Consider the following 57,671-nt stretch of genomic DNA (forward strand, 5'->3'; position numbering starts at 1 on the left):
TGCTGACCCGCGACGTCGCGCTGCGGCACCTGGCCGCCGTGCGCCTGGGCCTCGACCGGCGGGGCGAGAACCCGGACGACCTCGACGTGGCCACCCTGCTGCGGTGGAGCGCCCAGCCTGGCGCGGTGGAGGCCTATGGGCTGCTGCGCGAGGAGGAGCAGGCCGGGCTGTCCCGCTGGCTCGTGGAGCAGTTCGGCCGGCCGGCGAAGGCCCTGTTCGCGCTGACCGCTGCCGGGCGAGGCCAGGAGGCACTGCCCCTCGGCCTCGTCTGCGACGCGTTGTGGAGTATCGAGAGCGCCGACGCGGTACGTGCCCAGGGCCGGGTCGACCAGTACTTCGGCAGCCTCAACGACGACGCGACGGTGCGAGGATTCGCTGAGGCGACCGTGCAGGTGGTGACGGGTCTGCTCGTCGCCCCGAAAGCGGACGTACGACGGCAGGGGCAAGCCGTGCTCGACCGCGCCGAGGAACTGCTCGTCCAGTTCAACGCGGCCGGCAGCGCCGGGCACAGTCCGATCCTGCGTACCGGCTTCAACCAGCGGATCGGCATCGCGGCCCGGGCCCTGCTCGCCGGTCTGCACAACGCGGCGGACACCGCGCTGGAGCGGGCGGTCGAACACCTCGCCGAGCACCGGCTGGCAGCGGCGGAGACGGAGCGAATCACGCGGATCCGGATGGCGCAGCGCCTCGTGTGCTGGCTCGGCACGGACGTGATGCCACCCGAGAGCGTCGCGGACGGAGTGGATCGGCAGATCGACGAGTGGGGCTGGGCCGACCTGGCGCTCAACCACGTCTGGGCCGGCGAGGACGCTCACCCGGAGTTGCAGCAGGCGTTCCGGCAGATCCACGATCGCGCGCAGGCGCGCCGCCGTGAGCTCGACGGCGCCTTCGCCCGGCGCCTCGGCGCCTGGGCGACCGCCGGGCCGGGCAACGACGGCGGACTGCTCACTGTGGAGAACCTCCTCCCGCGCGTCGTCGAGCCGCTGATCCGCGCCGACCGGCCGGTACTGCTCGTCGTCCTCGACGGCATGAGCGCCGCCGTCGCGGTGCAGCTCGCCGACGAGCTGTCCCAGCACTGGGTCGAGTACGACCCGCTGGCCCGAGCCGGCGCGGGACGCCGCCGTGGCGTCGTGGCGGCGCTGCCCACACTGACCGCTGTCTCCCGGACCTCGCTCTTCGCCGGCGCGCTGCGTAGCGGCAACCAGGAACACGAGAAGAAGCTCTTCGCCGAGGGCCGTTGGGGCAAGGGCTCGCGGATCTTCCACAAGGGTCCGGCCCGGGGCGGCGCGGGCGAGGTGTTCGCCGGCGAGTTGGCGGCGGCGGTCGCGGGCCCGGCTCCCGTGGTCGCCGTGGTGATCAACACCGTGGACGAGTCGCTGGCGCACGGTCGGGAGGGCGGCGAGGCCGGATGGCAGCTCGACGACGTCGGGTTCCTGCGCAGCCTGCTCGACCAGGCGCGGTCCTCCGGCCGCGCGATCGTCGTCACCAGCGACCACGGGCACGTCCTGGAACGCGGGGGCCAGCACGTCAAGGCCACCGACGCCGCCTCCGCCCGCCATCGGACCGGCCCGGGCCCGACCGCGCCGGGCGAGATCGAGCTGACCGGCCCGCGCGTGGTCGCGGATGGCAAGCGGATCATCGCGTTGTGGGACCCGCTGCTGCGCTACCGGCCCAGCAAGGCGGGCTACCACGGTGGCGCCTCGCTCGCCGAGGTCACCATTCCGCTGCTGGCCTTCCTGCTGCCGAACGTCGCCGAGCCGCCGGCCGGTTGGGCACCCGTCGAGGCTCGTCGGCCCGAGTGGTGGCAGGCGACCGCCACCGCACCGGCCGCCGCGCCCGTGACGTCGGCACCCGTGCCCAAGCCGCGCCGGAAGGCACCGGCCGTCACCGGGGACGCGCTGTTCGACGTACCGGAGGCGACGGCCGCGACCGCGGCGGTGCCGGCCGGCGACGGGGATCTGGTGGCGGTCCTGCTCGCCTCGGAGTTGTTCAAGGCTCAGCACAGCCTGACGCCGCGTCGGGTGGACGAGCGGAAGATCGAGGCGGCGCTGCGCGCGCTGGTCGACGCGAAGGGCGTGCTGCCGGTGGCGGTGCTCGCGCAACGTGCCGGTGAGGCACCGGTACGTGCGGGAGGATTCGTCACCACGCTGCAGCGCATCCTGAACGTCGACAACTATCCCGTCCTCTCGCAGATCGACGACAACCGGACCGTTCGGCTGGATCTGGCGCTGTTGCGGGAGCAGTTCGGGCTGCCAGGGGCGAAACCGTGACCACGGTCAGTCCGGCCCGCCGCCGGGAGGTCATCGACGCCCTGCGGCGAGGTGCCGTGCCGTCTGCCGGCCTGGACCTCTTCGCGGTGGGACTCGACCGGTTCGGCACCGCGGTTGGTGAGGACCTCGACACCGTCGCCGCCGGTGGCTCCGTCTTCAAGGCCGTCCGAGGCGAGTACGGCTCCGGCAAGACGTTCTTCACGCGGTGGATCGCCGAACGCGCCCGGCGGGCCAACCTCGCGGCGGCGGAGGTGCAGGTCTCCGAGAACGAAACCCCGCTGCACCGGCTGGAGACGGCTTATCGCCGGCTGACGGAGCGGCTGAGCACCTCGACGTTCCCGCCGAGCGCGCTGCGGCCGGTCGTCGACGGCTGGTTCTACGCTCTCGAGGAGGACGTCCTCGCTGCCGGCGAGGTCGCGCCCGACGACGTCGACGCCCTCGACCGGGCGGTAGCCGCGCTGCTCGACCAGCGGCTCGCCGCCGTCAGCCGGAGCGCCCCCGCCTTCGCCGCCGCCCTGCGTGGCTACCGGCGCGCCACCCTCGACGGAGATCCGGCCACGGCTGACGCGGTGCTCGCCTGGCTCGGGGGTCAGCCACACGTCGCCGCGGCCGCCCGCCGGGTCGCCGGCGTCAAGGGGGACCTCGACCACTTCGCCGCGCTGAGCTTCCTGCAAGGGCTGCTCGCCGTGCTGCGCGACAGCGGCCATCCCGGCCTGCTGCTCGTGCTCGACGAGGTGGAGACACTGCAACGCGTCCGCTCGGACGCCCGGGACAAGGCCCTCAACGCGCTGCGGCAGCTCATCGACGAGGTGCACTCGGGACGGTTCCCCGGGCTGTATCTGATCATCACCGGCACCCCGGCCTTCTACGAGGGACCGCAGGGCGTGCAGCGGCTCGCGCCACTGGCACAGCGGCTCGCCGTCGACTTCGCCACCGACGCCCGGTTCGACAACCCGCGCGCCGTGCAGATCCGGCTGCCCGGCTTCACCGTCGACTCCCTGATCGAGCTCGGCGGACGGGTCCGCGACCTGTACGCGCACGGGTCGGCGGCCCCGGACCGGGTGCGCCACCTCGTCGACGACGGGTACCTCGGCGACCTGGCACGTGCGGTCGCCGGCGGACTGGGTGGCAAGGTGGGGGTTGCCCCGCGCCTGTTCCTCAAGAAGCTGGTGGGGGAGGTGCTCGACCGGGTGGACCAGTTCCCCGAGTTCGACCCCCGGCAGCACTACGCGCCGACCCTGACCACCACCGAGATGACCGACGTCGAGCGCAACGCGAGCAGCGCCGACGCGGTCGCGCTCGAACTGTAGGAACGCCGGCCGCGATGACGAGTGGTGCCGAGCTGCTGCATCCGGTCGTGCTGCACCACGTGGTCAACACGCTGCAGTGGCCGGCGCTGCGGCCGTTGCAGGACGCCGCCGTGGGGCCGCTCCTGGCCGGTGAGGACGCCCTGCTCCTCGCGCCCACCGCCGGCGGCAAGACCGAGGCGGCGGTGTTCCCGCTGCTGTCCCGGATGGCGCAGGAGAACTGGTCGGGCACCTCCGTGCTCTACGTGTGCCCGCTGAAAGCCCTGCTCAATAACCTCCTGCCCCGACTCGAGACCTACACCGGCTGGCTGGGCCGTCGTGCCGCGCTCTGGCACGGCGACGTGACGATGGGACGGCGCCGCACGATCCTTCGTGAGCGTCCCGACGTCCTGCTCACCACGCCCGAATCCCTGGAGTCGATGCTGGTCAGCACCGCCGTGGACCACGACGAGTTCTTCGGGCAGCTCCGGGCGATCGTGGTCGACGAGGTGCACGCGTTCGCGGGGGACGACCGGGGCTGGCACCTGCTAGCCGTCCTGGAACGCCTCTCCCGGGTGGCGGGTCGCCCGGTGCAACGGGTCGGTCTGTCCGCGACGGTGGGAAATCCCGACGAGCTGCTGGGCTGGCTGCAGGGTGCCGGCCGTGACCGGCGTCCGGCGCGTGTGGTGGCACCGGGCATCGGCACGGCTGGCGTCACGACAGCGGCATCGTCCCCCGCCGGTGAGATCGAGTTGGACTACGTCGGATCTGTGCACAATGCGGCCAAGGTGATCGCGGCCCTGCACCGGGGCGAGAAGCGGCTGGTGTTCTGCGACTCCCGCGCGCTGGTCGAGGAACTCGGCCAGCGGCTGCGGGCGCTCGATGTGACGACGTTCCTCTCCCACGCCTCACTCTCGGTCGACGAGCGCCAGCGGGCCGAGGAGGCGTTCGCGCAGGAGCGGGACTGCGTGATCGTGGCCACCAGCACGCTCGAGCTGGGCATCGACGTGGGGGACCTGGACCGGGTCATCCAGATCGACGCCCCTCGTACCGTCGCCGCCTTTCTGCAGCGGATCGGCCGGACCGGGCGGCGGCCCGGCAGCAGCCGGAACTGCCTCTTCCTGACACTCGACGGGGAAGGGCTGCTGCACGCCGCCGGTCTGCTGCACCTCTGGTCCCAGGGCTGGGTCGAGGCGGTCGTGCCGCCGCCGGAGCCACGGCACATCGTGGCCCAGCAGATGCTGGCTCTGTCGCTCCAGCGGCACCGCGTCGGCGACCAGATGTGGCCGGGGGAGTGGAACGGCCTGGCACCCTTCGACAGGAGCGCCGAGGTGATCGTGCGGCACCTCGTCGACCACGGCTACCTCGACGTCGACTCCGGGATGTTCTTCATCGGGCCGGAGGCGGAGCTACGGTTCGGTCGACGGCACTTCATGGACATGCTGGCGGTGTTCACCGCCCCACCGCAGTTCACCGTGCTCTCCGGTCGCACCGAGATCGGCCGGACCGATCCGGCGCTGCTCACCGCGAAGGTCCAAGGCCCTCGACTGTTGCTGCTCGCCGGGCGGAGTTGGCGGGTCACCTACATCGACTGGAAGCGGCGGCGCTGCTTCGTGGAGCCCGCCGAAGGCGGCGGCAAGGCGCTCTGGATGACCGGTGGTTCCCCACAGGGGCTGTCGTACCGGATGGTCCGGGCGATGCGCGACGTGCTCCTCGGCGCCGATCCGCCGGTCGCCCTCACCGGGCGGGCCAGCACCAGGCTCGCCCAGTTGCGGGAGGAAGCCACGCCCCTCGTCCATCCCGGCGGCACGGTGGTCGCCCGCGACGGCGACGGCGAGACGAAGTGGTGGACGTGGGCCGGGTTCCGGGCCAACGCCACCCTGATCGCCACCCTCAGCGAGATCGCCGACCCGACCCAGCGGCACGACGACGCCTCGGTCCGGCTGCGACCCGACGTTGACCGGGACACCGTGCTGGCGGCCATGGCCGACGCCGCCGAGCGGCTCTGTCTTCCGGACATCAGTGAGAAGGCCCTCGCCGGGCTCAAGTTCAGCGCCGCACTGCCCGAAAGGCTGGCGGTGGCGACCCTGGCCGCGCGGCTGGCCGACCTGCCGGCGGCGCGTGCGGTGCTCGCCGAACCGACCCGGACCGTGCACCTGTCGGGCTGATCCGGCCGGCGAGTGGAGGACTCCGTCAGTTCGGGTGGGGTGGTTCGTCGAGGATGGCGCTGAAGCGCTCCTCGGCCAGGTCGAGCTGGCCGAGGATGTGCTCCTTGACCGGCGCCGACAGGGGAGTGTCCGGCCGGGTGACGAGGTCGCGGTAGACCGGCACGAGCGGGCGGTACTTGCGCGCCGACGAGGTCACCTTCGGCCCGACGGTGTGGATGACGCCCACCCCGTTGTCCGTGAAGTCGGAGATCTTGATGACCCGTGCCCACGGCTCCCGGTCCAGGCTGGCCGCCACGTGCTCCCGGTACTGGACGTGCTTGTCCCGCCCCGGGTCGTACGCCGGATTGGTGACCGCGCCGACCAGGCGGGCCACCCGCGGGCCGAACCGGTGCGCGAGCACGGCCAGGGCGGTGGCGGTGGCGTCCCCGCCGTCGTGCGCCCCGGAAGATTCGCCGGAGGCCGTGGCGGCCAGCTCGTCGGGGTGGTCCTCCACCGCGTCGTGCAGCAGGCCGGCGACGATCACGTCGACGTCGCGGACCTGGTAGTGGTGCATCATCCGGATCGCCACCCGCAGCAGGTGGTTCAGGTAGGGCTCGCGTACCCGCCGGTCGTCGCGGTGCAGCTCGGCGGCCAGGTCGAGGGCCTCGGTGAGCCGTTCCCGGGCGGCCTCGTCGAACGCGCGCAGCTCCAGCCGGAACCGGGCCAGCAGGCCGGGCTCGCCGTGGATCTCGGTGATCGCGTGCATCGGCATGCTGGCCAGGTAGGCGGGAAACTCCATCCGCCACTTATAGCCGATCTTCACCGTGCCGGGCGCCCCTGGCGTCGGCCACCCGACGCCGGCACCCCGGGCGGCGCCGCCGCGACGGCAGCCGGTCAGGTGCCGGAGACGCGCTTGACCAGGCGTACGGTGGTGCCGTCGGCGCTGCCGGCGACGGCGGCCTCGTCCATCAACCGGGCCATGATCAGCCGGCCACGGCCGCGCTCGTCGTCGTCGGGGGTCGCCTCCCGCCATCCGCCGGTGTCGCTGACCACCACCTCCAGCCGGTCGGCGCGCAGCCGCCCCCGGACGGTGACCGAGGCGTCCGGGGCGAACCGGTAGCCGTGCTCGATCGCGTTGGCGCACGCCTCGCCGGCCGCGATCAGCACCGCGTCGACGTCGGTCTCGCCGATGCCGAGGCCGGTCAGCCACTCCCGCAGCGCCTCCCGCGTCGGCGCGAGCTGTCCCGGGTCGGCGGTCAGCGCCGCGGCGAAGACCGCCGGCTCCCGGTGCCGGTAGACCAGCACCGCCACGTCGTCGTTGCGGGTGTCGGGCAGCAGGTCCCGGACCATCCGGTCGGCCAGCGCGCCCTCGGGCAGCTCGCGGCCCTGGGTGAGCGCGGCGACCGCCCGGGAGATGCCGGCGTCGATCAGTTCCCGCCGCCGCTCGATCAGCCCGTCGGTGTAGAGCAGCAGCGTCGAACCGGGCCGCAGCTGCGCCCCGGCCTCGGGCCGGCCGGGCACCGCGACGCTGGCCAGCGGCACCGAGCCGGCGCGGGTCAGCAGGTCGGCGGAGCCGTCCGGGTGCACCAGGATGCCCGGCGGGTGGCCCGCCGAGGAGTAGCGGAGCACGCCCAGCGAGCGGTCGATGATGGCGCAGAAGACGGTGGTGCAGGCGCCGCCGGGCACCATCCGGGCGAAGTCGTCCAGCGCGCAGAGCACCTCGGCGGGGCTCTTGGCCTGGAGGAGCAGGGCGCGCGAGGCGCTGCGCAGCTGGCCCATCACGGTGGCGGCGGGCAGGCCCCGCCCCACCACGTCGCCCACGACCACGCCGACGAGGTCGCCGGGGAGCTGGACCACGTCGTACCAGTCGCCGCCCACCTCCAGCGGCGCCACCGCCGGCTGGTAGCGGGTCGCGAACCCGGCCGGCAGGTCGACCGGGCCGAGCATCGCCCGCTGCATGGCCAGGGCCACCGTCCGCTGGGTCTCGAAGGCCCGCGCGCGGACCAGCGCCTGGGCCAGCGCCGCGCAGAGCTGCCGCACGAGCGGCCGGTCCACCGACTGCACCGACCGGGGCGGGTCCAGCTCCAGCCACACCCCGCCGGGTGCCCCGCCCGGCTCGATGCGCGCCCCGAGCGCGGTCACCCGGCCCGCGCCGTCGACGACCAACTGCGGCTCGCCCTCCGCGGCCAGCCCGTCGAGCGCCCGCTGCACCCGCCCGGTCAGGCTCACGCCCTGGGTCACCACCAGCGGCGTGCCGGCGGCGTCGGCGCAGACCGCCAGGCCGCGGGTGCCGTCCAGCAAGGTGCACAGCTCGGACAGGCCGGCGTCGAGCACCTCGGCCACGTCGGTGGCGCGGGCGAGGCGGCCGGAGAGCGCGGCCAGGGCCGACTGCCGCGCGGCGGCGCGGACCTCGGCGGTCACGTCGCGCAGCGTGGCGACGTAGAGGCGGCGGCCGGTACGCGGCTCCCGCAGCGAGTTGTAGACCGCCTCGGCCCAGATCCGCTGCCCGTCGGCGTGCCGCAGCGGCAGGGTGACCCGCCCCCGGTCCGAGCCCCGCGCGGCGCACAGCACGTCGATGAGCAGGCGCCGGTCGGCGGGCGCGGCGTCGGCCTCCGGCCACCACGGGTGCGGCGGCGCGACCGGCGCCGCCAGCCGGGCGGCGCCGACGAGGCGGCAGAACGCCTCGTTCGCCTCGACCAGCGCGCCGTCGGCGTCGACCACGGCGAACGCGTCCTGCAACGACTCGATCAGCGCCGCCCGCCAGGTCGCCTCCTCGTTGCGCAACCGCGCCAGCTCCAGGTGCGCGCCCACCCGGGCCAGCAGTTCCTCGGAGGAGAACGGCTTGGCCAGGTAGTCGTCGGCCCCGGTCCGCAGCCCCTCCACCGCCGCCTCCTCGCCGGCGCGGGCGGAGAGCACGATGATCGGCAGCGCGGTGGTACGCCGGTCGGCGCGCAGCGCCCGGACCAGCCCGAAGCCGTCCAGGCGGGGCATCATCACGTCGGTCAGCACCAGGTCGGGCACCCGCTCGGCGATCCGGTCGAGCGCCTCCCGCCCGTCGGCCGCGACGACCACCCGGTGGTGCGGTGCGAGCAGGCTCGCGAGGAACGCGCGCAGGTCGGCGTTGTCGTCCACCACCAGCACCGTCGCGGCGTCCCGGGCGTCGTCGCCGGTCGCCTTCGCGTGGGCGGGCGCGGCCTCCGGCAGCCAGTGCAGGGCCTCGGCGACGTACGCCTCGTGGGCCCGCTCGCGGTGCCTCGTCGCGGCGGTGGGCCGGCCGTACGGCAGGCGGACGGTGAACGTCGAGCCCTCGCCCTCGACCGAGCGCACGCTGACCGCGCCGCCGTGCAGCTGGACCATCTCCTGCACCAGCGCCAACCCGATGCCGGTGCCCTCCTGCGACCGTCCGGCGGCACCCTTCACCCGATGGAAGCGGCGGAACAACAGCGGCTGCTGGTCGGCGGGGACGCCGACGCCGGTGTCGTCGACGGTCAGCGTGACGTGCTCGCCGTCGCCCCGCAGCCGCAGCCGCACCGCGCCGGCCAGGGTGTACTTGAGGGCGTTGGAGAGCAGGTTGACGACCACCTTCTCCCACATGTCGCGGTCCACGTACGCGGTGCGCGGCAGCGCCTCGACGTCGACCCGGTAGGCCAGCCCGGCCTGGCGCATCGCGTACGCGAACGACTCGGCGACCCCGGCGGTGAGCGCCGGAAGGTCGGTCTCCACCCGTTCCGGGTCCAGCCGGCCGCTCTCCAGGCGGGCGAAGTCGAGCATGTCGTTGACCAGTTTGCGCAGCCGGCCGGTGTTGCGGTGCACCAGCTCCAGGCGTTCGCGCTGGCCCGGCGGGAGCGGCTCGCGCCGGTCGGCGAGGCTCTCCCGCACCGGGCCGGCGATCAGCGTCAGCGGGGTGCGCAGCTCGTGGCTGACGTCGGTGAAGAACTCCGTCTTCGCCGCGTCCAGCTCGGCCAGCGCCGCGGCCCGGCGGCGCTGCGCCTCGTACGCCAGCACGTCGCTCAGCGCCGTCGAGACCCGGTTGGCCACCAGGTCGAGGAACCCGCGGTACGCCTCGTCCAGTTCCCGGAAGGGGCTGATGCCGGCGACCAGCACGCCGGCCGGGCGGGCCTGCCCGGTCGCCAGCAGGGGCAGCACCACCACCTCGTCCACCGGCACCCCGACGACCGCCCCGGCTCCGGCACGGGGGTCGCCGGGCAGTGCCACTGCCCGGACCCGCGCGGGGCTTCCGGTCCGCGCCACCTCGGCGATCTGTGCCAGCCACCCCGCCCCCGCGGCGATGTCGTGGGCCACGCCGACCGAGGCGGCCAGCACCAGACCGTCCGCGTCGGAGCCTCGGCTGCCGGCCGGTCCGGGGCCGGTCGGGTCGCTGCCGTCGCCCGGCGGCGCGCCCTCCGGGCGCAAGTAGATCATGGCGGCGGGCAGGTCGGTCGGGCTGCCGGTGAGGACCCGGGCCGCCGCCCGGGCGGCGTCGCGGGTGGTGTCCGCCGCCGCGATGGAGATGGAACCCAGCTCGCGCAGCGTCTCCAGCCGCCGGTCACCCAGCACCCGGGCGGTGACATCGGTGGTGGCCACGAAGACACCGAGGACCTGGCCGTGCCCGGCGCGCACCGGGCTGTAGGAGAAGGTCCAGTACGTCTCCTCCAGGTAGCCGTGCCGGTTGAGCAGGAGCAGTTGGTTCTCCGCGTAGGTGGCGCCCCGGCCGGCGAGCACCTGGTCGGTGAGCGGGCCCAGCTCGGTCCAGACCTCCGCCCAGCACTGTGCGCCCGGCTGGCCGACCGCGGCCGGGTACTTGTCGCCGAGCACCGGGGTGTACGCGTGGTTGAAGATCTGCACCAGCTCCGTGCCCCACCACAGCAGCATCGGGATCTTCGACGGCAGCACGGTGCGTACCGCCGCGCGCAGCTCCGGCGGCCAGTTCTCCACCGGACCCAGGGCGGTGGCCGCCCAGTCGGTGGCCCGGTGCGCGGCGCTGGTCGCGTCGTCGCCGGCGAAGAGATCGTCGACGGCCGCCCCGGCGCCCGCCGGTCCGACGCGTTGCTTCGAATCCACGTCCCGGCCCCCTGTCCCCGCGCTGGTCCCCGGGTCGCAAGCAGCCGCCGTGCCTGCCCCTCATCGTCCCGCCGGGGTCACTTTCCCCAACCGGCCACGCGCGAACCGTCCATCGACGTGACCCGACCCGCACCCGACCGGGCGCGCGGTCAGCGGGCGAGCCGGTGGTCGCGGGGGCTGACGCCGTGGACCCGACGGAACGCGCTGCTCAGCGCGAAGGGGCTGCCGTAGCCCACCTCGCGGGCGACCGCGCCCAGCGTGGCGTCGGGCTCGCGGAGCAGGTCGGCGGCGAGCGCCAGCCGCCACCCGGTCAGGAACGTCATCGGCGGCTCGCCGACCAGCTCCGTGAAGCGGCGGGCCAGCGCCGCCCGGGAGACGCCCACCTCGGCGGCGAGGGCGGCGACGGTCCAGGGCCGGGCGGGATCGTCGCGCAGCAGCCGCAGCGCCGGGCCGACGACCGGGTCGGCGGCGGCGACGTACCAGGCGGGCGCGGCGCCGGGGCGGGCGAACCACGTCCGCAGCGCGGCGATCAGCACCAGGTCGAGCAGCCGGTCGAGGACGATCTCCTGGCCGGGCGCGTCCCGGGCGACCTCGTCGGCGAGCAGGGACACCAGCGGGCCGCTGCGGTCCTCGCCGCCGACCACCAGCAGGGGCGGCAGGGCGGTCAGCAGCCGCCGGCCCAGTTCGCCGGGCAGCTGGTAGGTGCCCGTCAGCAGCACCGTGGAGCCGTCCGCGCCCGTGCCCCAGGTGCGTACGCCCAGCGTCATCGCCTCGGCCAGGGGCTCGCCCCGCAGCGTGGTGCACCGCTGCCCGGGGTGGACGACGACCTGCGGCGCGGTGGCCGGGTCGTCGGCCACGAGATAGCCGTCCGGTCCCCGCAGCACCGCCACGTCGCCCGGCCCGAGCGCGGCCGGCGCGCCGTCGTCGGGGACCACCCACGCCGTGCCGTGGACCAGGGCCACCACGGTCAGCGGGGCGCGGTCCTCGATCCGCAGCGCGAACGGCGGATCGAGCAACGACCGGAGCAGGAAGGCGCCCCGGGCCCGGGGCCCGTCCAGCATCCCGCTCAGCGGATCCACGCCCGGATCCTAGCCACGTCCCGCCGTCGCCCCGTCGATCATGCAGTCGTGGTGCCCCACGAAAGCCGCTTACCGCCCCGTACCGGCCACCGGAACTGCATGATCGACGGGAGCGGGGTGAGGGTCAGGTGGTCAGCCAGGTGGTGGCGCGGGTGCGGATGGGCGGGGGGATCTCGTGCAGGCCCGGGAACTCGTCGTAGGTGACGTCGTAGCCGAGGGAGCGCAGGCGGGGGACCAGGCGGCGGCTGCACACGTCCACCGGCAGGACCGGGTCCCGCGCGCCGTGCGAGACGTAGACCCGGGGCCGGCCGTGGGTGACCAGCGGCGCGGCGAAACCGGGGGAGAAGGCCACCACCGCGTCGACCAGGTCGCCGTTGGTCAAACCCAGGGAGAGGGCGTACGAGGCGCCGTCGGAGAACCCGCCGAACGCCACCCGGGCCACGGGGTAGCCGGCGAAGACCGTGGCCAGCAGGCCGTCGATGCGCCGTACGTCCGTCCCGAAGCCCTCGCCGCCGATCAGGTCCCAGCTGCTCGCCACCGACTGCGGGGCGACCAGCAGCAGGCGGTGCGCGTCGGCGACCGGCAGCAGCAGGTCCAGCCCCTGCCGGGCCGAACCGCCGGCGCCGTGCAGGAGCAGCACCAGCCGGTACGGCGGACCGTCGACCGGCTCCGGGGCGTACACCATCGCCAGCGCGGCACCCCGCGGGTCGGTCAGCGACGCCAGCCCGGCGGCGGCCGGGGCGGTCGGCGGCGCCGGACGCGCGGCGAGCCGGCCGTGCCGGAAGTTCTCCTCCGGCTGCCGGTGCGGCGGCGCGGGCTCGGCCACGGGATCACCGCTCCTCGTCCTGGGCGGGCATGCGCCGGCGGTTACCCGCCAACCCGACGCTCAATCCCCCCGCCGCGACCCGCCACGGACGCGGCCGGCGAGCGGCGCGGCCCCGGCCGGGGGCCGGCTCATCCGCTCACCCGGCGGACCAGCCGGGACGGGAACATCGTCGCCGGCGGCACCGGTCGCCCGTCCAGTACGGCCGTGGCCGCCGCCGTGGCGATCTGCGTCACCGGATGCGTCGCCGTGGTCAGCGCGGGGGTGGTCATCGCGGCGAGCGGGATGTCGTCGAAGCCGGTGACGGCGACGTCCCCGGGCACCTGGACGCCGTCGCCGCGCAGCCGGTCGATCACCCCGAGCGCGGTCGCGTCGCTGCTGCCGACGATCGCGTCCGTGTCCGGCCAGCGTTCCAGCACCTCCCGGGCCGCCACCCGGCCGCGGTCCGCGCTGAAGTCCCCCGGCACCAGCCGCTCCGGCAGGGCGGCGTCACGCACGATCCGCCGGTACGCGCCGACGGACCGGCCGGCGCAGGTCAGCCAGCGGGGCCCGGTCACCATGGCGATGCGGCGGCGCCCGGAGGCGTAAAGGTGCCGGACGACGGCCTCGGTGCCGCCGCCGTTGTCCACGTCGAAGGCCGGTACGAGGGCGGAGCCGATGCCGATCGAGGCCACCCGGCCGCGCAGCCTCGCCGGGACCGCGTCCAGCACCGCCTCGGTGGTGTTGATCAGGACGACCCCGCCGACGCCGCGGTCCTCGGCCAGCCGGCGCACCTCGCCCGGCGCCCGGGTGGGCAGCCAGTGCAGCCCCACCCCGAGCCCGTGCGGCGTGCAGACCCGGGCGCAGGCGCCGAGCACCCGGTGGACGTACGGGTCGTCGAGGACCGTCGCGGTGGTGCCGGTCACCGCGACCACCAGCCGGACCCCGGTGCCGCGGACCAGCGCGCGGGCGGCCGGGTTCGGCGCGTAGCCGAGCCGGTCGGCGGCGACGTTCACCCGCTCGCGCGCGGCGGGGGAGGCGTAGCCGGTGCCGGCGATCACCCGCGAGGCGGTGGCCCGGGAGACCCCCGCCACCCGGGCGACGTCCTCCAGGGTCGGTGGTCGGTGTGTCGTCGTCATCCCGGTCCTCCCCGTGCTCGGCCGTCGCGGCGTGGACGGTCGACCGAATCATCCCCCTCCGGCGCGCTGACGGTAAGGGGCGCGTTCGGGTTGCTCCGAGAGCGCTCTCAGGTGTGGGATCGGGCGGCAGACGACCCGAGGCGAGAGGACCGCCACCGTGAGCCGCACCGCCGCCCCGACCGCCCCGCCGCCCCCGGCCGTACCCCGGGCGGTGCTGGCCGCCCGTACCGGTGTGGCGGTGGTGTTCGCGCTCAACGGCCTGGCCGTGGCCACCTGGTTCTCCCGGGTGCCCGCCGTCCGGGACGCGCTCGGGCTCAGCGCGGGCCGGCTCGGGCTGCTCCTGCTCGCCATGTCCGTCGGCGCGCTGCTCGCGATGCCCACCGCCGGCCTGGTGGCCCAGCGGCTCGGGGCGGCCCGCACGGTCGCGCTCTCCACCCTGGTCGTCGCGGCCGGGCTGACCGTGACCGGGCTCGCCGCCCTGGCCGGGTCCCTGGCCGGGGTCGCGGTGGGGCTGTGCGCCCTCGGTTACGGCTCCGGCATCTGCGACGTGGCGATGAACGTCGAGGGCGCGGCGGTCGAGCGGCGGCTGGGGCGGACCGTCATGCCCCGCTTCCACGCGGCGTGGAGCCTCGGGTCCGTGGCCGGGGCCGGGCTCGGCGCCGGGGCGGCCCGCCTCGGCGTGCCGGTCGCCGTGCACCTCGCCGCGCTGGCCGCGGTGGTGCTGCTCGGCACGCTGCTGGCCGTCCGGTCGTTCCTGCCGGCGGCCGAGAGCGGCACCGCCTCCGCGTCGGCCGCCCCGGCCGAGCGCCGCCGCGAACTGCTCGCCGCCTGGCGGGAGCCCCGTACGCTGCTCGTTGGCCTGCTGGTGCTGGTGTCGGCGTTCGCCGAGGGCAGCGCCAACGACTGGCTGGCCGTCGCCTTCATCGACGGCCACGACCTCAGCGAGGCGGCCGGGGCCGCGGTCTTCGGCGTCTTCGTCGTCGGCATGACCCTGGGCCGCACGGCGGGGACCGTCGCGCTGGACCGGTGGGGTCGGGTACCCGTGCTGTCCGCCACGATCCTGCTCGCCACGTTCGGCGCGGGCGTGGCGGTGCTCGCCGGCTCCGGGCCGGTGGCGATCGCCGGCGTCGCGCTCTGGGGGATCGGTGCGTCGCTGGGCTTCCCGGTCGGGATGAGCGCGGCGGCCGACGACGAGCGGCGGGCGCCGGCCCGGGTCAGCGTGGTCGCCGTGATCGGGTACACGGCGTTCCTCGCCGGCCCCCCGCTGCTGGGCCTGCTCGGCGACCGGGTCGGCACGCTGCGGGCGCTGCTCGTCGTGCCGCTGCTGCTGCTGCCCACCCTCGCCCTGGTGCCGGCCACCCGCCCGCCGGCCCGCTGAGCGGCCCCCCGCCCGCCGGCCCGTGCTCGTCCGCCACCCCGCGAGGTCGGGCCCGGGGGCGACGACCGGGGCGCGCAGGTGGCTCCCAGGTGGTGCGCAGACGGTTGCCAGGTGACGGTGCTGCACTGGGAGGACGCCGAGGAGAGGAGCCGGGCATGGGCTGGTTCAACCGGCGGCCGCGCGCCGCCGACGCGACCCCGACGAAGCTCGACCGCGAGGCGACCCGGGAGGACCTGGCCGCGCTGGAGGCGTTCGTGGCCAGCCGCCGGGGCGTGGAGTTCTACCTGGAGCCGGAGACCACGGCGACGGACACCACCGTGGTCGCCATCGCCCACGACGGCGAGTGGATCCGCCGGCGCACCGGCTCGCCGCGCGCCGCCGGGTCCATCGCCCGCAAGCACGCGGTGCCGCTGTACGAGGCCGCCCGCACCGGCTACCCGGAGCGGATGCGGGCGTGGAACCGGGCCCACCCGGAGCGCCACGCCCGCTGACCGGTCCGCCCGTCGTCACGCCCGCGGACCAGCCGGGGGGTCAGGCTCCCTGACCGGCCGGGGCACCACGCCCATGAGCGGTACGCCCGAGACCACTCCGGCCCGCTGCCCGCTGTCCGCCGGACCGGCACGGGGCTGCTCCGTCGGACCCGGCGCGGTAAGGTGCCCCGATGGCTGATCGGTCCCGGTCGCTGGGCCGTCCCTTCTGGACGTTCTGGACCGCCGCGGCGCTGGCCAACCTGGGCGACGGCATCCGGGTGGCCGCCTTTCCGCTGCTCGCCGCCGCGCTGAGCGACGACCCGGTGGCGGTGGCCGCGGTGGCCGCGGCGCAGTTCCTGCCGTGGCTGGTCACCGGCCTGCTGGCCGGCGCGCTGGCCGACCGCCGGGCGGCCCGTGCACTGATCGTCGCCGCCGACGCCGGCCGCGTCGTGGTGCTGGCGGCGGTGGCCGTGGCCGTGGCGACGGGCGTGGCCTCGGTCGCGCTCGTGGTCGCCGCCGCCTTCCTGCTCGGTGTCGGCGAGACCCTGCGCGACACCGCCGCCCAGACCGCGATCCCCCGCCTGGTGGACGACGCACAGCTGGAGCGGGCCAACGGCCGGCTGGTGGCGGGTGAGATCGTGGGCAACGAGTTCGTCGGTCCGCCGGTCGGGGCGATGCTGTTCGTCGTCGGCGCGGCGCTGCCCTTCGCCATCAACGGCGCCTCGCTCGCGCTGGCCGTCATGCTCGTGCTGTCCCTGCCGCTGAGTCTCGCCCGCCCCGGCCCGGCACGGTCGGGCGCCGACGCGGACGGGCGGAGCGCCGCCGCCGACCCGGCCAGGCGCGGGGCGCTCGCCGGGCTGCGGTGGCTGGCCCGGCAACCCGTGCTCCGCACGCTCGTGGTCGTCGGCGCGGCAGTCGCCGCCGCGGACAGCGCCTGGTTCGCGATCTTCGTGCTCTACGCGCGGCAGAGCCTCGGTCTTGGCGCGTTCGGCTTCGGCCTGCTGCTGGCCACCGGTGCGGCCGGCGGGCTCGCCGGCTCCCTGGTCGCCGACCGGTTGATCGGCCGGTTCCGGCACCGTCCCGTGCTGGCCTGGTCGATGGCGGTCACGGCCGGAACGCCGGCCCTCCTGGCCGTCGCGCCGCACCGAATCGCCGCGGTGGCCGTCGTCGTCACCACCAGCGCGTCGTTCGCGGTCCTCAACGTGGTCGCGCTGTCGATCCGGCAACGCCTCGTGCCCGGCGACCTGCTCGGTCGGGTGGTCGCCGCCTCCCGGATGCTCTCCTACGGCTGCGCCGCGCTCGGGGCGCTCGCCGGCGGGGCGCTGGCCGCCGGCCTGGGCATGCGGGCACCCTTCCTGTTCAGCGCGACGGTGGCGGTCGCCGCGACCGCCGCCTGGTGCGTCGCGTCCCGTCCCACCGCGCCGGGCGGTCCGGCCTGACGGGGAGGATGCCCGTCGTCGGGCGCGCTCGCGTCGCCCGAGTCGGACGATCCGTGCCACGAGCACGGCGGCGGACCCCAGCGTCGCGGTGGCGAGCAGCACCGTGAGCGTCGGATAGCGGTACGCCACCTGGACCCGGGCGACGCCGCAGCCCCGGTGGAGCGCCGACCACCCGGTGGATCGAGGCGAGCAGCAGCAACGGCGCGAGCAGTGGGAGCAGCCTCACCAGCGTCCGCGGGCGCACCACCCGGCCGGCCGCCCAGCGGTCGTCGCCGGCGAGGCGCTGCTGGCCCCGAGCGTCACCCGCCGGCTCATCGCCGAGTGCACCCGCCTGCCGGCCGCCCGGCGGGTGCCCGGACGGCTCGACGGGGTGACCCGGCGGGAACGGGAGGTGTTGACGTTGATCACCCGTGGGATGTCCAACGCCGAGATCGAGCGGCACCTGCACCTCAGCCGGGGCACCGTGAAGACGCACATCGGCCGGTTGCTGACGGAGCTGGCCGCCCGTGACCGGGCGCAACTGGTCATCGCGGGGCTACGAATCGGGGCTCGCCGACCGGTGAGCCGACGTCGACCGTGGTCGAGGTCCCCGTCACCACGTCGGGCGGGCGGCGACGCCTCCCGCGCGCCGCAGCCTGCCTGCTGGGGAAGCGGAACGGCACGCGGGCGCCGGGGTGTGCGCGGGTGCCGTTCCGCTCGGCCCGTGCGCGTTCCGGGGCCACCGTCGCCGTATTCGGCGGCTCAGACCTTACATTGGCCGACGACAATGCGAAAGGCGTGCCTGAACGGGCATCACGATCGTTGTTCGTCGATCGATGCGAGGTGCCGTGAGCCGGGGTGGGGTGGCGTTGACCGGCGGCCCGGGGTGTGGCAGCATTCGCGGCCTGACGGCAGTGAAGGAAGCCGGTGCGATTCCGGCGCGGTCCCGCCACTGTCACCGGGGAGCGATCCCCCCTCGTGAGTCACGACCGTGCGTGCGCGGTTGGAAGGCCGGGGGAGAGCGTCGATCCGGGAGCCAGGATACTTCGGCCGTCGGAGTGACCCCAGGGCGTGGACACCCGAGGAGGACCCGATGACGCACCGCGTCTCCCCCATCGACGATCATCGTCGCATCGTGCCCGGCCGTGCCAACGGCCCCGCTGGCGGCAACTCTCCCGCGGGCGGCCGCATCGCCGCGCGTGGCCGCCGTTCCGTGCCGCCGGCCAGCCGCGGGGCCGCCGCGCACCCGCCGGTCCGCACCATGCCCGCCGTCGGTCGCCCGGCTCCCGGTGGCGCCCGCACCGTGCCCGGCCGGTTCACCACCGTGACCGGGTCCACCCTCGCCGCGTACCGCTGACGCCCGCACCGCGCCGCCCGACCCCGCCGGCCCGCCGGTGAGCCGGCCGCCGGCCCGTCGTACCCGCTGAACCGCGCCCATCCCCGCATCGCCCGGTCGTCCCCGCGTCGACCCGGGCGTCACTCTCCGGAGCTGTCCGTGCGCATCCTGCTGCTCTCCACCGCCGACACCGACCTGCTCGCCGCCCGCGCCAGCGACGCCGACTACCGGCTCGCCAACCCCGCCCGGATCGCCGCCGACGCCGTGCCCGCGCTGCTCGACGGCGTCGACCTCGCCGTCGTACGCCTGCTGGGCGGCCGGCAGGCGTGGCCGGACGGGCTGGCCGCGGTGCTGGCCTCCGGCGTGCCGACGGTCGTGCTCGGCGGCGAGAACGTGCCGGACGCGGAGCTGATGGCGGCCTCCACCGTGGCCTCCGGGGTGGCCACCCAGGCGCTGGCGTACCTGGTCGAGGGCGGGCCGGAGAACCTCGCCCAGCTCGCCCGGTTCCTCTCCGACACGGTGCTGCTCACCGGCGAGGGCTTCGCCCCGCCCGCGCCCACCCCGACGTATGGCATCCACGGCGAGCGGCCCACGCGGCCGGACCGGCCGACGGTCGGGATCGTCTTCTACCGGGCACACGCCCTCGCCGGGAACACCGGGTTCGTCGACGTCCTCGCCGACGCGGTCGAGGCGGCCGGCGGCGACCCGCTGCCCATCTACTGCGGCTCGCTGCGCGGACTCACCGCCAACGCGGGGCCGCTCGGGCTCTTCGCCCGCTGCGACGCCCTGCTGGTCACCGTGCTCGCCGCCGGCGGCACGGTCGCCGCCGACGCCTCCGGCGGAGGGGACGAGGACGCCTGGGACGTGGGCGCGCTCGCCGCCCTGGACGTGCCGGTGATCCAGGCGCTCTGCCTGACCAGCACGCGCGAGCAGTGGGCCGCCAGCGACGCCGGGCTGTCCCCGCTGGACGCCGCGATGCAGGTGGCGATCCCCGAGTTCGACGGCCGGATCGTCACCGTGCCGTTCTCGTTCAAGAAGATCGACGCCGACGGGCTGTCCACCTACGCCGCCGACCCGGAGCGGGCCGCCCGGGTGGCCGGCATCGCCGTGCGGCACGCCCGGCTGCGGCACGTGCCCCAGGCCGACAAGCGGCTCGCGGTCGTGCTCAGCTCGTACCCGACGAAGCACTCCCGGGTCGGCAACGCCGTCGGCCTGGACACCCCCGCCTCGGCGGTGCGGCTGCTCGCCGCCCTGGCCGACGCCGGCTACCACCTCGGCGACGCGCCGGTGCCCGACGACGGCGACGCGCTCATCCACGCCCTCATCGCCGCCGGCGGCCACGACGTCGAGTGGCTCACCCCGGAACAGCTCGGCGCCGCCGAGGCGCGGGTGCCGGGGGAGACGTACCGGCGGTGGTTCGCGCAGGTGCCGGCGGAGCTGCGGGAACGGATGCTCGCCCACTGGGGCGAGCCGCCCGGCGGGCTCTACACCGACGGCGGCGACATCGTGCTCGCCGGGCTGCGCTTCGGCAACGTGGTGCTGCTGATCCAGCCGCCGCGCGGTTTCGGGGAGAACCCGATCGCCATCTACCACGACCCGGACCTGCCGCCCAGCCACCACTACCTGGCCGCGTACCGCTGGCTGGCCGCGCCCGTCGCCGACGGCGGGTTCGGCGCGGACGCCGTGGTGCACCTGGGCAAGCACGGCACCCTGGAGTGGCTGCCCGGCAAGGGCCTCGGGCTGGCCGCCGGCTGCGCCCCGGACGCCGTCCTCGGCGACCTGCCGCTGGTCTACCCGTTCATCGTCAACGACCCCGGCGAGGGCACGCAGGCCAAGCGGCGCGCGCACGCCGTCGTCGTCGACCACCTCGTGCCGCCGATGGCCCGCGCCGAGACGTACGGGGACCTGGCGAAGCTGGAGCAGCTGCTCGACGAGTACGCCACCGTGCAGGCCCTCGACCCGGCCAAGGTGCCGACCCTGCGGGCCCAGATCTGGGACCTGGTACGCGCCGCCGAGCTGCACCACGACCTGCACGCCGAGCGGATGCCCGACGCCGACGACTTCGACGACTTCGTGCTGCACCTCGACGGCTACCTGTGCGAGGTCAAGGACGTGCAGATCCGCGACGGCCTGCACATCCTCGCCGCCGCGCCCACCGGCGAGGCCCGGGTCAACCTCGTGCTCGCCGTGCTGCGCGCTCCGCAGGTCTGGGGCGGCGCCCGCGCGCTGCCCGGCCTGCGGCAGGCGCTGGCCGGCGCGTACGGGCTGGACGAGCAGGCGCTGCTCGCCGCCCCCGGGGAGCGGCTCACCGTGCCCGAGGCGCTGACCGAGACCGTGGAGGGACCGGGCGTGACCGCCGCCGACGCGGTCGACCTCATCGAGGCCCTGGCCCGCCGGCTGGTCGTCGGCATGGAGACCCTCGGCTGGGACGCCGACGCCGTCGAGGTGGTGGTCGAGGAGGTGGCCGGGCGGGCCGTACCGGACGCCGCCGCGGTGCTCCGCTTCGCCGCCACCGAGCTGGTGCCGCGCCTGAACCGTACGACCGACGAGATCGACCGGGTGGTGGGCGCGCTCGACGGGCGGTTCGTGCCGCCCGGCCCGTCCGGCTCGCCCACCCGGGGCCTGGTCAACGTGCTCCCCACCGGCCGGAACTTCTACTCCGTCGACCCGAAGGCCATCCCGAGCCGCAACGCCTGGGACGTCGGCGTGGCCCTGGCCGACTCGCTGCTCGCCCGGCACCTCGCCGACACCGGGGAGTACCCCCGCTCGGTCGGGCTCACGGTCTGGGGCACCAGCGCCATGCGTACCCAGGGCGACGACATCGCCGAGATCCTCGCCCTGCTCGGCTGCCGCCCGACGTGGGACGACCGGTCCCGTCGGGTCACCGGCGTCGAGGTGGTGCCGACGGCGGAGCTGGGCCGCCCCCGGGTCGACGTCACCGTGCGCATCTCCGGCTTCTTCCGCGACGCCTTCCCGCACGTGGTCGCGCTCATCGACGACGCGGTCCGGCTGGTGGCCGCCCTGGACGAGCCCGCCGAGCAGAACTTCCTGCGCGCGCACGTCGCCGCCGACCTCGCCGAACACGGCGACGAGCGGCGGGCCACCGCCCGCGTCTTCGGCTCCAAGCCCGGGGCGTACGGGGCCGGGCTGCTGCCGCTGATCGATGCCCGCAACTGGCGCAGCGACGCCGACCTCGCCGAGGTGTACGCCGTCTGGGGCGGCTACGCCTACGGCCGGGGGCTGGACGGGCGGGAGGCGCGCGCCGACATGGAACGCTCCTTCGCCCGGATCGCCGTGGCGGTCAAGAACCAGGACACCCGCGAGCACGACATCGTCGACTCCGACGACTACTTCCAGTACCACGGCGGCATGGTGGCCATGGTCCGCCACCTCACCGGTGCCGCCCCGGCCGCGTACGTGGGGGACTCGGCGATGCCGCACGACGTGCGCACCCGCACCCTCGGCGAGGAGACCCGGCGGGTGTTCCGGGCCCGGGTGGTCAATCCGAAGTGGATCGCCGCGATGCGCCGGCACGGCTACAAGGGCGCCTTCGAGCTGGCCGCCACCGTCGACTACCTGTTCGGCTACGACGCCACCGCCGGCGTCGTCGACGACTGGATGTACGAGCACCTGAGCGCCGCGTACGTCTTCGACGACACCACGAGGGAGTTCCTGGAGCAGTCGAACCCGTGGGCGCTGCGCGGCATCACCGAGCGGCTGCTGGAGGCGGCCGACCGGGGCCTGTGGGCCGAACCCGAGCCGGCCACCCTGGACCGGCTCCGCGAGACGTACCTGGCCAGCGAGGGCGACCTGGAGGAACGGCAGTGAGCGCGAGGAGTGAGCCGGTCCTGCGAGCTCCGCAGTCGCGAACGGAAGGCGGCACGGTGACCACCTTCCCGTTCAGCGCCGTGCTCGGCATGGACGACATGCGGCTGGCCCTGCTGCTCAACGCCGTCTCCCCGGCGATCGGCGGGGTGCTCGTGCGCGGCGAGAAGGGCACCGCCAAGTCGACCGCCGTACGGGCCCTGGCGGCGCTGCTGCCGCCGGTCGACCGGGTGGCCGGCTGCCGTTTCGCCTGCGACCCCGCCGCCCCCGACCCGTCCTGCCCGGACGGGCCGCACCCGGCCGCGCCGGCCGCCGAGCGGCGTCCCGCCCGGCTGGTGGAGCTGCCGGTCGGGGCGGCCGAGGACCGGGTGGTCGGCTCGCTCGACCTGGAGAAGGCACTCGGCGAGGGGGTGCGCGCCTTCGAGCCCGGCCTGCTCGCCGCCGCCCACCGCGGGGTGCTCTACGTCGACGAGGTCAACCTGCTCCACGACCACCTGGTCGACCTGCTCCTCGACGCCGCCGCCATGGGCCGCTGCCACGTCGAGCGCGAGGGCGTCTCGGTCAGCCACGCGTCCCGGTTCCTGCTGGTCGGCACGATGAACCCGGAGGAGGGGGAGCTGCGCCCCCAACTGCTGGACCGCTTCGGGCTGACCGTGGAGGTCGGCGCCAGCCGCGACCCGGCCGTACGCGTCGAGGTGGTCCGCCGCCGGCTCGCCGCCGACGCCGACCCGGCGGGGTTCGCCGCCCGCTGGGCCGACGCCGACGCGCAGGTCGCCCGCCGGGTCGCCGCCGCCCGGCAGCGGCTGGCGCACGTGCTGCTGCCCGACGCCGCGCTGCGCCGGATCGCCGAGGTGTGCGCCGCGTTCGACGTGGACGGCATGCGCGCCGACATCGTCACCGCCCGTACGGCGCTGGCGCACGCCGCCTGGCACGGCCGGGACGCGGTCACGGTGGAGGACGTGCGGGTCGCCGCCCGGCTGGCCCTGCCGCACCGGCGTCGCCGGGACCCGTTCGACGCTCCGGGGCTCGACGAGAAGCGCCTGGACGAGGCCCTCGACCGGGCCGGCGACGACGACCCCGACGACGAGCACGGCGGCCCCGGCGACGGCCCGGACTCCGGCCCGGACGGCGGCGGACCCGGCGGCCCGGGCGGTGGCCCGGGCGGGGCCGGCGGCGCCCCGGACCCCGGCGACGCCGACGGGACCACGCCGGCCGGCGCGGACGCGCCGGACCTCGGGCGCGACGGCGACACCGGCCGGGACGGCGGCGAGGGCACGTGGCCGGACCGGGCCGGCGGTGGCGACGACGCCACCGGGCGCTCGGCCGACGCCTCGACCGGCCCGCCCGACGCCGGGGACCCGGGCGGCGAGGGCGCCCCCGGCCGGACCCGGCCGGCGGACGGCCGCTCCGGCGGCGGGCAGGCCGTGGCCGTACCCCGGCAGGGCCTGAAGGCCCGGCTGCTCACCGCGCCCGGGGTCGGCGACGGGGTGCCCGGCCGCCGCTCCCGGGCCCGCACCGGGCGCGGACGGACCACCGGGGCGCGGGTGCCGACCGCCCGGGCCGGCATGCTGCACCTGCCGGCGACCGTCCGGGCCGCCGCCCCGCACCAGGCCGCCCGCGGCCGGGTCGGCGGGCCGCTGCGGCTGCGTCCCGACGACGTCCGGGAGGCCGTCCGCGAGGGGCGCGAGGGCAACCTGGTGATCTTCGTCGTCGACGCCAGCGGCTCGATGGGCGCCCGGGCGCGGATGGCCGCCGTGAAGGGGGCCGTGCTCGCCCTGCTCACCGACGCCTACCAGCGCCGGGACAAGGTCGCGGTGGTCGCCTTCCGGGGCGCCGCCGCGCAGCTGCTGCTGCCGGCCACCTCGTCGGTGCTCGCCGCCTCCGTCCGGCTGGCGGAGCTGCCCACCGGCGGGCGCACCCCGCTGGCCGAGGGGCTGCTCGCCGCCGCGGACCTGCTGCGGCTGGAGCGGTTGCGCGATCCCCGCCGCCGCCCCCTGGTGCTGGTCGTCACCGACGGCCGGGCCACCGCCGGCGAGCGCCCGCTCGACCGGGCGGCCCGCGCGGCGGGCGTGCTCGCCGCGACCGGCGCGCCCTGCGTCGTCGTCGACTGCGAGAGCGGCCCGGTCCGCCTGGGCCTGGCGCGCCGCCTCGCCGCCCAACTGGACGCCGCCCACCACCGCCTCGACGAGGTGGCCACCGCCCCCCTGACCACTCTCGCCGCCGGCCGCCCGGCCCCCGCGCCGGCACCCCGTCCCGGCCCGCACGACCGGTCCGCCGCAGATCTTGGCAAGGAACGGCCCCCAGGAGGGCCCGCCCCTACCAAGATCGCCACCGCAGCCACCGCCACCGCAGCCACCGCCACCGCAGCCACCGCCACCGCAGGCACCGCCGCCGTCGCCGCAGTCGCCGCCGTCGGGCAGAAGAGGAGTGTCGCCTGATGCCGCAGGGGAAGCCGTCCCACGTGCCCGCCGACGGGCTGACCACCCGGCAGCGGCGTCACCGGCCGCTGCTGATCGTCCACACCGGGCAGATGAAGGGGAAGTCGACCGCCGCGTTCGGGCTGGCCCTGCGCGCCTGGACGGCCGGGCTGCCGGTCGGGGTGTTCCAGTTCGTCAAGAGCGCCAAGTGGCGGGTGGGGGAGGAGAACGCCTTCCGCGCCCTCGGCGAGGTGCACGAGCGCACCGGGCAGGGCGCCCCGGTCGCGTGGCACAAGATGGGCGAGGGCTGGTCGTGGATCCAGCGCGGCGGTGAGGCCGACCACGCCGCCGACGCCCTGGAGGGCTGGCGGCAGATCCAGCGCGACCTGGCCGCGCAGCGGTACGGCCTCTACGTGCTCGACGAGTTCACCTACCCGATGAAGTGGGGCTGGGTGGACGTGGCCGAGGTGGTCGACACCCTGGCGAACCGCCCCGGCTTCCAGCACGTCGTGATCACCGGCCGGGACGCCGACCCGCGTCTGGTGGAGGCCGCCGACCTGGTCGCCGAGCTGACCAAGGTCAAGCACCCGATGGACGCCGGCCAGAAGGGCCAGAAGGGCATCGAATGGTGACCGGCCCCGGCCGCCGTACCGACCCGCGCGGTCCCGACGGCCCCACCGCGCCGGCGGGACACCCGGCCGGCGGCCCCCCGTCCACCGATGCCGCCGCGACCGGCGGCGCCCGGGACAACGACGCGACCGGCGACCACGGCGGCGCGTGGGCGCTGCCCCGCGTGGTGGTCGCCGCGCCCGCCAGCGGGCACGGCAAGACCACCGTCGCCACCGGGCTGCTCGCCGCGCTGCGCCGCCGCGGCCTGGTGGTCAGCCCGCACAAGGTCGGCCCCGACTACATCGACCCCGGCTACCACGCGCTGGCCGCCGGCCGCCCCGGCCGCAACCTCGACCCGTGGCTGGTCGGCGAGGAGCGGATCGCGCCGCTGCTGCGCCACGGCGCCGGCACCCCGACGCCCGCCGACATCGCCGTCGTCGAGGGCGTGATGGGGCTGCACGACGGCGCGGTCGGCCGCCGCGGGTACGCCTCCACCGCGCACGTCGCCCGGCTGGTCGACGCCCCGGTCCTGCTGGTGCTGGACACCACCGCCCAGGGCCGCTCCGCCGCCGCGCTCGCCCTGGGCATGGCCGCGTTCGACCCCGGCGTGCGGATCGGCGGGGTGATCCTCAACCGGGTCGGCTCGCCCCGGCACGAGTCGCTGCTGCGCGACGCGCTCGCCGAGGTGGGCGTACCGGTGCTCGGGGCGGTCGCCCGCGCCGTCGAGGTCGCCGCCCCGGCGCGCCACCTCGGGCTGGTGCCGGTCGCCGAGCGGGCACCGGAGTCCCTGGCGATCGTGGCCGCCCTCGCCGACCTCGTCGCGGCCACCGTGGACCTGGACGCCGTACTCGACCTGGCCCGCACCGCCGGCCCCCTGCGCGCCCCGGCCTGGGATCCGGCCGCCGCCGTCGGCGGGCTCGCCGGCGCCGGGCGTCCGGTGGTCGCGGTCGCGGGCGGACCGGCCTTCACCTTCTCCTACGCCGAGACCGCCGAGCTGCTCGCCGCCGCCGGCGCCACGGTCGCCCCCTTCGACCCGCTGCGCGACCCCGCCCTGCCCGCCGGCACCCGCGCGGTGGTCGTCGGCGGCGGCTTCCCCGAGGCGTACGCGCCGCAGCTGGCCGACAACGCCACGCTCCGCGCCGAGCTGGCCGACTTCGACGGCCCGGTGGTCGCCGAGTGCGCCGGCCTGCTCTACCTCGGCCGGCACCTCGACGGGGTCCCCATGTGCGGCCGGCTGGACCTGGCCGCCCGGATGACCGACCGGCTCACCCTCGGCTACCGCGACGCCGTCGCCGTCACCGGCTCCCCGCTGCACCGCCCCGGCGACCCGGTACGCGGCCACGAGTTCCACCGCACCGTCACCGACCCCGGGCACGGCGACCAGCCGGCGTGGCGCTGGGACGGCGCCGACCACGGCTTCGTCGCCGGCCGGGTGCACGCCTCCTACCTGCACACGCACTGGGCCGGCCATCCGCACGCCGCCCGCCGCCTGGTCGAGGCGGCGACCCGGTGACCGGTCACGACAGCCGCGAGCCGGTGAACGGGCGCGCGGGCGCCGCGACGCTGACCGGGGTCGGGGTCGGTCCCGGCGACCCCGAACTGCTCACCCTGCGGGCGGCCCGGTTGCTTGCCGAGGCCGACGTGGTGTTCGTACCCGTGCTGGACCGGCTCGCCGCGGCCGGCGACGCGCCCCCGGGCCGGGCCGAGGCCACCGTGGCCGCGCACGTCGCGCCGGGCCGGCTGCGCCGGCTGCCGTTCGCCCTCGACGACCGGGGCGGGGTGACCGCCCGCCGGGAACGCGCCTGGGAGGACGCCGCGCGGGCGGTGCTCGACGCGGTCGACGGCGGCGCCCGCGCGATCGTCTTCGCCACCATCGGCGACCCGAACGTCTACTCCACCTTCGGCTACCTCGCGCAGGGTGTCCGCGCCCTGCGCCCGGCGGTCGAGGTGCGCACGGTCCCCGGGATCACCGCCATGCAGGACCTCGCGGCGCGCAGCGGCGTGCCGCTCTGCGAGGGCCGGGAACCGTTGACCCTGCTGCCGGCCACCGCCGGGCTGGCGCTCTTCGCCGACGCGCTCGCCGGCCCGGGCACCGTCGTGGCGTACAAGGGCTGGCGGCGGCACGCCGAGCTGGTCGCCGAGCTGCGCCGGCAGGGCCGCCTCGGCGAGGCCGTGCTGGGCCGGGGCCTCGGGCTGCCTGGCGAGCGGATCGGCGCGGTCACCGACGCGGCCGACGACCTGCCGTACCTGTCGACGCTGCTGGTCCCGGCCCGCCGGGACCGTAGGGGAGGAAAGCTGTGAGCACCGGGCCGATCGCGGGCCACGCCGAGGACGGCGGGCCGCCCAGCACGGGCAAGGTGTGGTTCGTCGGTGCCGGCCCCGGCGCGGCGGACCTGCTGACCCTGCGCGCCGCCCGGGTGATCGGCTCCGCCGACGTGGTGGTCTGGGCGGCCAGCCTGGTGCACGCCGACGTGCTCGCCCACGCCCGCGCCGACGCGGAGATCGTCGACTCGTCGCGGCTGCCGATCGAGGGCGTGCTGCCGCTCTACGAGCGCGCCGCCGCCGACGGGCTGACCGTCGCGCGGATCCACTCCGGCGACCCGGCGCTGTGGGGCGCGGTGCAGGAGCAGCTCGACCTGTGCCGGGCGCTCGGGCTGGCCGTGGAGATCGTCCCCGGCGTCTCGTCGTTCACCGCCGTCGCGGCGATCGTCGGCCGGGAACTCACCATCCCCGAGGTCGCCCAGTCGGTGATCCTCACCCGGCTGGAGGGCGGGAAGACCCCGATGCCGCCGGGCGAGCGGGTCCGCGAGTTCGCCCGGCACGGCACCACCATGGCCCTGTTCCTCTCCGCCGCCCGCTCCGGCCAGGCGCAGGCCGAGCTGCTGGCCGGCGGGTACCCGGCCGACACCCCGGTCGTGGTGGCGTACCAGGCGACCTGGCCCGACGAGCTGGTGGTGCGGTGCGCGCTCGGCGACCTGGAGGCCACCGTCAAGGAGCACAAGCTCTGGAAGCACACCCTCTTCCTGGTCGGCCCGGCGCTCGCCGCCGCCGGCACCCGCTCGCACCTCTACCACCCCGGGCACTTCCACACCTTCCGTCGGGCCGAGCCGGCCGCCCGCGCCGATTTGCGCCGTGCCCGCGCCGGCGGCGGGACACCGGGGGACGGGCGCGCCTGATGACGTACGCCGAGCCGCCGCTGCGCGAGCCGGACCTGCCGCGTACCGCGAAGGTCCGGCCGACCGCGCTGCGCACCGGGTGGACCACCGGCGCCTGTGCGACGGCGGCGACCAAGGCGGCGCTGACCGCCCTGGTCACCGGCGTGCCGCAGCGGCAGGTGGAGATCGGGCTGCCCGCCGGGCGGCGGGTCAGCTTTCCGGTGGCCCGCTGCGAGGTCGACGGCCGGGCGCGGGCGGAGGCGGTGGTGGTCAAGGACGCCGGCGACGACCCGGACGTCACGCACGGCGCCGAGCTGACCGCCACCGTGAGCTGGCGGGACACGCCCGGGCTGCGCCTCGACGGCGGGCCGGGCGTCGGCACCGTCACCAGACCGGGCCTCGGCCTGCCCGTCGGCGGGCCGGCCATCAACGAGACCCCGCGCCGCATGATCGGCCAGGCCGTCGCCGAGGTCGTCGACCTGACCGAGGTGGGCGTCCGGGTGGTGGTCAGCGTGCCGCGCGGCGAGATCATGGCCCGCAAGACCACCAACCGCCGGCTCGGCATCCTCGGCGGCATCTCCATCCTCGGCACCACCGGCGTCGTCCGCCCGTTCTCCACCGCGTCGTGGCGGGCCAGCGTGGTGCAGGCGGTGCACGTGATGGCCGCCCAGGGGGAGCGGACCGTGGTGCTGTGCACCGGCGGGCGCACCGAGCGGGCCGCCCGCGCGCTGCTGCCGGAGCTGCCCGAGGTGTGCTTCGTGGAGGTCGGCGACTTCACCGGCGCGGCCGTCACCGCCGCCGTGGGCGACGGGATGACCGGCGTGGTCTTCGTCGGGATGGCCGGCAAGCTGGCCAAGCTCGCGGCCGGCATTCTGATGACCCACTACACCCGGTCCAAGGTGGACCTCTCGCTGCTCGGGGCGGTCACCGCCGAGGCGGGCGGCGACCCCGCGCTGGTGGCGGCGGTCACCGCCGCGAACACCGGGCGGCACGCGTACGAGCTGTGGGAGGCCGCCGGGCTGCTCGGCGCCGCCGGCGACCTGCTCTGCCACCGGGTGCGGCAGGTGCTGCTCCGGTTCGCCGGCGACGCCGTCACCGTCGACGTCGCCATGGTCGACTTCGCCGGCGACCGGGTGGTCGCGTCCTCGGGCCGGTGGGCGGCGTGACCGCCGGAGAGCCGGTCGCGGGCGTCGGGCCGGCGGTGACCGTGGTCGGGATCGACGCCGCGGGCGGAGCCGCGCACCCCGCCGCTGCGCCCGCGCTCGCCGGGGCCCGGCTGGTGGTCGGCGCGGCCCGGCACCTGGCCGCCGTCCGCCTGCCGGCCGACGCCGACACCGTCGCCCTCGGGCCGCTGGCGTCCGCGCTGGGGCGGCTGGCCGACGCCGTCGCCGCCGGGAGTCCCGCCGTCGTCCTGGCCAGCGGCGATCCCGGACTGTTCGGGGTGGTCCGGGCGTTGCGGGCGGCCGGGCTGCCGCTGCGGGTGCTGCCGGCCGTGTCCAGCGTGGCCGCCGCGTTCGCCCGCGCGGGCCTGCCCTGGGACGGCGCGGCCGTGGTCACCGCGCACGGCCGCGACCCCCGGCCCGCGCTGAACGCGTGCCGGGCGCTGCCCGCCGTCGCGGTGCTCACCGCCCCGGGCGCCGGGGCCGCCGAGCTGGGCGCGGGGCTGGTCGGCTGGACGCGCCGCCTGCTCGTCGCCGAACACCTCGGCACCGACGCCGAACGGATCACCGAGACCACCCCCGAGCAGGCCGCCGGCCGCGCCTGGGCCGACCCGCACGTGCTGCTCAGCCTCGCCGGTGAGCCCGGCGCGGCCGGGATGCGGGCGGACAACCAGCCGGCCGCCGCCCCGGCCGGCGGGTGGGCGCTGCCCGAGTCCGCCTACGCCCACCGCGATTCCATGATCACCAAGTCGGAGGTACGCGCCCTCGCCGTCGCCCGCCTGCGTCCCCGCCTCGGCCGGCTGGTCTGGGACGTCGGCGCGGGCAGCGGCTCGGTCGGGATCGAGTGCGCCCTGCTCGGCGCGGCCGTGATCGCGGTGGAGCGTGATCCGGCGGCGCCGGTGGGCGCCAACGCCGCCCGGCACGGCGTCGACGTGCGGGTGGTGGCCGGCGCCGCCCCCGGGGCGCTGCACGGGCTGCCCGATCCCGACGCCGTCTTCGTCGGCGGCGGCGGCACCGACGTGCTCGCCGCCGTGGCGCACCGCCGGCCCGACCGGGTGGTGGCCGCCCTCGCCGCCGTCGACCGGGTCGCCCCCGCCGTCGGGCTGCTGCGCGCCGCCGGCTACGCCGTGCAGGGCGTCCAGCTCTCCGCCGCCCGCCTCGCCGACCTGCCCGGCGGGTCCGTCCGACTCGCGGCCACCAACCCGGTGGTCGTCCTCACCGGGGAGCGCCCGTGAACCACCCGCCCGCCGCCACGGACCAGCCGGCCCGCATCGGGCTCGTCGCCGCCACCGCCGCCGGCCGGCGGCACGCCCGCACCCTCGCCGACGCCTGGCCGCACGCCCGCGTCGTCACGGCGGACACCGTCGCGGACGCGCTGCGCGCCGCCTGGACCGGGTACGACGCCGTGGTGGCGTTCCTGGCCACCGGGGCGGTGGTGCGCATCCTCGCTCCGCTGCTCGGCGACAAGCGCAGCGACCCGGCCGTGGTGGTGGTCGACGAGGCGGCCCGGCACGCGGTCGCGCTGCTCGGCGGCCACGCCGGGGGCGGCAACGACCTCGCCGCGCGGGTCGGCGCGCTGCTCGACGCCAACCCGGTGGTCACCACCGCCACCGACGCCGTCGGCCTGCCCGGCCTGGACACCCTCGGCTGGCACGTCGAGGGCGCCGTCGCCGCCGTCGGCCGCGCCATCCTCGACGGCGAGCCGGTGACCCTCGTCGCCGACGCCACCTGGCCGCTGCCCGCCCTGCCTGACAACGTGCGCCCCGCCCCCGCCGGGCCGCACCCCTCCGCCCCCGCCGGGCCGCCGATCCCCGCCCCCGCCGGACCGGCGGACTTCGCCCCCGCCGGGCCGTCGACCCTCGCGCCCGCCGGGCCGGTGGACTTCGCCCCCGCGCCCGCCGGGCCGGTGGACCCCGGTCGGGGCGGCGTCGGGTCCGGGCCGGCCGGGCCGGCGGTCGACGGCGGGTACCGGCTGCTGGTCACCGACCGGGTGGTGCCGCTCGACGACCGGACCGCCGTGCTGCGGCCCCCGTCGCTGGTCGCCGGGGTCGGGTCCAGCCGGGGCGTGCCCGCCGCCGAGGTGCGCGGCCTGCTGGACCGGGTGCTCGCCGAGGCCGGTCTCAGCCCGGCCAGCCTGCGGCACCTGGCCAGCGCCGACATCAAGGCCGACGAGGCGGGCATCCGGGCGACCGCCGACGCGCTCGGCGTACCGCTGGTGACGCATCCGGCGGCGGAGCTGGCGGCGGTCGACGTGCCGCACCCCAGCGAGGTGGTCCGTGCCGCCGTCGGCACCCCCAGCGTCGCCGAGGCGGCGGCGCTGCTCGGCGGTGGCGCCGAGCTGCTGGTGCCGAAGACCGCGACGGCGATGGCCACCGTCGCCGTCGCCCGGCACGCCCCGCGCGGCCGGCTGGCGATCGTCGGCCTCGGGCCCGGCGCGGCGGACCTGCGCACCGCCCGCGCGGTGACCGAGCTGCGCCGCGCCGCCGTGGTCGTCGGCCTGGACCAGTACGTCGACCAGGTGCGCGACCTGCTGCGCCCCGGCACCCGGGTGCTCGCCAGCGGGCTCGGCGCCGAGGAGGAACGGGCCCGTGCCGCCGTCGCGGAGGCCACCGCCGGTCACGCCGTGGCGCTGGTCGGCTCCGGCGACGCCGGCGTGTACGCGATGGCCAGCCCCGCCCTCGAGTACGCCGACGAGCGGATCGACGTGCTCGGCGTGCCCGGGGTGACCGCCGCGCTGGCCGCCGGGGCGCTGCTCGGCGCGCCGCTCGGCCACGACCACGCCTACCTGAGCCTGTCCGACCTGCACACGCCGTGGGAGGTCATCGCCCGCCGGGTCGCCGCTGCCGCCGAGGGCGACTTCGTGGCGCTGCTCTACAACCCGCGCAGCCGGGCCCGGGACTGGCAGCTCGGCGCGGCGCTGGAGGTCTTCGCCGCGCACCGGCCGCCGGACACCCCGGTCGGGGTGGTGCGCAACGCCAGCCGGGCCGGCGAGCGGGTGCACCTGGCCACCCTGGCGACCCTCGACGCGGCGCTGGTCGACATGTACAGCGTCGTCGTGGTGGGCAGCAGCCAGACCCGGATCGTGGCCGGCCGGATGGTCACCCCGAGGGGGTACCGGTGGCGGCCGTGACCATCGGCGCCTGCCAGGGCTGCGGCGCCTGCCTGCTCACCTGCCCGACGCACGCGATCCGGCCGGTGCCCGGCGGCCTCGCCGTGCGCGCCGACCGCTGCACGGGCTGCCTGGAATGCCTGGAGATCTGCCCGGTGGACGCGATCCGCGCCACGGACACCGACGAACGTGGAGGGACCAGATGAGTTCGACCGCGCTCAGCGCCGCACCACCGGCCGGCCCGTGGAGCCGCGCCGAACGGGCACGCCTCGGCGGCATCGTGCTGGCCGTCGCCGTGCTGCACGTCGCCGGCTGGAGCCTCTACCTGTACTGGAACGACCAGCCGGCCGCGGCCGGCGGCCTCGCCGGGGCCGGCACGCTGGCGTACCTGCTCGGGGTGCGGCACGCCTTCGACGCCGACCACATCGCGGCGATCGACGACACCACCCGGCTGATGCTGCTGCGCGGTCGGCGCCCGGTCGGCGTCGGCTTCTTCTTCGCGCTCGGGCACAGCGCGGTGGTGCTGCTGCTGGCCCTTGTCGTCGGCCTCGCCTCGGCCAATCTCGCCGGGCCGGGCCTGGCCGAGGCGCGCGAGGTGGGCGCCACCGTGGCGATCGTCACCGCCACCGTCTTCCTCGCCCTGGTCGCGGCCCTCAACGCGGCGGTGCTGGCCGGCCTGGCCCGGCTCTGGCGGCGGCTGCGCCACGGCGACCTGGACGAGCGGGAGCTGGACCTGCACCTGCTCAACCGGGGGCTGGTGCAGCGCGTGCTCGGCTCCCGGGCCCGGGCGCTGGTGCGCTCCTCCTGGCACATGGCGCCGGTCGGGTTCCTCTTCGGCCTCGGCCTGGAGACCGCGAGCGAGGTGACCCTGCTCGCCCTGTCGGCGAGCACGGCCGCCGCCGGCGGGCTGCCGGTGCTCGCCCTGCTCACCCTGCCGCTGCTCTTCGCGGCCGGCATGTCGGCCATGGACACCGCCGACAGCCTGCTGATGAGTCGGGCCTACTCGTGGGCGTACCGGCAGCCGGCCCGTCGGCTCTACTACAACCTGGCCACCACGGCCGTGACGGTGCTGGTCGGCGCCCTCGTCGCCAGCGTCTACGCCGCCGGCCTGCTGGTCGACCACCTCGGGGTGTCGGCGCTGTCCGGGTACGCGGGGATCGCCGGGCACTTCGAGCAGCTCGGGTACGCCGTCGTGGCCCTGTTCGTGCTCGCCTGGGCCGGGGCGGTGGCGCTGTGGAAGCTGGGCCGCTACGACGAGCGCTACGGCGTGGCCGCGACGGAGGTGCGACAGTGAGCCGGGTCGTGCACCCCATCGAGCGGGAGTCCTACCGCATCCTGCGCTCCCGGGTCGACCTGACCCACCTGCCGCCGCTGACCCGGGCCGTCACCGAGCGGGTGGTGCACGCCAGCGCCGACCTCGACTACGTCGCCGACCTGGTCTGCGACGAGGCGGCCCTCGCGGGCGGGCTGGCCGCCCTGCGCGCCGGCGCGCCGGTGGTCACCGACGTGGCGATGGTCGCCGCGGGCGTCACCGGGCGGGACACGGTCTGCCCGGTCGCCGAGCCCGCCGCCGCCGAGCTGGCCCGGGCGGCCGGCATCACCCGGTCGGCGGCGGCGGTGCGGATCGCCCTGGAGCGGGTGGGTCCCGGCGCGGTCTGGGTGGTCGGCTGCGCGCCGACCGCACTGGAGCAACTGATCACCCTGGACGCCCGGCCGGCGCTGGTCGTCGGGCTGCCGGTCGGCTTCGTCGGCGCCGCCGAGTCGAAGGCGGCGCTGCGGGCCAGCGGCCTGCCCGGGGTGTCCAACCGGGGCGAGAAGGGCGGTTCGGCGGTCGCCGCCGCCGCCCTCAACGCCCTGCTGTACGTGGAGGAGGAGCAGTGAGCGCTCTGGTCATCGTCGGGCACGGCACGCGCAGCGCGGCCGGGGTCGAGCAGTTCGTCGCGTTCGTCGAGCGGGTACGCCGCCGCGCCGCCGGCGCCCTCGGCGACGTCGAGGGCGGCTTCATCGAGCTGTCCCGGCCGCCGCTGACCGACGCGGTCGGCGCGCTCGTCGAGCGGGGGCACCGCTCGCTGGTCGCCCTGCCGCTGGTGCTGACCGCCGCCGGGCACGGCAAGGGCGACATCCCCGCCGCGCTGGCCCGCGAGCGGGAGCGCCATCCCGGCCTCAGCTACGTCTACGGCCGGCCGCTGGGCCCGCACCCGCTGCTGCACACCGCGCTGGAGCAGCGCGTCGACGCCGCCCTCGCCGGCGACGACCGGGCCGGCACCTGGGTGGCGTTGATCGGGCGCGGCTCCACCGACCCGGACGCCAACGCCGAGGTCGCCAAGGTGGCCCGGCTGCTCTGGGAGGGTCGCGGCTACGCCGGCGTCGAGCCGGGCTTCGTCTCGCTGGCCGAGCCCTCGGTGCCGGCGGTGCTGGAGCGGCTGCGCCGGCTCGGCGCCCGGCGGATCGTCGTCGCGCCGTACTTCCTCTTCGCCGGGGTGCTGCCGGACCGGATCGTCGCGCAGTCGACCGCGTTCGCCGCCGCCCATCCCGAGCTGGACGTGCGGGTGGCCGACCTGATCGGCGACTGCGACGCGCTCGCCGACCTGGTCCTCGAACGGCACGCCGAAGCGCGTCGCGGCGACATCCGGATGAACTGCGACACCTGCGCGTACCGGGTGCTGATGCCGGGCTTCGCCGACAAGGTGGGCCGGCCGCAGACGCCGCACGACCACCCCGACGACCCGGTCGGCGGCCACGGCCACCACCACGGGCACGGGCACGACCATCACGACCACCACGGCCACGACCACCACGGCCACGACCACCACGGCCACGACCACCACGGTGCCGGCCCGCGCCGGGGCCAGGTCGCCGTGGTCGGTGGCGGGCCCGGGCCGGACGACCTGATCACCGTACGGGGCAGGACGCTGCTGGACGCGGCGGACGTGGTGGTGGTCGACCGGCTCGCCCCGCGCGGACTGCTCGCCGGGCTGCGCCCGGGGGTGGAGGTCATCGACGCGGCGAAGGTGCCCCGGGGACCCGCGATGGGGCAGGACGCGATCAACGCCGCCCTCGTCGCGCACGCCCGCGCCGGGCGGCGGGTGGTGCGGCTCAAGGGCGGCGACCCGTACGTCTTCGGGCGCGGCCACGAGGAGGTGCAGGCCTGCGCGGCGGCCGGGGTGGACGTGACCGTGGTCCCCGGGGTGACCAGCGCGGTCGCCGCGGCGGCCCTGGCCGGGGTGCCGGTCACCCACCGGGGCGTCGCGCACGACGTCACCGTCGTCTCCGGGCACCTGCCGCCCGGGCACCCGGACTCGCTGGTCGACTGGGCGGCGCTGGGCCGGGCCCGGGGCACCCTGGTGCTGCTGATGGCCGTGGACACGGTGGACAAGATCGCCGCGGTCCTGGTGGAGCACGGCCGGGCCCCGGACACCCCGGTCCTCGCCGTGCAGGACGCCGGGCATCCCGACCAGCGCACCGTGACCGCCCGGCTGGACGAGATCGGCGCGGTGGCCGCCCGGGAGCGGATCGCCCCGCCGGCCGTCTTCGTCCTCGGCCCGGTGGTCGACCTGCGCCTGCCCGACGGGCCGGCGGACCCGGGCCGCTGAACCGCCCCGCTCAGCCGGCGACGGCCCGGGCCAGGGCGAAACCGGCGGTGGCGGCGCCGAGGCCGGCGGCCACGCTGGACAGCACGTTGACCAGCGCGAGGAACCGCCGGCCCCGGCGCGCCAGCCGCAGCGTCTCGTACCCGAAGGTGGAGTACGTGGTCAGCGCGCCGCAGAAGCCGGTGCCGAGCAGGGCGCCGACGGTTGGGCCGACGGGCAGCCCGGCCAGGAGACCGAGCAGCAGCGATCCGGCCACGTTGACGGTCAGCGTGCCCCACGGGTAGGCGCCGCCGACCCGGGCCTGCACCGCCCGGTCGGTGAGGTAACGCAGGGGCGCGCCGACGGCCGCGCCGAGCGCGATCAGCAGGACGGTCACCGGCCGGCCCCGCGCTCCGGCCGGCCGTGGCGAGGGGCGTCGAGCAGCCGGCCGGTGACGGCGTCGCCGAGCCAGACCGCGACCAGCGCGCCGAGCAGGGTCGCGGCCAGGTAGCCCAGGGCCACCTGCGGCGCGCCGGCGTCGAGCGCCAGGCGGACGTCCACCGCGTACGTGGCGAAGGTGGTGTAGCCGCCGAGGACGCCCACGCCGAGGAACGGGCGCAGCAGCGGTCGGCGGCCACCGGAGCGCTCCAGCGCCGCCATCAGGACGCCGATCAGCAGGCACCCGGTCAGGTTGACGGCGAAGGTGGCAAACGGGAAGCCCGTCGGGCCGTGCGGGACGGCGTGCTGGAGGCCGGCCCTGGCCAGGGCGCCGAGCGCGCCGCCGGCCGCGACGGAGCCGAGCACCGCGCCGGGCCGGGCGGCCAGCTCGCCCCGGTCGGCGGGTACGCGCAGGTCGACGTCGGGGTCGACCCGCGGATCCGGTCCGGTCACCTCGCCCTCCCCGCCGGTGCCACGGGCGGGACCTCGGCGCGCGCCCGCCAGCCTAGCGCCCGGCTCGGCGGTCGTCGGGGCGTCAGCGCACCCCGGCGACGGCGGCGTCGGGGCCGCCCCGCCACACGGTGCCCACCTCGGCGAAGCCGGCGGCGGTCAGCGCGGACAAGTGCCAGGAGACCGGCGGGTTCCACTCCGGGCTGTGCCCCGTGGGGTAGATGTCGCGCCGCTGCGCGACGAGCGGCCGCAGCGCCGGGTCGGCTTCCGCCCGGTCCCACCACTCCGACCAGGACAGCGCGGCGCCGGCGGCGTACCGGGCCGCCCGCCGGTCCCGGGCCCGGTCGAGCAGGCGCTTGGTGAGCTGCGGCAGGGCGTCGTCGGGCATGTGGTCGGCGTTGACCAGGATGCCGCCCGGCCGCAGCAGCTCGCGCAGCTCGGCGTAGAGCCGTTCGAGCCGTTCGGCCGGCAGCCAGTGCAGCGCGGTGGCGGTGAGGACGGCGTCGTACTCGCGGTGGGGCAGTGAGGCGTGCCAGTCGGGCCGGCTCAGGTCGGCGGTGACGACGGTGACCCGGTCCCCGAGCGAGGCGCGGGCGAGGGCGAGCAGCGCCGGGTCGAGGTCCACCAGGGTCACCTCGGCGTGGGGGAAGCGGCGCAGCGTCCGGTCGGAGATGGTGCCGGTGCCGCCGGCCAGGTCGAGCAGCCGCAGCCGGTCGTCGTCGCGGACCGCGTCGACCGCGTCGAGCATCGCCGCGAACCGGTGCTCCCGGTCCGGCAGGTACGCCTCCTGCTGGCGGTCCCAGCTCTCCTGCCAGGCCGCGACATCCGTGATGTAAGGACTCATGTGGGCCAGGCTAGTTACGGAAGCGGGGCGCGTCCAGATGTTGTTGCCAAAGATTTGCAACAACTCCGCGACGGAGAGGCGCGGGCGTGGCGGGCCCCGCCACGCCGGCGCGCCGTTTTGTCGTGCTTGCCCCGGGGCATAGGCCCCATACCTGGGGACTCGTCGAAAGGGGAGCGCGATGTCCGACACGACGACCTCCGGCGCGCGGCCGGCCGGAGCCACGTCCCGGGACGGGCGGTCACGCCGCCGGGCGGAGGGGCCGCCGTTCCGCAAACCGAGGTGGCCCAGGGCGTACGCCTTCGCGCTGGTGACCGGGGCGCTGTTCCTGCTCTCCTGGATCGCGCAGTTCGTCTTCCAGGCCACCGTGGCGGGCGACGAGGCGAGCCAGCACGGCCGGCCCTTCGCCTGGGCCGACTTCCTGCCGCAGTTCCTCGCCTCCACCTTCGAGAACTGGCAGTCCGAGTTCCTCCAGTTGATCTGGCAGGCGGCGGGGCTGGCCCTGTTCTACCACTGGGGTTCCTCCCAGTCCCGCGAGTCCGACGAGCGGATCGAGGCGAAGCTGGACGCGCTGCTGCGCGAGCGCGACCTGGACCCGGAGAACCCGTGACGGGTGCCGTCGGTGCCGTACGCGGGCCGGCGTACGGTACCGGGGCCGGCGGTCGAGGGGGCCGCCCCGGACGGGTGCGGAGCGGTCGATGGGCGGGACGGGCGGATCGTCGAGCAGCGGCGGGACGGCCGAGGTGGCCGGGCGCAACGCCGCGTACGACATGTTCGCCGCCGACGTCGCCTCCCGGGGGCTCGGCATCGAGCTGGTGGAGGCCGCCGACGGCGCGGCCGTGGCCCGGATGCGGGTGACCGCCGCGATGGTCAACGGCCACGCCATCGCCCACGGCGGCTTCGTGTTCCTGCTCGCCGACACCGCCTTCGCGTTGGCCTGCAACAGCCACGGCCCCGCCACCGTCGCCGCCGGCGGCGAGATCAGCTTCGTCCGTCCCGCCCGCGAGGGTGACCTGCTGACGGCGCGCGCCACCGAACGCACCCGGTACGGCCGCAGCGGCATCTACGACGTCACCGTCACCCGGGACGACGGCGCGGTGGTGGCCGAGTTCCGGGGCCGCAGCCGCACCCTGCCCCCGCCCGCCGGCTGAACCCGCCGTCGTCCGGGCCGCCCCGTCCGGTGCCCCCACGGCGGGCCCCGCCGGGGCTAGCATCGGCGCGGTGCGAGTACTGGTGGTCTCCGCGCCGTTGATCGGGCACGTCGCCCCGCTGCTGCCGCTGGCCGCCGCGCTGCGCGACGCCGGGCACGAGGTGCTCGTCGCCACCGCCGCCGACGGGCTGCGGGCGGCGCGCCCCGGGGTGCCGGCACGCGACGTCGCGCCGGCGTTCGACTTCGGACGCATCGCCCGCCGCGTGCTGCTGCGCCACCCGCTGATCGCCCGGGCCGAGCTGGCCGGCACAGGCGGCACCCGGGGCGCCGGGCTGCTCTTCGGCGCGGTCAACGACCAGCTCGCCGACGGGGTGGTCGCCGTGGCCCGGGAGTGGCAGCCCGATCTCGTCATCCACGAGCCGTTCGCGGTGGCCGGGGCGCTCGCCGCCGCGACGCTCGGCGTGCCCGCCGTACGCCAGGAGAACGCCCTTTTCGACGGCCGCGAGCTGGCCCGGGCCACCCTGGCGCGGCTGGGGCCGGCGCTGCGCCGGCACGGCCTGACCGCGCTGCCGCCGCCGGCCGCCGCGATCGCCGTCGCCCCGCCCAGCGTGCTGCGTCAGGACGGCTGGCCGATGCGCTACGCCACCGAGGCCGGCGGCGAGCTGCCGGACTGGCTGCGCGAGCCGGGGGAGCGGCCACGGGTGCTGGTCAGCCGCAGCACCCTCGTCGGCCCCGGCAGCGCCGGACCGATGCCGGCCGTCGTCGCCGTCGCCGACCGGGTCGACGCCGAGTTCGTGCTGGTCCGCCCGGAGGCGCGGCTGGCCCGCCGGGCGCTGCCCGGCAACGTGCGTACGGTCGACTGGATCCCGATCCCCGCGGCCCTGCCGGCGAGCGCGGCGCTGGTCCACCACGGCGGCGCGGGCAGCGTCCTCAGCGCGCTGATCGCCGGGGTGCCGCAGCTGGCCACCGTCGGGGCGGGCGACCGGCGGCACAACGCCGGGCTGGTGGCCGCGCGCGGGGTCGGCATCGCGGTGCGCACCCGCGACATCACCGCCGACACCCTGACCCGGCTCGTCACCGACACCGCGCTGCGCGACGCGGCGCGGCAGGTCAGCGCCGAGATCGCCGCCATGCCGGGGCCGAGCGAGCTGGTGCGGCGGCTGGAGTCGCTGCGCTGACCCGGCGCCGACGGCCCACCGGCGTCGGCGCCCCGGCGCGAGCGTCGGGCCGGTCCTGTCGCAACCGTCAGACATCATGTCCCGATGGGACACGTCGTGCTGTTTCATTCCGCCTACGGGCTGCGACCCGCCGTGTTGACGGCCGCCGACCGGCTGCGCGCCGCCGGCCACCACGTCGTCACCCCCGACCTCTACGGCGCGCCGGCCGTCGACACGATCGAGGAGGGCTTCGCCCTGCTCGACGAGGTCGGCGAGGCGGCCGTGATGGGCCGGGCCAGGGCGGCGCTGCGCGAGGCGCCGCCCGAGGCGGTGCTGGCCGGGTTCTCCATGGGGGCCGGGGTGGCCGGCGCGCTGCTGGCCGAGCGCCCCGCCGCCGCCGCGCTGCTGCTGTTGCACGGCGCCGGCGGCGCGCCGGAGGCGGTCCGGCCGGGCCTGCCGGTGCAACTGCACATGGCCGACCCGGACGAATACCCCCCCGGAGCCCGAGCTCGGCCGGTGGCAGCGGGCGATGACCGGGGCGGGCGCGGAGCTGAGCGTCCACCGCTATCCCGGCGTGGGTCACCTCTACACCGACCCCGACCTGCCCGACCACGACCCGGCGGCCGCCAGCCGGACCTGGGACCGGGCGGTCGCCTTCCTCGACGGTCGCTGACGCGCCGCGCCGCCGTACGGGCGGGGGGGGTCCGCCGTCAGCGGAGACGGGCCAGCTCCTCGGGGGTGAGCCGGATCGCCCCGGCCGCCACGTTCTGCGCCAGGTGCCCCGGGTCGCCGGTGCCGGGGATGGCCAGCACGTGCGGCCCCTGGTGCAGCGTCCAGGCCAGGCGGATCTGGTGCGGGGTCGCGCCGTGCGCGTGCGCCACCGCCCGTACGGCCTCCTCGTGGTCGCCGCCCGCGCCCGCCTCCCGCCCGCCGCCCGCGATCGCGAAGAACGGCACGAAGGCGATCCCCCGCTCGCCGCAGACGCGCAGCAGTTCGTCGGCCCACCGGTTCACGTCGAGGGCGTACGCGTTCTGCACGCACACCACGGGCGCGATGTCCCGTGCCTCGTCCAGGTGGTCCACCCGCACGTTGGACAGGCCGAGATGCCGGATCAGCCCGGCGTCGCGCAGCTCGGCGAGGGCGGCGAACCGCTCCGCCACCGAGTCCCGTCCGGGTCGCCGGACGATCCGCAGGTTGACCACGTCCAGGTGGTCCCGACCCAGCCGGCGCAGGTTCTCCTCCACCTCCCGGCGCAGCTCCGCCGGGGTCAGTTCCCGGTGCCGGGTCGCCGCGTCGAAGGACGGCCCGACCTTGGTGGTGATGACCAGGTCGTCCGGGTACGGCGCGAGGGCCTCGCGGATCAGGTCGGTGGCGTACCGGGGTGAGCCGGTGCCGACGCCGAGCGGCCCGCCCGGCGAGACGTAGAAGGCGGCGGTGTCGATGTGGTTGACCCCCAGTTCGACGGCCCGGCGCAGGACGCGGACGGCGCGCGCCCGGTCCGGGTCGACGGTGAGCCGCATGGAGCCGAACCCCATCCGGTGCACGGTGCGGTCGCCGAGCGTCCAGGTGCCGGCGGCGGAAGCGGTGGTCTCTTCGACAGGCATCGGGCGAACCTAGCCAGTCGGCGTCGCCCCGCGCACTCGGTCGGCCGCCCGATACCGCCCGGATCGGGCGCCTGTTAGCTTGGATCGTGGGGGAGGTCCGCCTGGCCGCCCCACACTCCCCGCCGCGTCCGGCACCCCGTTCGACGGGGCGGCCGGCACCCTGCCAGCCCCGCTCACGCCGCGATCGGCGTCCCGCGCGGCAGGACCCATCTCGGCCGCTGCCCGCGCCCCTGCCGCCGCGCCGTCCCGCCCGGCCCGGGGGCGGACGGGACGCCGCCGCCGTCTGCCGTCCCGTGCGGGGCAACCGCCCGACCGGGGCCGGCGGACCGGCTCACCCGGTCGGGGCCGGCAGCCCGGTCGGAACCGGTGGTCCGATCGGGGCCGGCCGTCGGGCCGGAGGTGGCCGTCGGGTCGGGGCCGGCGGTCAGGCCGAGGGCGGCCGTCGGATCGGGGCCGACCAAGGGGACGCGACCGCGGGCAACGGTCCGTCCGCGCAGCTCCACCACCCGGGCGCCCCCGACACGTTCGGAGGGGACGGCGACCAGCGGACCGGGCACGGGACGCGCCCCCGGCACCACCGCGACCCGGGGCATGTCGGCGACCCGGGGCAGGGTCGCGCCGTGGGGCAGGGTCGCGCCGTGGGGCAGGGTCGCGCCCTTGGTCAGAGCCGCGCCCTGGGGCAGGGTCGCGACCTGAGGCGCGGTGGCGGGCCGGGGCGTCGCGGAGAAACGGGACGTGGTGGCGGGCCGGGGCGTCGCAGGGAAAAGGGGCGTGGTGGCGGGCCGCCGGAGCGGTGCCGGGTGCGCCCCGCGCGCGTCCCGGGCCGCCGGGCGGTCGGCGCCGGCGCGCGCCGGCACCGGCGGGACCTGGGCGGTGGGGGCGTGGAGGACCACGGGCACCGACGGCGCATCCGCCTCCGCCGGCCGCCCGGCCCGGCGGGCGAACGCGGCCCGCGCCGCCCTCGGCAGCCGGGCGTACGCGACCTCGCGGACCACCGCGTCGGCCACGGCGTACCGGCCGTCGGCGCGGGCGACCAGCAGACCCGTCGCGGCCAGCGCGCGCAGCACCGGGGCGGCCCGCCCGGGGGCCCAGTCGAGCAGGCGCGCCACCGTCGGGGCGCTGATCCCCGCGCCGACGGTCGCGACGGCCATCAGCACGGCCCGCCGCGCCCCGTCGAGGCGGTCCAGCCGGGCGTCGACCTCCCGGCGCACCGTCTCCGGCACGGACTGCGCCGTGCCCAGCGACGCCACGTACGCGGCGGCCCGCCCCGGATTGCCGCCGACGAGAGGCAGCAGCCGGGCGATCGCCGCCGGCCGGTCGGCCCGGCCGAGCAGGTGGCGCAGCAGCCGTCCGGTCTCCACGGGGCGCAGCGGCGGCACCGCCAACCGGTGCCGCCGACCCCGCGGGCCGGGCCACACCTCCGTCCACTCGGGACGGTGCAGCGCCACCACCACCAGCGGCAGGGACCGCGCGGTGGCCGCCGCGAAGAGCCGGTGCAGGAAGCGGTTCAGCGCCGCGGTGGCGCGGTCGAGGTCGTCCACCGCCACCATCACCGGCTGCCGGGCGGCGAGCCCCAGGAGCGCCTCGCGTGCCACCTCGGCGCCCCGCGCCGCGTCGCCGGAGCCGTCCGGCGTGGCCAGCAGCGCCTCCAGCGCGTACACCGCCTCGGTCAGGCCGGCGGGCGGCACCAGGTCCGTGAGGGCGGCGGTGAGCCGCCGCCGGACCGTCGCGGGCGGCTCACCGGGGCGCAGGCCGGCGAGCCCGCGCACCAGGTCCGCGACGGGCGCCAGGGGCTCCGGGTACGGCGGGCAGTGCGCGACGCACCAGCGCACCGGCGCCCCGTCCACGGTCCGTAGCGCCCGGGTCAGCTCGTGCAGCAGCCGGCTGCGTCCGCTGCCGGCGGGGCCGACCAGCGACAGCCAGCGCGGGTCGCGGCCACGGACGGCCCGGACGATCAGGTCCCGGGCGGCGGCCAGTTCCCGCCGCCGCCCGACCAGCGGCCCCTCGTGCCGGGGCGGGACCGGTCGGGTCGTGCCGGTGGCGTGCCACACGTCGACCGGCAGCGCCTTGCCGGCCAGGGCCACCGGCGGTACGCGGCGCTGGCCGACCAGCCCCACGGTGGCGCGGTGGGTGGCCGGGCAGAGCGCCACCCCGCCCGGCGGGGCGTACTCCTGCAACCGCGCGGCGGTGGTGATCACCGCGCCGCTGGCCACGCCGTGCCCGCCGTCGCGCGCCGCGGCGAGGTCCACCAGCGCCTCACCGGTGGCCACCCCGGCCCGGACCCGCAGGCGCGGCGCGCCGGGCGGCGGTCGCCGGTCGAGGGCCCCCTGGATCTCCAGCGCCGCCCGCACCGCCCGGTACGCGTCGAACCCGTCGGACCGGCGGGCCCCGAACAGGGCCATCACCGCGTCGCCAACGTACTTCTCGACCACCCCGTGCCACCGGCGCAGCACCCCGCCCACGGTGTCGAAGTACGCCCGTTGCAGGATCCGCACGTCCTCGGGGTCGAGCCGGTCGACGAGCGCGGTCGACCCGACGATGTCGACGAACAGCACGGTGACGAGGCGTCTCTCCTCCGGCACCGGCCAGCCTGCCGACGTGAGCCGCTGCGAACCGACGACGATGGTGGGCATGGGCATCGCACCCGCCTTTCCCCACGGTGGCTGACGACGCCTCGGACACTGTCACCGATCCGCCGACGGGGGATCTGCCGAACGACGTATGTCGACGGTGCGCAACCTTCGGTCGCAATGTCGACGCGAGGAGTACCGCGGGCGCGAAAGACCCGTAGAACGGTGCGGGGCCCTGTGACTAGGCTGCGTCCATGGCCAGCGAAGTGGACACCGCACCACTCGTCGGCCGGGCCGACCTGGTGACGACGGTACGGTCCGTGCTGCTCGACGACGTCACGCAGGGCAACACCGCCGCCGTCTTCCTCACCGGCGAGAGCGGCGTCGGCAAGACCCGGCTGCTGCGCGAGGTGGGCACCCGGCTGCGCGACGCCGGGGCCCTGGTGCTTACCGGCTCCTGTCTGGACATCGGCGACGCGTCGCCCCTGCACCCGCTGCTCCAGGCGCTGCGCCGCCTCGACGCCGAACTGACCGGTTCTGAGCCCCGGACCTCCTCGGCGGTCCGTGGTCTCCTGCGGGTGTTCGCTGAGGAGACCGCCGGCCCGGACGGTGCCGGGGCGCTGCTGGAGCGGGTCTCGCGGGGCCTGCACCTGATCGCCGAGGGGCGGCCGCTGGTGCTCGTCCTGGACGACCTCCAGTGGGTCGACCGGAGCACCCGCCAGCTGCTGCTCTACCTGCTGGCCGGGCTGGGCGACCTCCAGCTGTCGGTGCTCGCGGCGGTGCGGGCCGAGTCGTTGCAGGGCGCGCACCCGCTGCGCAGGGTGCTCACCGAGCTGCGCCGGCTGCGTACGGTGCGGGTGCTCGACCTGGCCCCGCTGGACCGGGCCGGCACCGACCGGCTCGCCGCGGCCGTGGTCGGGCGGGCGCTCAGCCCGGAGGCGGCGGAGCTGGTGTGGCAGCGCAGCGGCGGCAACCCGTTCGTGGTGGAGGAGCTGGCCCGTGACCTGCGCGACGGGCGGGACGGTCTCTCCGACACGCTGCGCGAGATCTTCCTGGCCCGGGTGGACGCGCTGCCGCAGCACGCGCACACCGTGGTGCACGCGGTGGCGGCCGGCGTCGAGCCGGTGGAGCACTGGCTGCTCGCCCGGGTGGTGCGGCTGCCCGAGGACGAGCTGATCGAGGCGGCCCGGGCGGCGGTCGCCCACCGGCTGCTGGTCAGCGCGGACGACGGCTACCGGCTGCGGCACCGGCTGGTGGCCGAGGTGCTGGAGCACGAGCTGCTGCCGGCCGAGCGGGCCGCCCTGCACCGCCGTTACGCCGAGGCGCTCACCGCGGCCCCGGCGGAGCTGCACCAGGCACGCCTGGCGCACCACTGGCGGCGGGCCGGCGAGCCGGCGCGGGCGCTGCCGGCGGCGATGGCCGCGGCCCGGGAGGCCGAGCGGCTGCACGGCTGGGCCGAGGCGCACCGGCACTGGTCGGTCGCGTTGCGGCTGGCCGCCTCGCCGGGCGTCGCGCCGCCGGACGTGGACCGGGTCACGCTGCTCGGGCACGCCGCCGAGGCCGCCCACCACTGCGGCGAGCACGCCCGGGCGCTGGCGCTGCTGGAGGAGTTGGCCGCCGCCGAAACCGACCCGTCGGCCTGCGCGCTGCACATCCGTCGGGCCCGCTACCTGGCCGCCGCCGGCCGGTCGGCGCCGGCGGAGGCGGAGTACCAGCGTGCCCTGGAGGCCGCCGACTGCACGCCCCGGGAGCGGGCCACGGCCGCGGCGCACCTGGCCGAGCTGCTGCTGCACCTCGGCCGCTACGCCGACGCCGGCCGGCGGGCCCGGGAGGCGCTGGAGCTCTCCGCCGACGTGACGGGCTCCACGTCGGAGGTGGTGCTGGCCAGCGCCGCGCTCGGCTTCTCCGAGGCGTACCTGGAGGACCCGGACGCCGGGCTGGCGGTGATGCGCCGCGCGTTGGAGACCGCCGAGCGCTCGGGTCGCCCGGAGGACGTGGCGTGCGCGTACCTGCACCTGGCGGAGCTGCTGACCGGCCCGCTGAACGTCCTGGAGGAGGGCGTCGTGGTGGCCCGGCGGGGCGCCGAGCGGGTGGCCGAGCTCGGCCTGGGCCGCACGTACGAGACCCGGCTGCTGGCCATCGCCACCAACGGGCTGTTCCGGGTCGGCCAGTGGGCGGAGGCGGAGAAGGTCGTCGCGGCGGCGCTGCGGCACCGCCCCTCCGGCGCCGACGCGGTGGAGCTGTTGCTGGCGCGCTGCCGGCTGTCGGTGGGCTACGGCGACATCGAGGCCGCCGACCGCGACCTGGACGCGGTCGCCACGATGCTCGCCGGCGGCGGGGCGCGGCACGTGATCCCGCTGCTCACCCTGCGGGCCGGGCTGGCCATGTGGCAGGGCCGGCACGACCTGGCCCGGCAGGCGGTGCAGCGCGGCCTGACCGAGAGCCGCTCCGACGACGTGGGCATCCTCGCCGCGCTCGTGTGGCACGGCCTGCGGGCCGAGGCCGAGGCGCACGCCGGCCGCACGATCGCCGTGGACGGGACCGCGGTGCGGCGGCTGCGGGAGGTGGCCGACCGGGTCGCCCGCAAGAGCGAGCACGCCGCCCGCCCGGTGCGCGACGTGGTCGACGGTTTCCTGGCGCTGTGCGCCGCCGAGGTGAGCCGCCTCGACAGCAGCGACCCGGAGCTGTGGGCCCGCTCGGTGGCGCAGTGGGACCGCCGGCACCACCCCTACCCGGCGGCCTACTCGCGGCTGCGGCAGGCCGAGGCGCTGCTGGCCCGGCGCAGCCGCAGCGCCACGGCGGCCAAGCTGCTGCGGCAGGCGTACGAGGTGGCGCAGGGGCTCGGCGCGGTGCCGTTGACCTCGGAGATCCGTACCCTCGCCGGCCGGGCGCGGGTGTCGCTTGAGGAACGTCCGGCCACCGGCGGTCCGGCCGCCGGGGCGGACGGCGACGAGCTGGCGTCGTTGACCGCCCGGGAGCGGGAGGTGCTCGCCGCTGTCGCCGAGGGGCTCACCAACCGGGAGATCGGCCAGCGGCTGTTCATCAGCGAGCGCACCATCGGCGTGCACGTCTCGCACATCTTCGACAAGCTCCAGGTCCGCACCCGCGTACAGGCGAGCGCGATCTTCCTACGCAACAAGGGCGACTGACGCGCGGCGGGATACGTCGTTCTACTGATCCGGCCGGCCGTCGCCGGCTGGCAGTCTGTGCTGCGTCGCCGACGGCACGGGGGGTGCCGGGAACCGTTGTGGAGGAGAGATGACCGAACCGGTGTGGGGGCCCGTACATCGGGACATCGTCGATCTGCTCGCCGACCATCCCGCCGACGTGCCGGCGGTGGTGGACCACCTCACCAAGCTCCAGGACCTGCTGGTCCGGCTGCCTCCGTTGGAGGCGAGCTGCCCGCTGGCCGACTTCAACCGGCTGTACCTGACGATCACCGAGAGCGTGCTGAACGGCCTCTACGACGACCGGTTCGCCGACCCGGTCTTCCTGTCCCGGCTCGACGTGGAGTTCGCCGCCCGCTACTTCGACGCGATGCGGCTGTGGACCGACGCCAGCCCGGGCACGCCGAAGGCGTGGGACTGCCTGTTCCAGCGGATGCGCGGGCCGGACGCCCGCCCGCTGCCGTCGGCCGCCGCCGGGGTGAACGCGCACATCAACTTCGACCTGCCGTTCGCGTTGGTGACCACGTTCGACAGCCTGGAGTCGGAGCCGGTGGACGGCACCGACCAGCACCGCGACTACCTGGAGATCAACAACATCTTCGCGGACAAGATCCCCGGTCTGCGGCGCGGCTACCTGGAGCGGTGGCAGCTGCTCATCGACATGCTCAACGGCGACATCGACGACTGGTACCAGGGGGAACTGGTCGAGTACACGCGCGACGTCGCCTGGCGCAACGCGCAGAAGATCTGGCGGTGCCGGCACGACCCGGCCGCCCACGAGTGCGAGCGCGCGCGGCTGGACGACACCGCCGCGGCGCTCGGTCGGTTGCTGCTCTCGCCCCTCGGGGCGTTCCTGCAGTAGCCGTGACGGGGGGTCCCCGCGCTCCGCATCCGGCACCCGGCGGAGCGCGGGGACGCGTCCCCGCCGGATCGGGCCCGTCAGCCGGGGGGCGTCGGGCCCGATCCGGCGGGGACCGTCCGCGGGGGTACGCCGGGGCGGGGAGCGGGGGTTCGCGGGTCGGCCGGCCCGGGGGGTGTCGGCCGGCCCGCACGGGGTACGCCCGCGCCATGAGTCACCCGGCCCGGCGGCCCGCCGCCCGACCCCGTCCCCGGCCCGTCGCCCCGCCCCGTCCCGCCCGACCGGGCGCCGCCCGCCCCACCGGCCGGGGCGGCGCGCGATGACCGGCGGGGCGCACCGGTTCGCGTTCCGCTTCGACCCGGTCTTCCGGCCGGCGCTCGCGCTGGTGGGCGTCCGGCCGGCGACCGCCTGGGTCGCCGTCGACCGGGCCGAGCTGGTGGTCCGGTTCGGCCCGTGGCAACTGCGCACCGCCCGGCGCAACGTCGTCGACGCCGCACCCACCGGCCCGTACCGCTGGTGGCGGGGGATCGGCGTGCGCCTCTCGCTGGCCGACGCCGGGGTCACCTTCGCCAGCAGCACCGCGGCCGGGCTCTGCCTGCGTTTCGCCGAGCCGGTGCCCGCCCTGCTGCCCGGCGGGTGGCTGCGGCACCCCGGGGCGACGGTCACCGTGGCGGATCCCGACGCCCTGGTCCGGGTGCTGGCCGCCCGCGACGGCGACTGAGCCGTCCCGGCTTCACCGTTCGGGCGGGCGGCCGGCCGGCGACCGCCTACGGTCGGGTCAGGACCGCCGAGGGTGGGGACGGGACATGCGTGACGAGCACGGGCCGAGGTCGCGGCGCACGCGTGGTCGCCGGCCGCCGCCCGCCGGCCCGCCACGGGACCTGCGCGCCGCCCGGGACCCGACCCGTCCCGGCGACCGCGCCGGGCGCCCCGTCGCCGTCCCGGAGGCGCAGGCCAGCCCCACCCGGCCCGCCGCGCCGCTGAGCCCGCTGCGCCGGTGGCTGTTCGCGTACCGCGTGCAGCCGGTCGGCCCCGAGGCGGCGGAGGGGCAGACCCGTTCGCACCCCTGGTGGCAGGTCATGTGCCTGACCGGGGTCGACTACTTCTCCACCCTGTCGTACCTGCCCGGGATCGCGGCGGTGGCCGCCGGGGCGCTCTCCCCGCTGGCCACCCTGCTCATCGTCGCGCTGACGCTGTTCGGCATGCTGCCCATGTACCGCAGGGTGGCCCGGGAGAGCCCGAACGGGCAGGGCTCGGTGGCGATGCTGGAGCGGTTGCTGCCGTTCTGGCGCGGCAAGATCTTCGTGCTGGTGCTGCTCGGGTTCGTGGCCACCTCCTGGATCATCACGATCACCCTCTCCTCGGCCGACGCGACCGTGCACCTGCTGGAGAACCCGCACATGCCCGAGGGCGTGGGCGGCACCGGCGTCGCCGTCGGCGTCACCGTCGTCCTGCTGCTCGTCCTCGGCGGGGTGTTCCTGCTCGGCTTCCGGGAGGCGGTCGTGGTGGCCGTCCCGCTGGTCGCGGTCTTCCTGGCCCTGAACGCGCTGATCGTGGCCGACGGGCTGGTGGGGATCGCGACGGACCCGCGGGCGCTGTCGGACTGGACCGCCGCGCTGACCGTCGGTGGTGGCCCCGGCGAGGTGGCGGTGACCGCCGTGCTGGCGTTCCCGCTGCTGGTGCTGGGGCTCTCCGGCTTCGAGACGGGGGTGAGCATGATGCCGCTGGTGGCCGGCGGGGGCGCGGACCGCGAGGCGCGGCTGGCGGCGCGGATCCGCAACACCCGCCGGCTGCTCACCACCGCCGCGCTGGTCATGTCGGTCTACCTGGTCTCGACCACCCTCGTGACCACCGTGCTCATCCCCGCCCGGGAGTTCGAGCCGGGCGGGGCCGCTGACGGCCGGGCGCTGGCGTACCTCGCCCACGAGCGCCTCGGGGAGGCGTTCGGCACCGTCTACGACCTCAGCAGCGTGCTGATCCTCTGGTTCGCCGGCGCCTCCGCGATGGCCGGCCTGATCAACATCGTGCCCCGCTACCTGCCCACCTACGGCATGGCGCCCGAGTGGGCCCGGGCCGTGCGGCCGGTCGTGATCGTCTACACCATGATCAGCGTCGCCATCACCCTGGTGTTCCGGGCCGACGTCAACGCACAGGCCGGGGCGTACGCCACCGGCATCCTCGCCATGATGGTCTCCGCCGCCGTGGCGGTCACGATCTCCGCGGCCCGCCGCCGGCAGCGCGTCGCGGCCGGCGGCTTCGCCGTGCTCACCCTGGTCCTGCTGTACGCGCTCGCCGAGAACGTCATCGCCAAGCCGGACGGCATCGCCATCTCCGCGCTGTTCGTCTTCGGCATCGTGGTCGTCTCGCTGGTCTCCCGGGTGACCCGGACCACCGAGCTGCGCACGGAACGGATCGAGTTCGACGAGCCGGCCCGCCGGTTCATCGCCGAGTCACTCGCGCACGACGGCCGGCTGCACCTGATCGCCCACAAGCGGGCCGCCGGCGCGGTCAAGGAGTACACGGTCAAGGAGCGGGCGCAGCGGGGGATGAACCCCGTGCCCGGCGAGGGCGACATCCTCTTCCTGGAGATCGAGGTGGTCGACCCGTCGGAGTTCAGCCAGGTGCTGCGGGTGCACGGCGTCCAGGTGGGTGGCTTCCGGGTGCTGCGGGCCGGCAGTCCGGCCGTCCCCAACGCCATCGCGGCGATCCTGCTGGCGCTGCGCGACGCCACCGGCGTACGCCCGCACGCGCACTTCGAGTGGTCGGAGGGGAACCCGCTCGGGCACCTGCTGCGCTACCTGATCCTCGGCCGCGGCGACACCCCGCCCGTCGTACGGGAGATCATCCGCAAGTCCGAGCCGGACCCCGCCCGCCGGCCCGGCATCCACGTCGGCGGCTGAGGGGACCTGCGCCCCTTCGTGCCCGTCGAGGTGAATAGTACGCTTATTCATGTTCGACGGACTTGCCCGATTCTCGTCCGTATCGTGACCTTCGGTGGCTGTCGCGACGTCAGCCGCCCCGCGTCCCGTTCGACGCGGCCGTGTCACGCATGCGCGAGAGGCAGGGGAAGCCTGATGACGACGTATCAAGGGGGCCGGCGGGCCGCACCACCCGGGCGGCGGTCGCGGTGGTTCTTAGCCGGCGGCCTCGTGGCGGGCAGCCTGGTGGCGGGGGCGGCCGGCTTCCCGGGTGTTGCCGCCGTCGCCGCCGACCGGAACCTGCCCGCCGCCTCGCCGGCGCTGTGGGCCGACGACCACTCCGGTGAGCGCGACCGCGGCGACGCCGTCGAGGACCGCGACCACGCCCGCGAGGAGCGGCGCGGCGGGAAGGAGGACGGCCGCCCCGGACGGCCGGGCCAGGGGCCCCACGCGGAGGTCGCGGTGCCGTGCGACCCGGCGAAGCTGATCTCGGCGCTGGTCCGGGCCAACGCCGAGGGCGGCGCCCACCTGCGGCTGGCGTCGAAGTGCACGTACGAGCTGACCCACGCCTTCCAGCAGCCCGACGAGTACGACGGCGGGATCCGCGACGCCCGGGAGGCCGCCGACAGCGCCGAGAACCCCGGCGACGCCGAGGCGCCCCCGCGCAACCCGCAGCACGACCGGGCCGGGCTGCCCGTCATCTACCACCCGATCTCCATCCGGGGCGAGGGCGCCACCATCGTCCGGGGTGTGCACGCCGAGGCGTTCCGGTTCTTCACCGTCCGCGACGGCGGGGAACTGACGCTGTCCGACGTCGTGCTCCGCAACGGCCTCTCCGCCGCCGAGGGCGGCAGCATCCACGTCGTGCACGGCGCGTCCGCCGTGGTCGAGCGCACCACGATCGTCGACAGCACCTCCCTCTCGGCGGAGGGGGGCGGTGGCGGGATCTTCAACGACGGACACCTGGTGGTCACCGGGAGCACGTTCGTCGACAACCACGCCGCCGGCACCAAGGGCAAGGGCGGGGGCCTGCTCAACGGTGGCGTGCTGAGCCTGGAGACCTCGCGGTTCCGGGGCAACAGCGCCGTCGCGTACGGCGGTGGCTTCGCCAACTACCGGGGTGCGGCCGAGGTGCACTCGAGCACCTTCGCGGGCAACAACGCGGCGCAGGGCGGCGGGGTCGCCAGCTTCTCGGCCCGTACCCGGGTCGCCGACACGAAGGTGCTGGGCAACACCGCCCAGACCGGCGGCGGCATCGCCAACTCGGACGCGCTGATCTTCCTGCGCGGCCTCGAGGTGCGCGACAACACCGCCACGGGCAACGGCGGCGGCATCTCCACCTTCCAGGGCCTGGTCCCGCTCGACGACAGCGTCGTGTCGGGCAACACGGCGCGGGGCTCCGGCGGCGGGATCCACGTCCAGAAGTCGAACCTCCTGCTGCGCCGCAGCGAGGTCGACCGCAACCACGCCGTCGGCGCGGCGTCGACGGGCGGCGGCGTCTTCGCGTCCCTGGGCCAGGTCTCCCTCTACGCCAGCCGGATCGCCGGCAACGTCGCCATCGTGAAGCCGGGCGGCCTCTTCGTCGACAAGGCCCGCGTCAAGGTCGACGACGAGACCGACATCATCGACAACGAGCCCACCAACTGCGAGGGCAGCAGGGTGCCGGTGGCGAACTGCTTCCGCTGACCGGTCGGCGGATCGTCCCGGCCGGGACGGCCCGCCCCGACCTTGGGGCGCGTCCGGCCGCCCGTCGGCGATCATCGCGATCGCGGCGGGCGGTGCCGGACGCGCCCCCGCGCGTCGGACGGCTCAGCCGAGGGCGCGCAGCCGGCCGGCGAGGTCGCCGGCGAAGAAGTCGAGGAAGCCGTCCGGGTCGGGGCCGGCGTTCTGCAGCACGACGTGGTCGTAGCCGGCCTCGACGTACGGGCGGACGGCCGCCACGTGCGCCTCCGGGTCCGGCCCGACGGAGAACAGCTCCCGGACGTGGTGCTCCTCGACGTACGCGCTCGCGGCGTCGAAGTTGACCGGGTTCGGCAGCTCGCTCATCACCTTCCACCCGGTCACCATCCACCGGCTGGTCTCCAGCACCGCCCGCACGGCCTGCTGGTCGTCGGTGGCCCAGGCCATCGGCACCTCGGCGTAGCGAGGGCCGTCGCCCCCGGCCTGCCGGTAGTGCTCGACGATCGAGGCCTTCGGCTCGGTGACGAACAGGCCGTCGCCGAGTTCCGCCGCCATCGTCGCCGAGGACCGGCCGCTCGCGGCGACCGCGATCACCGGCGGGGTCTCCGGCAGGTCGAAGATCCGGGCGTCCTCCAGGTGCAGGTGCTTGCCCTCGTACGAGCGGTAGCCGCCCTGCCAGAGCAGCCGGATGATCTCCAGCGCCTCGCGGAGCCGCTCGTGTCGGCCCCGTACGCTGGGAAAGCCCTGACCCACCACGTGCTCGTTGAGCCGTTCCCCGGCCCCGACGCCGAGGGTGAACCGGCCGTCGGAGACCAGCGCCATGGTCGCCGCGGCCTGCGCGATGATCGCCGGGTGGTACCGGACGGTCGGGCAGGTGACCCCGGTTGCCAGGCCGATCCGCTCGGTCTTCGCCGCGACCGCCCCGAGCACGCTCCAGGTGAACGACGAGTGCCCCTGCGTGTCGAGCCACGGGTGGAAGTGGTCGCTCATCTCGACGAAGTCGAAGCCGGCCTGCTCGGCCCGGACCGCCTGGCGGATGATCTCCTGCGGTCCGTACCCCTCCGAGGCGAGCTTGTAGCCGATCCTCATGCCGGTGCTCCCGTCCCGTGCGGCGCTGGTGGCGCAACGCCGGTTCCCGCGGCGAGTCCCGACAAACGTCGGGCCGCCGAGGCGGGACCCGGGATACCCGCACCGATGACCCAGCCTCCTAGGATGCCGTACGCGGTGTGGCGCATCGCGCGCGGACCCGGCCCCACCGGTCCGACGCAAACAGACGGACGGCGGGGGAGGGACACGGCCGGCCGGACCGGCGTCGGCGCGGGCGGGACGCGTCTCCGGACACAGCTCGGCCCGCGCCCCGAGCGGGCGCGGGCCGGAGGAGTGCGTCCTACTTGGACGGCTGGCGGAGACGCGTCTCCGGACACGGCTCGGCCCGCGCCCCGAGTGGGCGCGGGCCGGAGGAGTGTGTCCTACTTGGACGGCTGGGGCAGTTCGCAGTCGACCTTCGGGTTGGCCCCGATGTAGTTGAGCGGCCCGGCGACGATGGTCACCAGGATCGTGCCGGCCTCGGCACAGTTCGTGTCGTCGCCGCTGTAGTAGCCGCGCTGCCCGGCGGCGACCGCGCCGATGATCAGCCAGATGACGACCAGGACTCCGAATATCGACGTGCCGCGCATCGCTGCCTCCGCAAGGGTGTGGTGGTTCGAGGTGATGGGCGTTGTACCCAATCGCGACGAACGGCTAACGGTGCCGGGCGCCGAGGGCGCCGGCGCGGCGGACGGCCGACGGGTGGCGGACGGGGCCGGGTCGGCGGCGGGCGAGGGCTGGGGTGGCGGCGCGTGGGACCGGCAGCCCGCCGACCCCGAAGCCGTCCAGCACACGTTGACGCTGGAGAGCACGGAGGCGCGGCCGATCGCCGACCTGCCGGCGCCGGCGGCGGGCCGATGCGCGGTCCTCCGCTCGCGTTGCGGCCCGGAACGCCGACATCGCGGCGCCCGGCGAACGGGGCGCCGCGATGTCGGCGACGGCAGGTCGGTCGTGCGGCGGTACCCGATCCACCCGGGTACCGCCGTCCGGCGCCGACGGGAAGTACGGCAGCCGGGGTGAGGCCGGTCAGGCGTTCGTGCCGCCCACCGGGGTCGGCAGGGCGGCGGCCGCCTCCTGCGGAGCGCCGGCGAGCACCTTCGCCTGCTGCGGCCAGGTCGCCAGGCTCGGCGCGGCCCGCAGCCCGGCCGCCCGGATCGTCTCCCGCAGCGCGGCCTCGTCCAGCTCCGCCAGCTGCCGGTACGTCCGGATGCCGGCCGCCTGCAACGCCGCGGCCATCTTCGGGCCCACGCCCTGGATCCGGCGGAAGTCGTCGGCGGCGTCGGAGTCGGTTGCGGCCGGGGTGTCCACCTCGCCGCGCGGTGCCGGAACGACCACCGGCTCAACCGGTGCGTCGGCCGGCGTCGACTCGGCCCCGGCGGGTGCGTCGGCGGGCGTGGCCGGCTCGGCCGCGGTGGCGGCGGGCGTGGCCGGCTCGGGCGCGGTGGCGGCGGGCGTGGCCGGCTCGGCCGGTGCGTCGGTTGGCTCCGGCTCGACGGGGGAGACGGCCACGGAAACGGGCGCGAGCTTCGGCTCGGTCGGGCCGTCGGCGGTGGGCGCGGGCGCGGTGTCGGACCCGGTCGGGGCGACGGTGGTCGACTCCGGCTCGGTCGGGCCGGCGGTGGTCGGGACGGCTGCGGTCTCCGGCTCGGCCGGGGTCGGGATCGCGCCCGTCGGCGCCGAGGCGACGGCGGCCGGAACGGGCTCAGCCTCGGCGGAGGGAACGGGCTCCGCCTCGGCGGTCGGGACAGGCTCCGCCTCGGCGGTCGGGGCGGAGTCCGCGTCGGCGGTCGGGGCGGGTTCCTCCGCCGGTCGGTGGTCGACGGGGCCGGTCACGTGGGCGGCCACCGGCAGCACGACCTCGTGCTCCGGTCGGGCGTCGGTGGCGGTGTCGGACGGCACGGGGTCGGTGTCGGGCGCCGGCACGGGGTCGCCGGTCAGCGCCATGTCGGCCGGGTCGACGTCGTCGGCCCGGGACGCGTCGGCCGCGACGACCGTGGCCGGCGGGGTGTCGGTGCTGCGCGGGTCGGCGTCGGCCCCGGGCGCGGCGGGGACGCGGTCGGCGACCGCGTCCGGCGCGGGGTCCACGGTCACCTCGGGGCGCGCTTCGTCCAGGGTGGCGACGGGAGGCGGGTCGACCACCACGGCGGTCATGCCGGCGACCGGGTCACCGTCCACCATGGGGGAGCCGTGGGTGGCGGCCGCCGCGTCCTGCCGGCCGCGCCAGAACCAGCCGCCCGCCAGACCCACCACCAGAGCCACGATCAGTATCAGCCAGTGCCCGAAAGACCACGCCACGGCAAACCTCCCTATCGTTCACGTCCGGAAACCCGCGAGAAAAACTCGCCGCAGCTTCGCACACGCCCGATGACGCCGACAGGCTGGACCGGGTGCCGACCGTGGCGGCGCAACGGGTCGCGACGGGCGGTGTCCCTCGGGGTGACGGAGGGTCGCCGTCCCCACGTCCGCGCGGTCAGGCGGGTACGCGGAAACCCCGGCGCCCACTGGCGGCGCCGGGGTCCCGGTCGGACGGTCAGTCCTCCTCGCCCCGGTAGCTGTAGAAGTCGTCGACGAACCGGCGCGCCAGGCGGGGCACTCGGCTGGTGACGCCGAAGTAGCCCCGCGCGCCGAGCAGCGCGAGCCGGCCGACGACCGGCTTGTACATCCGGTCGTCCCCACTGGTGCCGCTGCGGTTGAGCGAGTCGGCGACCCGAGCGAACCCGTACGGCACCATTGCGGCCTCGTAGTCGGCCACCGCCTGGAGCAGCGTCTTGTCGCCGGTGGCGGCCAGCCGCAGTTGGCGGCAGAGCAGGGCGGCGTCGCGCAGGGCCGTGTTGGCGCCCACCCCGCGTCCCGGCGTCATCGTGTGGATGGCGTCGCCGAGCAGGGTGACGGTGCTGCTCTTCCAGGGCGGCACCGGCTCGCTGGTGGCCACCTTGATGGGCAGGGCGCTGCCCGGGTCGCTGCGGGCGAGCAGTTCGCGCAGATCGGGGTGCCAGTTGCGGGTGAGCCGCAGGGCGAGCAGGACCAGGTCCTCGCCGCGCAGCTGCATGACGTCGGGCGGAAACCGGCGGGCCGTGCTCCAGACGACGAGGTTGATGTTGTCGCGGGTGTTGTCGTGGCGCAGCCCTGGCCAGCCGCGCAGCAGCTCGGCGTCGGCGGGATCGACGCCGGGTTTGAGCGCGCCGTCGCGGTCCCACTTGAACTCCATCACGTGCAGCACGCCCATCATCCCGCCGGTACCGAAGATCAGCGAGATGCCCTGTTCGATCCGCTCGGGCAGCAGCCCCCGGGTGTGCGGGGTCAGCGGGATCCGGGTGGCGATGTTGATGGTGCCGGCGTCGCGGGTGACGGCGTGCGGCAGGTACTGGCGGCGTACCGCCGAGTGTGTGCCGTCCGCGGCGACGAGCAGGTCGCCGGTGGCAGTGCTGCCGTCGGCGAAGTGCGCGGTCACGGTGCCGTCGTCGCGCTGGTCGTACCGGATGAAGGCCTTGTCGAAGTGGACGACGTCCTCCATGCCCGTG

At 76.5% G+C, this 57,671-nt stretch carries 41 protein-coding genes, 4 pseudogenes and 1 riboswitch (2 of these 46 only partly in view); of the genes and pseudogenes, 31 read left to right on the forward strand and 14 right to left on the reverse strand.

Translation table 11 applies throughout. The annotated features are described in order from the left end of the window. The 3 genes in view from pglZ to AB0883_RS22445 are tightly spaced (at most 14 nt apart) and all read left to right on the forward strand, a layout consistent with a single transcriptional unit that may run on beyond the window. On the forward strand, positions 1–2,270 hold the 3' portion of the coding sequence (pglZ, locus tag AB0883_RS22435; protein ID WP_366643133.1) for a BREX-2 system phosphatase PglZ. 466 nt of this gene lie to the left of the window's left edge; the window shows 2,270 of its 2,736 coding nt (coding positions 467–2,736); the start codon falls outside the window, past its left edge; the stop codon is at positions 2,268–2,270. Next, positions 2,267–3,580: a BREX system ATP-binding protein BrxD gene (gene brxD / locus AB0883_RS22440; protein ID WP_366643134.1), complete on the forward strand. Its 1,314-nt coding sequence runs from the start codon at positions 2,267–2,269 to the stop codon at positions 3,578–3,580. Before pglZ ends, brxD begins: the two co-directional genes overlap by 4 nt. A gap of 14 nt (positions 3,581–3,594) precedes the next feature. Then, positions 3,595–5,724, forward strand: coding sequence for a DEAD/DEAH box helicase (locus AB0883_RS22445; protein ID WP_366643135.1), 2,130 nt, complete (start codon positions 3,595–3,597; stop codon positions 5,722–5,724). Positions 5,725–5,749: 25 nt separating this feature from the next. Here the strand turns inward: AB0883_RS22445 and AB0883_RS22450 are convergent, their stop codons facing one another. The 5 genes from AB0883_RS22450 to AB0883_RS22470 form a co-directional block, all read right to left on the reverse strand. Then, entirely contained in the window at positions 5,750–6,502 is a 753-nt protein-coding gene (locus tag AB0883_RS22450; RefSeq protein WP_366643137.1) for an HD domain-containing protein, read from the reverse strand. A 95-nt stretch (positions 6,503–6,597) separates the two neighbouring features. Continuing rightward, the gene (locus AB0883_RS22455) at positions 6,598–10,764 is read right to left on the reverse strand and encodes a SpoIIE family protein phosphatase (protein ID WP_366643138.1); all 4,167 of its coding nucleotides are present in this window, start codon (positions 10,762–10,764) and stop codon (positions 6,598–6,600) included. 149 nt (positions 10,765–10,913) lie between these two features. Beyond that, positions 10,914–11,843: an AraC family transcriptional regulator gene (locus AB0883_RS22460; RefSeq protein ID WP_366643139.1), complete on the reverse strand. Its 930-nt coding sequence runs from the start codon at positions 11,841–11,843 to the stop codon at positions 10,914–10,916. 124 nt (positions 11,844–11,967) lie between these two features. Continuing rightward, entirely contained in the window at positions 11,968–12,669 is a 702-nt protein-coding gene (locus tag AB0883_RS22465; protein ID WP_366643140.1) for a phospholipase, read from the reverse strand. A 128-nt stretch (positions 12,670–12,797) separates the two neighbouring features. Next, entirely contained in the window at positions 12,798–13,784 is a 987-nt protein-coding gene (locus AB0883_RS22470; protein ID WP_366643141.1) for a LacI family DNA-binding transcriptional regulator, read from the reverse strand. A 157-nt stretch (positions 13,785–13,941) separates the two neighbouring features. Between AB0883_RS22470 and AB0883_RS22475 the strand changes: the two genes are divergently transcribed. The 18 genes and pseudogenes from AB0883_RS22475 (at position 13,942) to cobA (ending at position 36,254) form a co-directional block, all read left to right on the forward strand. Then, positions 13,942–15,162: an MFS transporter gene (locus AB0883_RS22475; protein WP_366643142.1), complete on the forward strand. Its 1,221-nt coding sequence runs from the start codon at positions 13,942–13,944 to the stop codon at positions 15,160–15,162. Positions 15,163–15,317: 155 nt separating this feature from the next. Next, on the forward strand, positions 15,318–15,653 hold the full coding sequence (locus tag AB0883_RS22480) for a hypothetical protein (RefSeq protein WP_132234772.1): 336 nt from the start codon (positions 15,318–15,320) through the stop codon (positions 15,651–15,653). Positions 15,654–15,823: 170 nt separating this feature from the next. Beyond that, positions 15,824–17,071 carry an MFS transporter gene (locus tag AB0883_RS22485; protein ID WP_366643143.1) on the forward strand — a complete coding sequence of 416 codons (1,248 nt, stop codon included), beginning with the start codon at positions 15,824–15,826 and terminating at the stop codon, positions 17,069–17,071. Positions 17,072–17,441: 370 nt separating this feature from the next. After that, positions 17,442–17,588: pseudogene (locus tag AB0883_RS22490) on the forward strand (LuxR C-terminal-related transcriptional regulator); the annotation flags it as partial. A 379-nt stretch (positions 17,589–17,967) separates the two neighbouring features. After that, positions 17,968–18,097: riboswitch (cobalamin riboswitch) on the forward strand. A gap of 46 nt (positions 18,098–18,143) precedes the next feature. Continuing rightward, positions 18,144–18,407, forward strand: coding sequence for a hypothetical protein (locus AB0883_RS22495; RefSeq protein WP_366643144.1), 264 nt, complete (start codon positions 18,144–18,146; stop codon positions 18,405–18,407). 138 nt (positions 18,408–18,545) lie between these two features. Then, on the forward strand, positions 18,546–22,214 hold the full coding sequence (gene cobN, locus AB0883_RS22500) for a cobaltochelatase subunit CobN (protein WP_366643145.1): 3,669 nt from the start codon (positions 18,546–18,548) through the stop codon (positions 22,212–22,214). Positions 22,215–22,303: 89 nt separating this feature from the next. Further along, positions 22,304–24,430, forward strand: a pseudogene (locus AB0883_RS22505) (VWA domain-containing protein); the annotation flags it as partial. Positions 24,431–24,648: 218 nt separating this feature from the next. After that, positions 24,649–25,260 carry a cob(I)yrinic acid a,c-diamide adenosyltransferase gene (gene cobO / locus AB0883_RS22510; RefSeq protein ID WP_334604976.1) on the forward strand — a complete coding sequence of 204 codons (612 nt, stop codon included), beginning with the start codon at positions 24,649–24,651 and terminating at the stop codon, positions 25,258–25,260. Then, complete coding sequence (locus AB0883_RS22515) at positions 25,254–26,750, forward strand: cobyrinate a,c-diamide synthase (protein WP_366643147.1); 1,497 nt, start codon at positions 25,254–25,256, stop codon at positions 26,748–26,750. Before cobO ends, AB0883_RS22515 begins: the two co-directional genes overlap by 7 nt. A gap of 23 nt (positions 26,751–26,773) precedes the next feature. Next, positions 26,774–27,538 (forward strand): precorrin-2 C(20)-methyltransferase, encoded by a 765-nt coding sequence (gene cobI, locus AB0883_RS22520; RefSeq protein ID WP_366643362.1) that lies wholly within the window; start codon positions 26,774–26,776, stop codon positions 27,536–27,538. Further along, positions 27,535–28,413: a precorrin-4 C(11)-methyltransferase gene (cobM, locus tag AB0883_RS22525; RefSeq protein ID WP_366643149.1), complete on the forward strand. Its 879-nt coding sequence runs from the start codon at positions 27,535–27,537 to the stop codon at positions 28,411–28,413. Before cobI ends, cobM begins: the two co-directional genes overlap by 4 nt. After that, positions 28,413–29,558: a cobalt-precorrin-5B (C(1))-methyltransferase gene (locus tag AB0883_RS22530; RefSeq protein ID WP_366643150.1), complete on the forward strand. Its 1,146-nt coding sequence runs from the start codon at positions 28,413–28,415 to the stop codon at positions 29,556–29,558. The genes cobM and AB0883_RS22530 overlap by 1 nt, the downstream gene beginning before the upstream one ends. Beyond that, the gene (cbiE, locus tag AB0883_RS22535) at positions 29,555–30,787 is read left to right on the forward strand and encodes a precorrin-6y C5,15-methyltransferase (decarboxylating) subunit CbiE (protein WP_366643152.1); all 1,233 of its coding nucleotides are present in this window, start codon (positions 29,555–29,557) and stop codon (positions 30,785–30,787) included. Before AB0883_RS22530 ends, cbiE begins: the two co-directional genes overlap by 4 nt. Further along, positions 30,784–32,682, forward strand: a complete 1,899-nt coding sequence (gene cobJ / locus AB0883_RS22540) for a precorrin-3B C(17)-methyltransferase (protein WP_366643153.1) — start codon at positions 30,784–30,786, stop codon at positions 32,680–32,682. The genes cbiE and cobJ overlap by 4 nt, the downstream gene beginning before the upstream one ends. Then, a pseudogene (locus AB0883_RS22545) lies at positions 32,670–32,834 on the forward strand (4Fe-4S binding protein); the annotation flags it as partial. The gene cobJ and the pseudogene AB0883_RS22545, both read left to right, overlap by 13 nt. A gap of 29 nt (positions 32,835–32,863) precedes the next feature. Continuing rightward, on the forward strand, positions 32,864–33,955 hold the full coding sequence (locus AB0883_RS22550) for a HoxN/HupN/NixA family nickel/cobalt transporter (RefSeq protein ID WP_366643154.1): 1,092 nt from the start codon (positions 32,864–32,866) through the stop codon (positions 33,953–33,955). Next, positions 33,952–34,542: a precorrin-8X methylmutase gene (locus AB0883_RS22555; protein WP_366643155.1), complete on the forward strand. Its 591-nt coding sequence runs from the start codon at positions 33,952–33,954 to the stop codon at positions 34,540–34,542. Before AB0883_RS22550 ends, AB0883_RS22555 begins: the two co-directional genes overlap by 4 nt. Beyond that, on the forward strand, positions 34,539–36,254 hold the full coding sequence (cobA, locus tag AB0883_RS22560; RefSeq protein ID WP_366643156.1) for a uroporphyrinogen-III C-methyltransferase: 1,716 nt from the start codon (positions 34,539–34,541) through the stop codon (positions 36,252–36,254). Before AB0883_RS22555 ends, cobA begins: the two co-directional genes overlap by 4 nt. A 10-nt stretch (positions 36,255–36,264) precedes the next feature. On the opposite strand, the gene crcB is transcribed toward cobA, so the two are convergent. The 3 genes from crcB to AB0883_RS22575 form a co-directional block, all read right to left on the reverse strand. Then, positions 36,265–36,627 (reverse strand): fluoride efflux transporter CrcB, encoded by a 363-nt coding sequence (gene crcB, locus AB0883_RS22565; protein ID WP_366643157.1) that lies wholly within the window; start codon positions 36,625–36,627, stop codon positions 36,265–36,267. Further along, positions 36,624–37,121 carry a CrcB family protein gene (locus tag AB0883_RS22570; protein WP_366643158.1) on the reverse strand — a complete coding sequence of 166 codons (498 nt, stop codon included), beginning with the start codon at positions 37,119–37,121 and terminating at the stop codon, positions 36,624–36,626. The genes crcB and AB0883_RS22570 overlap by 4 nt, the downstream gene beginning before the upstream one ends. An 82-nt stretch (positions 37,122–37,203) precedes the next feature. Then, complete coding sequence (locus AB0883_RS22575) at positions 37,204–37,962, reverse strand: class I SAM-dependent methyltransferase (protein ID WP_366643159.1); 759 nt, start codon at positions 37,960–37,962, stop codon at positions 37,204–37,206. Between the two features lie 178 nt (positions 37,963–38,140). On the opposite strand from AB0883_RS22575, the gene AB0883_RS22580 reads away from it, so the two are divergent. From AB0883_RS22580 to AB0883_RS22600, 5 genes and pseudogenes are all read left to right on the forward strand, one after another. After that, positions 38,141–38,569 (forward strand): DUF6766 family protein, encoded by a 429-nt coding sequence (locus tag AB0883_RS22580; RefSeq protein ID WP_366643160.1) that lies wholly within the window; start codon positions 38,141–38,143, stop codon positions 38,567–38,569. A gap of 88 nt (positions 38,570–38,657) precedes the next feature. Next, on the forward strand, positions 38,658–39,110 hold the full coding sequence (gene paaI / locus AB0883_RS22585; RefSeq protein ID WP_366643161.1) for a hydroxyphenylacetyl-CoA thioesterase PaaI: 453 nt from the start codon (positions 38,658–38,660) through the stop codon (positions 39,108–39,110). Positions 39,111–39,180: 70 nt separating this feature from the next. Beyond that, positions 39,181–40,287, forward strand: coding sequence for a nucleotide disphospho-sugar-binding domain-containing protein (locus tag AB0883_RS22590; RefSeq protein ID WP_366643162.1), 1,107 nt, complete (start codon positions 39,181–39,183; stop codon positions 40,285–40,287). A gap of 84 nt (positions 40,288–40,371) precedes the next feature. Beyond that, positions 40,372–40,701: pseudogene (locus tag AB0883_RS22595) on the forward strand (dienelactone hydrolase family protein); the annotation flags it as partial. Between the two features lie 94 nt (positions 40,702–40,795). Continuing rightward, on the forward strand, positions 40,796–40,939 hold the full coding sequence (locus AB0883_RS22600; protein ID WP_366643163.1) for a dienelactone hydrolase family protein: 144 nt from the start codon (positions 40,796–40,798) through the stop codon (positions 40,937–40,939). 37 nt (positions 40,940–40,976) lie between these two features. Here AB0883_RS22600 and AB0883_RS22605 read toward each other — a convergent pair whose 3' ends face one another. After that, positions 40,977–41,870 carry an aldo/keto reductase gene (locus AB0883_RS22605; RefSeq protein WP_366643164.1) on the reverse strand — a complete coding sequence of 298 codons (894 nt, stop codon included), beginning with the start codon at positions 41,868–41,870 and terminating at the stop codon, positions 40,977–40,979. A 173-nt stretch (positions 41,871–42,043) separates the two neighbouring features. Further along, the gene (locus tag AB0883_RS22610) at positions 42,044–44,509 is read right to left on the reverse strand and encodes an AAA family ATPase (protein WP_366643165.1); all 2,466 of its coding nucleotides are present in this window, start codon (positions 44,507–44,509) and stop codon (positions 42,044–42,046) included. A gap of 185 nt (positions 44,510–44,694) precedes the next feature. Here AB0883_RS22610 and AB0883_RS22615 point away from each other — a divergent pair, with 185 nt between their 5' ends. The 5 genes from AB0883_RS22615 (at position 44,695) to AB0883_RS22635 (ending at position 53,070) form a co-directional block, all read left to right on the forward strand. Further along, positions 44,695–47,589, forward strand: coding sequence for an AAA family ATPase (locus tag AB0883_RS22615; protein WP_366643166.1), 2,895 nt, complete (start codon positions 44,695–44,697; stop codon positions 47,587–47,589). A 109-nt stretch (positions 47,590–47,698) separates the two neighbouring features. Then, positions 47,699–48,469, forward strand: coding sequence for a DUF5995 family protein (locus tag AB0883_RS22620; RefSeq protein WP_366643167.1), 771 nt, complete (start codon positions 47,699–47,701; stop codon positions 48,467–48,469). 316 nt (positions 48,470–48,785) lie between these two features. Next, positions 48,786–49,187 carry a hypothetical protein gene (locus AB0883_RS22625; protein ID WP_366643168.1) on the forward strand — a complete coding sequence of 134 codons (402 nt, stop codon included), beginning with the start codon at positions 48,786–48,788 and terminating at the stop codon, positions 49,185–49,187. 85 nt (positions 49,188–49,272) lie between these two features. Further along, complete coding sequence (locus tag AB0883_RS22630) at positions 49,273–51,366, forward strand: amino acid transporter (RefSeq protein WP_366643169.1); 2,094 nt, start codon at positions 49,273–49,275, stop codon at positions 51,364–51,366. A gap of 174 nt (positions 51,367–51,540) precedes the next feature. After that, positions 51,541–53,070: a hypothetical protein gene (locus AB0883_RS22635; protein ID WP_366643171.1), complete on the forward strand. Its 1,530-nt coding sequence runs from the start codon at positions 51,541–51,543 to the stop codon at positions 53,068–53,070. Positions 53,071–53,193: 123 nt separating this feature from the next. Here the strand turns inward: AB0883_RS22635 and AB0883_RS22640 are convergent, their stop codons facing one another. The 4 genes from AB0883_RS22640 to AB0883_RS22655 form a co-directional block, all read right to left on the reverse strand. Continuing rightward, positions 53,194–54,153 carry a TIGR03557 family F420-dependent LLM class oxidoreductase gene (locus AB0883_RS22640; RefSeq protein WP_366643173.1) on the reverse strand — a complete coding sequence of 320 codons (960 nt, stop codon included), beginning with the start codon at positions 54,151–54,153 and terminating at the stop codon, positions 53,194–53,196. Positions 54,154–54,533: 380 nt separating this feature from the next. Beyond that, positions 54,534–54,740 (reverse strand): hypothetical protein, encoded by a 207-nt coding sequence (locus tag AB0883_RS22645; RefSeq protein ID WP_091630565.1) that lies wholly within the window; start codon positions 54,738–54,740, stop codon positions 54,534–54,536. Between the two features lie 436 nt (positions 54,741–55,176). Further along, positions 55,177–56,445: a helix-hairpin-helix domain-containing protein gene (locus AB0883_RS22650; RefSeq protein WP_366643174.1), complete on the reverse strand. Its 1,269-nt coding sequence runs from the start codon at positions 56,443–56,445 to the stop codon at positions 55,177–55,179. 235 nt (positions 56,446–56,680) lie between these two features. Continuing rightward, positions 56,681–57,671 carry the 3' portion of an NAD(P)/FAD-dependent oxidoreductase gene (locus tag AB0883_RS22655; RefSeq protein ID WP_366643176.1) on the reverse strand. The gene runs 359 nt beyond the window's last position, so the window shows 991 of its 1,350 coding nt (coding positions 360–1,350); its start codon lies beyond the right edge, outside the window — the gene reads right to left on this strand; it ends in the stop codon at positions 56,681–56,683.

Source organism: Micromonospora sp. NPDC047812 (assembly GCF_040704175.1).
Classification (GTDB): Bacteria; Actinomycetota; Actinomycetes; order Mycobacteriales; family Micromonosporaceae; genus Micromonospora.

What these genes read in the sequence shown, in the direction of transcription:
- AB0883_RS22530 (WP_366643150.1), top strand. Translation starts at nt 28,413, where the DNA reads ATGACGTACGCCGAGCCGCCGCTGCGCGAGCCGGACCTGCCGCGTACC.
- AB0883_RS22625 (WP_366643168.1), top strand. Translation starts at nt 48,786, where the DNA reads ATGACCGGCGGGGCGCACCGGTTCGCGTTCCGCTTCGACCCGGTCTTC.
- AB0883_RS22630 (WP_366643169.1), top strand. Translation starts at nt 49,273, where the DNA reads ATGCGTGACGAGCACGGGCCGAGGTCGCGGCGCACGCGTGGTCGCCGG.
- AB0883_RS22550 (WP_366643154.1), top strand. Translation starts at nt 32,864, where the DNA reads ATGAGTTCGACCGCGCTCAGCGCCGCACCACCGGCCGGCCCGTGGAGC.
- AB0883_RS22450 (WP_366643137.1), bottom strand. Translation starts at nt 6,502, where the DNA reads ATGGAGTTTCCCGCCTACCTGGCCAGCATGCCGATGCACGCGATCACC.
- AB0883_RS22605 (WP_366643164.1), bottom strand. Translation starts at nt 41,870, where the DNA reads ATGCCTGTCGAAGAGACCACCGCTTCCGCCGCCGGCACCTGGACGCTC.
- AB0883_RS22470 (WP_366643141.1), bottom strand. Translation starts at nt 13,784, where the DNA reads ATGACGACGACACACCGACCACCGACCCTGGAGGACGTCGCCCGGGTG.
- AB0883_RS22640 (WP_366643173.1), bottom strand. Translation starts at nt 54,153, where the DNA reads ATGAGGATCGGCTACAAGCTCGCCTCGGAGGGGTACGGACCGCAGGAG.
- AB0883_RS22445 (WP_366643135.1), top strand. Translation starts at nt 3,595, where the DNA reads ATGACGAGTGGTGCCGAGCTGCTGCATCCGGTCGTGCTGCACCACGTG.
- paaI (WP_366643161.1), top strand. Translation starts at nt 38,658, where the DNA reads ATGGGCGGGACGGGCGGATCGTCGAGCAGCGGCGGGACGGCCGAGGTG.
- AB0883_RS22635 (WP_366643171.1), top strand. Translation starts at nt 51,541, where the DNA reads ATGACGACGTATCAAGGGGGCCGGCGGGCCGCACCACCCGGGCGGCGG.
- AB0883_RS22495 (WP_366643144.1), top strand. Translation starts at nt 18,144, where the DNA reads ATGACGCACCGCGTCTCCCCCATCGACGATCATCGTCGCATCGTGCCC.
- AB0883_RS22580 (WP_366643160.1), top strand. Translation starts at nt 38,141, where the DNA reads ATGTCCGACACGACGACCTCCGGCGCGCGGCCGGCCGGAGCCACGTCC.
- AB0883_RS22610 (WP_366643165.1), bottom strand. Translation starts at nt 44,509, where the DNA reads ATGCCCATGCCCACCATCGTCGTCGGTTCGCAGCGGCTCACGTCGGCA.
- cobO (WP_334604976.1), top strand. Translation starts at nt 24,649, where the DNA reads ATGCCGCAGGGGAAGCCGTCCCACGTGCCCGCCGACGGGCTGACCACC.
- AB0883_RS22485 (WP_366643143.1), top strand. Translation starts at nt 15,824, where the DNA reads ATGGCTGATCGGTCCCGGTCGCTGGGCCGTCCCTTCTGGACGTTCTGG.
- AB0883_RS22480 (WP_132234772.1), top strand. Translation starts at nt 15,318, where the DNA reads ATGGGCTGGTTCAACCGGCGGCCGCGCGCCGCCGACGCGACCCCGACG.
- AB0883_RS22575 (WP_366643159.1), bottom strand. Translation starts at nt 37,962, where the DNA reads ATGAGTCCTTACATCACGGATGTCGCGGCCTGGCAGGAGAGCTGGGAC.
- AB0883_RS22620 (WP_366643167.1), top strand. Translation starts at nt 47,699, where the DNA reads ATGACCGAACCGGTGTGGGGGCCCGTACATCGGGACATCGTCGATCTG.
- AB0883_RS22600 (WP_366643163.1), top strand. Translation starts at nt 40,796, where the DNA reads ATGACCGGGGCGGGCGCGGAGCTGAGCGTCCACCGCTATCCCGGCGTG.
- AB0883_RS22645 (WP_091630565.1), bottom strand. Translation starts at nt 54,740, where the DNA reads ATGCGCGGCACGTCGATATTCGGAGTCCTGGTCGTCATCTGGCTGATC.
- AB0883_RS22615 (WP_366643166.1), top strand. Translation starts at nt 44,695, where the DNA reads ATGGCCAGCGAAGTGGACACCGCACCACTCGTCGGCCGGGCCGACCTG.
- AB0883_RS22515 (WP_366643147.1), top strand. Translation starts at nt 25,254, where the DNA reads ATGGTGACCGGCCCCGGCCGCCGTACCGACCCGCGCGGTCCCGACGGC.